Consider the following 51,990-nt stretch of genomic DNA (forward strand, 5'->3'; position numbering starts at 1 on the left):
CTCGAGCGCACCCACGACCTGTTCACCCAGTGGGAGGAGATCAGAGCCGATGTGCAGCAGGCGTCGGGGACCTCCCGCGGCTACCTGCGGCTGGCAGGCTTCTCGACCGCCGCCTCGGCGCTGCTCCCGCCGGCCGCCGTCGCGGTCAGCCGGGCGTTCCCGCAGTCGACGATCAGGATCATCGAGGCCGACCCGGAGGTCTGCTTCGACATGCTGCTCGCCGACCACGTCGACGTCGCCGTGGTGGTCAGCATGTCTGAGCTCCCGCCGACCGCCGACCCGCGTTTCGAGCAGGAGCGACTGATGGAGGACGCGCTCGACCTGCTGGTCCCCACCGACAGCCCGCTCGCCACGCGCTCACGGGTCAGGCTCGCCGACGCTGCCGAGGAGCACTGGATCATGGAGCATCCCGGCCGCCCCTACCACCAGCTCGTGACCGCCGCCTGTGCCGCGGCCGGCTTCACCCCCGAGCAGGCCCACGAGGTCGTCGAGTGGGACACCGGCGCCGCCCTGGTCACCGCCGGCTTCGGCGTCGCGTTGGTGCCCCGCCTGGCCCGGATCCCGCACTCCGACGGCCTGGTCCGGATCCCGCTGCGCGGGGAGGCCAGCCCCGTCCGGCACGTCCGGACCAGCGTACGCAGCGGGACCTCGCGCCAACCCGAGATCGCCTGCGCCCTCGCAGAGCTCAGAAGCGTCGCCACCTCCCTTGCCGAGATGGACGTCGGCTAGGTCAGATCCGCGCCCTGCGCCGAGTCGGCTCGTTCTGACCGGAATCACTGTCGAGTCGGCTCGTCATGACGAGCCGACTCGACGTGAGAGCCCGTCAATTTGCGCCGACTCGGCGTAGTGCGTCTCGCCCACCAGAAATCGTTCGTACGCCGCCCCGGCCCTGCCGCAGAATGAATGACGTGCCCACCCTGAGCCAGTTCGCCGCCTTCGCGCTCGCCTCCGTCATCTTCATCCTGATCCCCGGCCCGAGTGTGCTCTTCGCGCTCGGCCGCGCCCTGACCGCGGGCCGCCGCGAGGCTGTGCTCGCCGTCGGCGGCAACGCGCTGGGCCAGTTCGGCCAGGTGCTGGCGGTGGCCGTCGGGCTCGGCGCGCTGGTGGCGGCCTCTGCGACCGCGTTCACCGTCGTGAAGCTGGTCGGCGCTGCGTACGTCATCTATCTCGGAGTCCAGGCGATCCGCCACCGGGCCGATGCCCGCGCCGCGCTCCACGGCGAGGATGTCGTGCAGACCACCGCGTGGGGCGCGGTCCGCACCGGGATGATCGTCGGCGCGACCAACCCGAAGACGATCGTCTTCCACCTGGCCTTCCTGCCCCAGTTCATCGACGCCTCGGCGCCGGCGGTCCCACAGATCCTGCTGCTCGGCGCGATCTTCTCGGCGATGGCGTTCACCTGTGACTCCGGCTGGGTCCTGGCCGCCAGCCGGGCCAAGGCCTGGTTCGCCCGCAAGCCCAAGCGTCTCGACAGCCTCGGCGCCGGTGGCGGCGTCATCATGATCGGCCTCGGCGCCACCATGGCCACCGCCTCCCACAGCGCCTGATCGGGGCGGTTACCGACCGCAGAAATCCGAAGACAGGAATGCGCCGGTCGTCGAGACTGGGACACATGCGGACTCCATGGAGAATCTCGGGCTTCATCGCGGCTGCGATCGCCTCTCTCGTCATCACCTCAGGGACCTCGGCCCACGCCGAGGAGGAGCGCCAGGATCCGCTCCTGGCCTTCAACCACGCCTGGGCGATGGTCGACCGGGAGACCGCCGACGCGATCGAGCACTCGGAGTATCTGGGGCAGTTCGCCGACCGCCGGATCAACACCGGCAACGACGGGACCTCGACCTGGACCGGCCGCTACCTGCTCGGCAAGGAGACCTACCTGGAGTTCTTCGGTCCGGGTGACGCGCCCGACGCGGTTGCCGGCGACACCGGGCTCGCCGTCTCGGCGGACAAGGACGGCGACCTCGCCACCGCCACCGCCAACCTTCGCGACCTGGGCGTCGACCCGGTCGAGTTCACCCAGGTGACCGACCTCGGCGACGGCAAGCCGATCCCGTGGTTCGACGTCACCTATACGACGGCCACCTACGACACGTTCTTCTCCTGGGCGATGGAGTATCGCGACGAGTTCCTCGACGATCCGCGGCTCAGCTTCCCCCCGGCCGCCTATGACGGTGACGTCAGCCGCGACCGCTACAACCGTGACCGCTACCTCGAACACCAGATGCGCGACGTCATCGGGATCCAGATCGCCACGACCGAGGCCGACATCGAGAAGATGGTGCCGCTGTGGCGGGCCGCCGGGATCACGATCCGCGTCCTGAAAGGCGGCGGCGTCCTGGCCTTCGACGGCATGACCACCATCCGTCTGCTCCCGGTGCCGGCCGAGGAGGCAGGCGTACGCCACATCGTCCTCGCCCTCAACGAGCCGGCCGAGGAGCCGCACACCGAGACGATCGGCAACTCGACGCTGCACGTCGGCCCCGGGGCGTACGCACTGTGGACCTTCGATCCGATCGAGGCCCCGACCGCCCCGGCCACGCGATCCCACGACTCCGGAGAGCCGCTGTACCCCGGCTTCGGCGGCTGAGGTAGTAGCCTCGGCGACAATGGCAGGGAACAGCCGACAGGCCGGCGCGAGCGTGACCAGCCGGGCGCTGGCGATCCTGAGCGCGTTCGACGAGCAGCACCGCGCGATGTCACTCAGCGACATCGCCGCGCGCGCGGACCTTCCGCTCGCGACGACTCATCGGCTCCTGGGTGAGCTGTTCCGGTGGGGTGCTCTGGATCGGCTGCCGTCCGGCGACTACGTCATCGGCCGGAAGATCTGGGACATCGGACACCTGGCACCAGCCGAGACCGGGCTGCGCCAGGTCGCCGAGCCGTTCCTCCACGACCTCTACGGGGCGACCCTCGCCACCGTGCACCTCGCCGTCCGCGACGGGGCCGAGGTGATCTACCTCGACCGGCTGCGCGGCAACCAGTCCGTCCCGGTGGTGAGCAAGGTCGGCGGACGGCTTCCGCTGTACACCACCGGGGTCGGCAAGGTGCTCCTCGCGTACGCCCCGAGCGAGGTCCAGGACACGGTGCTGGCCGGACTCACGCGGATCACGCCCTACACGATCACCCAGCCCGGCTCGCTCCGTAGGCAGCTGCGCCAGGTGCTCGACAAGGGCTACGCGACGACCCGTGAGGAGATGACTCTCGGCGCCTGCTCGATCGCCGTGCCGATCCACCAGCGCGACCGGGTGGTCGCCTCCCTCGGCCTGGTGGTCCCCACTCTCAAGGGAAGCGAGCAGCGGCTGTACGGCGCACTCCGGGTCGCGGCTCAGTCGATCGGGCGCCGCCTGTGACCCCAATTTGGCCATGTTTTCCACTGGACGGAAGCCGTGGCGACGGTCACAGCGCCCCCACATCTTAGGTTCGTGCCATGAATGTGTCCCCAACCACATCGTCGACCGCCGCCGACGGCGGCACCCGCAGCCTCTGGCCGGTCATGCTCTGCTGGCTTGCCGTCGCCCTGGACGGCTATGACCTCGTCGTGCTCGGCGCGGTGATCCCGACCTTGGCCGACACCGGCGCGCTCGGATTCACCAAGGCGTCCCTGACCACCGCCGCGACCATCGGCCTGATCGGCGTCGGCATCGGCGCCGTCGCCATCGGCCCGCTCGCCGACCGGTTCGGCCGCCGGATGACGCTGATCAGCAGCATCGCGCTGTTCTCGCTGCTCACCCTGGCCGTTGCCTTCGCCCCGAACGCCGCGGTGTTCATCGCGCTGCGCTTCCTGGCCGGGCTGGGCCTGGGCGCCTGCCTGCCGACGGCCCTGGCGTTCATGAGCGAACACGCCCGCGAGGGCCGCTCCGGCACCGCCATGACCCGAATGATGACCGGCTACCACGTGGGTGCCGTGCTCACCGCCATGCTGGCCCTGTGGGTGATCCCGCACCTGGGCTGGGAGGCGATGTTCGTGATCGGGGGCATCGCCGGGCTGCTGACGGTGCCGGTGATGTGGGCGAAGCTGCCCGAGTCCCAGGCCTACCTGGAGACCGTCGAGGTCGAGAAGGTACGCCCCTCCGAGGTCGTCCGCGGTCGCCTGCTGTGGGTCAGCCTGGGGCTGTGGGCGGCATCGTTCTGCGGTCTCCTGCTGGTCTACGGCCTGAACACCTGGCTGCCCACGATCATGGGCGAGGCGGGCTACTCCCTCGACGCCGGGCTCGGTCTGCTCCTCACCCTGAACGTCGGTGCCGTGATCGGACTGGTCCTCGCCGGCCAGATCTCCGACGCCAAGGGCAACAAGCCGACGGTCGTGGCCTGGTTCGGCGTCGCCGCGGTGATGCTGGCCCTGCTGTCGATCAAGATGGAGAACAGCCTCCTGGTCTATGGCGCGGTGCTGGCTGCCGGGATCTTCGTCTTCAGCGCGCAGGTGCTGGTCTACGCGTTCGTCAGCCACCTCTATCCCGCCCGGATCCGCGGTACGGCACTCGGCATGTCTGCCGGCATCGGCCGGGTCGGCGCCATCGTCGGGCCGTTCCTCGGCGGTGCACTCCTGACGGCCGGCATCGCCTACCCGTGGGGTTTCTACGCCTTCGCCGGCGCTGCCGTGATCGCCATGCTGGCGCTGCTGACCGTGCCTGCGCACCCGGAGAGCTAGTCTCCGGCACCGGGGAACAGATCACGCAGCACCCGCACCGAGCCTCCTGAAATGTCGTTTGCCCGCGCCGAGGTCCTCTGCCAACCTCAGCCCATGACGACGACCCCCACGCAGACCACCCGCGCACCCGCACGGGTTGCCACCGCCCTGATCGTCTGGTTCCTAGGGTCTGCCCTCGGTGCGGGGGTGCTGCTGGCGGTTCAGCCGATGATCGGCCTGGACCCGGAGCTGTTCGTGCTGGTCATGCTGGCGCCGGCGGTCGGTGCGGCGGCCGCCTGGCCGCTCATTCGCGGCCGCGAACCGTGGGCGACCCCGAGCGTCTCCTCGCAGCGGCTGGCCACCTCGCTCCTGGTGGCGCTCGCGGTGGTCGTGGCGTACTTCGTCGTGGTCTCTGTCGCCCGCGGGAGCGCTCCGACCGTGCCGTCGCAGGTCGGCGGGGCCCCGGTCGCGGTCTTCATCCTGCTGCAGGCCCTCGGCGCCCTCACCGAGGAGATCGGGTTCCGCGGCGTGCTGCTCCACGGCCTGCAGCGTTGGCTGTCCCGCCCTGTCTCCGCGATCGTCACCGGCGTGCTGTTCGGTCTGTGGCACGTCCAGTACTACGGACTTCCCCTGCTCCAGCTCGCCGCGTTCATCCTCGGCGCGGTCGTCCTGACACTGACGATGGCGTACGTCATGACCGGCTCGTTCTGGCAGCGGATGGCGACCTGCACGCTCATCCATCTCGGCGCGAACCTGGCGCTGGCGTTCGTCGGCGATGACAAGGTCCAGATGACCACCTTCGCCGCCGCGATCCTGGCGGGCGGGCTGGTCGCAGCCCTCTTCGCGTACGCCCGCCGCCACTAGGCCGCGTCTAGGAGGCTAGTTCGACGACTCGCTGAGCGCCGGGTGGAGGTGCTCGGTCTCGATCGCGACCCTGGCCTGCTCCGCGGCACCACGCAGGGCGGCGGCAACGGGTTCTTCACGCAGCCGGGCGGCCAGAAAGCCCGCCATGAAGGCGTCGCCGGCGCCGTTGGTGTCGACGACGGTCGCGGGCACCGCGACCACCTCGTGCCGGGTTCCGTCCGCCTCCAGCGCGATCGCGCCCTTCGCACCCAGGGTGCAGATCGCGAGGCGGGGCCCGCGGTCGAGGCACGTGGCCAGCAGCTTCCAGGGATCGTCGGTGGCGTCGTCGTTCATGAACACGACCTCGGCGGCGCGCAGGAACGGCTCATGGAACGCGGCGGCGCCGTCGTAGTCGTGCAGATCCATCCACAGCGGCGTCGGTGGAGTCGGCATCGCCTCGAGCACCAGCCGACCGAGCTCGCTGAGGTCGATCACCGCCAGATCCGCGGCGACGATGGCGCTCACCGTCGCCTCGATCGCGTCGGCGGGCGGGATCGACGGGCTCGAGACGTACAGCGAGATCCGGCCTCCCCCGTCGGCCATGAGGTTGACGTGTCGTTCCGTCTGCTCGCTGGCGATCGCCTTGACGATGATGCCGGCTCCGCTCAGGCGCTCCCTCAGCCGGGTGCCGTCCTCGTCGTCGCCGATGGGAGCCCACAGGCGTACGTCGACGCCGAGCCCCGCCAGGTGCAGCGCTTTGCCGGCGGAGGTTCCGCCGACCGTGTGCCACGACCGGCGGGCGAGCTGCATGTGCGGCACCGGTTCGGGCAGCCGATCGAGGACGATCAGGTGATTCCAGGAGGCGGGACCGCACACCACCACCCGCGGCAACGAAGACATGCGCCTATTCAGCACCACCGGACCGTTGTCGTGCACGCGGATATCGCGAGCTGGCCGACATTTGTTACCGATGGTAACGTTACGGGTAGTAACTTGCTTCGTCAGGAGGAACGACCATGGCTGGCGCGATGCGCGTACCCGCCCAGCAACGGCGAGAGATGCTGATGGCGGCAGGCGTCGAGATCGCCCGCGTCGAAGGCGGGCGCGCCGTCACGCTCGCCCGGGTGGCGGAGGCCTGCGGGGTCTCCAAGCCGATCGCCTACCGTCTCTTCGACTCCCTGGCCGACCTGCTGACCCAGATGGAGCGGCAGATCGTGAGCGGGTACGAGAAGGTCGTGCTCGACGCGCTCGAGGCCGCGCGGAGGAACGGGGCGTCCCCGGTCGAGCTCTTGTCGGTCCTGGCCCGGACCTATGTCGACCACAGCGTGGGTGCGGGCGCGGTCTACGACACGGTCTCCGCGGCGCGCGCAGCGACCGAGGAGGTCGAGGATCACTTCTTCGAGGTGCCCGAGGCGTTCTCCTCGGTCTGCCGCGAGATGTTCGGCGCACCGGCAGGCGAGGAGATCGCGTTGCTGGCGATGTTCCAGGGCGCCGCCGACAGCCTCGTCACCGCCATCCAGGCAGGCGCGATCGAGCAGGCGGCCGCGGTCGACCACCTGGTGACGCTCTTCTCCCCGCTCGTATCGACAGAGTCCGTGCCGACAGAGTCCGTGCCGACAGAGTTGGGGGCACGCTCATGACCCCGCTGGCCGCGATCGGCGGCATCGTCGGGTTCGGCGTGGCCGGCCTGGATCCGTTCGGTGCGCTCGTCGTCGTACCGGCTCTTGCCGCCGGCGCCCGGCGCCGGATCATCCTGCTGTTCTTCGGGACGGCCTGGCTCGCGACCGTGCTCACCGGGATGGTGCTCGGCGAGTCCGTCCAGCACGTCGCGGCCTGGCTGCGCAACCTGCTCTTGGTCCCCGACCCGGTGCGCCTGACGGTGCAGTTGGTTCTCGCCGCCGGCCTCGGGCTCTGGGCTGCCTATCGCTGGGCGCACCGCGACGACACGAAGCCGGAGAAGACGAAGAGGCCGAAGCTGGCCGGACCCGTCGGGATGAGCCTGATGGGCACCTTCTGGGGCGTGAGCGCACTGACCGACCCCAGCTTCTACGGCGTCGCGACGATCAGCGCGAGCATGCAGAGCATGCTTGCCGTCGCTGCCGTCTTCACCGGGTGGTTCCTGATCAGCCAGGCGCCACTGTGCCTGGTGATGCTCACCCTCGCTGCGGGCAGGGACTCCCGCCCGGTCCAGCGCGCAGTCAGCTTCGCTCGTAGGACCGCCCGCCCGGCGGCGTACGTCATGACTGCTCTTCTCGCCGCGGGGTCCATCTTTCTCGTGGTCAACGGCGTCGCCTACCTCGCGACCGGGACCTACTGGCCCGGCTGATCGACACCGTCAGCGCTGGTTCCGATCGAGCCCCGCGATCAGCACCAGGGCGGCGAAGCCGTCCTCGGTGCCTGGCCACCGAGCGCGAACCGCGTCGATCCCGGCCCGACGGACGACACCGCGCAGGACGGCGGCGACGATGATCGCGTCGTCGGCGTAGCCGAGCACCGGGATGAAGTCAGGCACCAGGTCGATCGGCAGCGCCAGATACACCATCAGCAACCCGAGCCTGATCCGTACGCCGCGAGGCATCGACCTGTCGGCCGCCAGCCGGCGGAGCAGCCGCACCACATCAGGCAGGATCCGCAGCGCCTCGCTCAGCAGGTCGCCACGCGGGCGGACGACGAGCAGGGCCACGACGAGACAGAGCCAGGTGAGCAACAGAGCCGCGGCGACTCCGATCGCCAGGTCCCACCAGAACGAACCGGTCATCTGCACCCTCCGAGCAACGTCGCGCCCGGTTACGGCGCCGCACCTGGTGATTCCATCACGGCGGTCGAAGAATGCCGTCGTCGTCTCCGTCCTTGAGCAGTACGCTCGACAGACGCCGAGCTGACCTCGACGTCGTGGTCCACGGAGGAACCCATGCCACTCACCAGAGTCCACAACCTCTCGATCTCGCTCGACGGCTTCGCGACCGGCGAGCCCCAGTCGGCCGACGCCCCGTTCGGCCACGCCGGCGAGCGCCTGCACGAGTGGATGTTCGCTACCCGTTTCTGGGAACCCTCAGGCTCAGGTGGCGTAGACGATGCATTCGCGCAGCGGCACAGCCAAGGCATCGGCGCCGAGATCATGGGCGCGAACAAGTTCGGACCGCCAGGCTGGCAGGACGACCCCGACTGGCAAGGCTGGTGGGGCGCCAACCCACCGTTCCGCTCGCCGACCTTCGTCCTCACCCATCGGCCGCGCCCACCTCTGGAGATGGAGGGCGGCACCACCTTCCACTTCCTGGACGCTCCCCCCGCCGAGGCGCTGGCCGCTGCCCTCGAGGCGGCCGACGGCCAGGACGTACGCATCGGGGGCGGCGCGACGGTGGTGCGGGACTTCGTCGCCGCCGGGCTCGTCGACCTGATGCACCTGGTCCAGGTCCCGATCGTCCTCGGTCGCGGCGTACGCCTCTGGGACGGCTTGGAGGGCACCGAGAACGACTACGACATCGAGGCCGTCTCGACCCCGAGCGGCGTCACCCACCTGACCTTCACGCGTAAGCCTGCCGACTCCTAGCCCCGGCGAGGGGCCGTCGAGGGCGGCCCCACTGCAGGAGCATGCGGGTCTTGCCATCCATGATGTGGCCACGCTCGACGTCGTAGAGAAGGAACACAGCGCCGTTCCCACGGAAGTACGTCTCGCGCGGCGGCGTCTCGCCTCGGCCCTCCTACAATCCGGGCGCCGACCTGTTCCTTCTGGGCGGCCGGTCGTCAAACACTCCGCCATGACCTGCAGAGTCGTCGCCGTCGGGGCCGCGCAGAACGTCTCCGCCACCTCTGCCTCATCGGCGTCATCACCGACGCCGCGCCGAGTGATCGCACCGTCCGGCTGTCCGCATTCGACGTGGAGTTCCTGCACGCCGACGAATCAGCGCGATGAGCGTCCGGCTCGCCCGTGGAGCCGGGTCCGACGATCGCCTATCTGCGTCGGGTGAAGCGGATGTCGCCGTTGGGTAAGCGCTCGTGGAGGTAGGCGGTGTCGTGGGCGCGGTGGTGGTGATGGCTGCAGAGCAGGGCGGCGTTGTCGAGGTCGGTCGGACCGCCTTGTGCCCAGGCGAGCCAGTGGTGGGCTTCGGCCCAGGTCCCGGGTATGTCACACCCCTCGGCCTCACAGGTTGCTGACCGCAGTAGCAGGGCACGGCGCTGGGCGGCTTGGAAGAAACGTTCCTTGCGTCCGAAGTCCAAGACCTCAGAGGGACCACCGAGAACGGCGGGGATGATGTTGGCGGTGCACGCGAGCCGTCGGGCTTCGGCTGCGGTGATCGGGCTGCCGCCCACGATCTGACCGATCCCGGCCTTGCTGCGGAGTTGGTCGAGGCTGATGGTCACGATCACGGTGGTCGCGTCCCCGCCGTGGATCGGGAGCCGGCCCGGGTCCAGGGTCTCCAATAGCTGGCAGAACGCCCGCCCCAGCCGACGGTCGTAGGGCAGGTAGTCGCCGGTCGTGGTGCGGGTCCCGTCATCACGTCGGGGTGAGGCGAAGGCTTCGAGGTTGGTGGCGAGCCGGTCCGCGGTCGCGTCCGGGACCACCGCGGTGACGCGGGTGGTGCCGTCTCCGAGGCGTCGCATGGTGAGTCGGGTCTTCTTGCGGGCGTGGGCTTCCTCGGCCGCGAGCCGTTTGGCCTCTTCGGCCTCGGCGATCTCGGGGGCGATGACGTCCAGGATCCGGTGTCCCAGGCGCCGTAACTGGGTGGGGTCGAGCTCGGTGGCGTAGCCGACCAGGGCTTCCTCGGCCATCGTCTTGATCTCAGGGTCCAGGTCGGCGGGTAGGTCGTCGAGCGCTGCGACGATCACGGTGGCTTGGGCTGGGTTGCATTCACCGGTGCGCATCGCGGCAGCAACCTGGTGGTAGGTCCGGTCCAACGCTGTTGCGAGCCGCTGGTCGGCGCGCAGGTCCTCGGGGCGTTGGTGGGTGTGGTGATGCAGCCACGCCGCGACATCACGAGCCGCAGTCTCGGCAGCGACATCGTCAGCAGCCGCGAGCACCCGCAGTTCGAGCTCGGCCAGCTGGGCCTTGGCCCGGGCGATCTCCAGGAGAGCCGCGGCCTTCTGGTCGGTGGCCATGAACGTGGGGTTCGCGTCCGCGACCTGCTCCAGGCAGGTGGTGATCGCGACCACCGCGCCCAGCACAGGGTGCTGGGGCTGCTGCAGCGCGGTCATCGATGATCACCTCCCGGACGTACGAACTCTTCACACCCGCAGATGCGGATGTGTTTTGGTTCGCTGGTCCCGGAGGCCCGCCAGATACGGGCTATTACTTACCCTCGCAGCTCGGCGCTCACGCCCCTGGTTCCCCTGGATTACCTCACACCCGTTGTATCCCCGGGTGAGTGGCACGCCTCAGTCTGAGGTGGTCGGCCTTCACGTTTACGCCTATGCCGAGCCTACCATGCACAGCAAACTGAAACCAGCGAAAACGACCGAAAACCCAATTAGAGGCAGATATCCCAACGAGAACCCAGACCGCTGCTGGAAGCCCGCAAGACACCCACATGGCACCCAGCCCAGGCACCCTGTCTTGTAAATCTCCCAACCCAAACACCGTATTGGCCCCACCCGTGCTGGAACCCAGACACGAGACCAATCGGACACACCTCCAGCAACCACACGCAACGCGGCAGCGCCCCCGCCAGCACCGAAAACCCAGAGAAAAAGCCCCAAGTCCCGCCCGATTGCTACCCTGCGAAACATGCGTGAGCCGCTGGACGACGGGCCGTTCTACCACGGCACCAAGGCCGATCTGAAGGTAGGAGATCTCCTCACCTCCGGATTCCGGTCGAACTACCGACCAGACGTGGTGATGAACCACATCTACTTCACCGCACTTCCCGACGGCGCAGGTCTAGCCGCCGAGATCGCACCCAGTGACGCGGAGCCTCGGGTCTACCTCGTCGAGCCGACCGGGGAGTACGAGAACGACCCCAATGTCACGGACAAGAAGTTCCCCGGCAACCCGACCCGCTCCTACCGCAGCACGGCACCGCTCAGGATCGTCTCCGAGGTCCACGACTGGACCCGGCTCACCCCCGAAGCCTTGCAGATGTGGCGAGACCGCCTAGCCGCCATCCGGACGGACGACCGGGCGGAGATCATCAACTAGGCCGCCGATCAGTGCAGGGCGGCATCGACCGAGGTCCTGCGCCACGCGTGGAAAGCGACCGTCAGCCCCGCCCGCGTCGGAGCACAGGTGAACGGCCCGGCCTGCGCGACAAGGTCTGGTGCAAAGGGGATGAGGCGGACGAGCTGGAGAGTGCCACCATCCACCGCGGCCCGAACGGTGAGCGCGTCGCCGGATCGGCTGATCCGGATGAGGACCCTGCGGTCGCGCCAGTCGGGCGCAGGTGCCAGCGACCAGTCGGACAGGCCGTCGGTGACGACGGCGCCGAGCTGCGGACGACCGTCGGCGTACTCGACACCTGCTTTGACCCAGTGCGTCTGACTGACACGCACGAAGATCCCGGCCTGGTCGAACTGCTGCGAGAAGGCGGCCGTGAACTCGACCTCGACCGCGGTGTTCTGGTCGAAGGGGGCCAGCAGGGCGTGCTCGCTGTCGTGGACGAACCCGTAGGACGTCGTACGCCAGGCATCGCTCCCCTCGGCGGCAGTGACGAGGAGGTCGGAGCCGCGCTCGACAGTATCGACGGGCGGATGGGTCCAGCGCCCACTCCCCCAGCTGATCGAGGTCACCATCGGTTCAGTGCCGCTCCTCGAGGCCCACGGCCTCGCGCAGGATGCGTACCGAGTCGGCGAGGTCCTCGTCGTCCCGCGCACGGGACTCCATGAGGTCGGAGAGCGCCGAGGCGATCACATTGAGCTTCTCGTGCGAAGCCTCCTCCGAGCGCCGCCCGGCGTTCTGGAGCAGCACCAGCAGCATCAACGAGAGGACCGAGGATCCTGTATGGATGGCCAGCTCCCACTTGGTGGTCGAGGACCACAAGGGGAAGCTGAACGCCCACAGCAGCAGGACGCCCACGATCACATAGAAGAAGGGAGCATGGCTGACCACGGAGGTGACCACCTCCACGAAGCGTTCGAACCCGTTGCGTCCGTCGCCTCGCTGACGCGACTTCCTGGCCTTGTTCTCTACGGTCATGGCGTCACCGTAGCCCCAAGAACCTGGTCAGGAGGCGCATCAGCGAGGCGAAATCGACGAGGTCATGTCGCGAGATCAGCCCTCGCGGATGGTCATCCTGGCGAGCCGGTCGCCGTCGACGTCGAAGATGAACGTCGAGCGGCCGTTGGCGTGGGTGGAGCGCCAGTCACCGATGACGGTGACCGTGCTGCCCGAGACCTCGACCTCCTCGGCAGCGAGGGTGCCGCTGGCGCCGATGAACTCGTTGTCGCTCCATCCCTTGATCTGCTCGCGGCCGGTGAAGACGCGGCCCCAGTCGTCGACGGCGCCGCCCTCGGCGAACGCGTCGAGGAACGCGGCCTCGTCGTGCCGGTTGACAGCCTCGATGAAGCCGGCGACCGGTTCGGGGATCCTCTGTTCCGTCATGTGCGCACTCCTTGTCATCGAGTCGTGTAGCCGCCGTTGGCGAAGATCGTCTGGCCGGTGATCCACCAGCCCTCCGATGCCAAGAATCGTACGATCGGAGCGATGTCCTCGATCTTGGTCAGCTGGTTTCCCATGCCCTGCGACTTGTGGAACTCGACCCGTTCCGGAGTCTCCTGACCATAGAAGAACGGGGTGTCCATCGGGCCGGGCGCGACGGCCGTGACGGAGATCCCGCGGACGGCGAACTCCTTCGCGGCGGCACGGGTGAAGTGCTCGACCGGGCTCTTGCCGCCGGCATAGGTGGAGTAGCCGTCGGTGAACGCCCCGAGCAGCGCAGTCACGATGGTGATGATCTTGCCGCCGTCGGCGAGGTTCTTGCCGGCCTCCTGGATGAAGAAGTACGCCGCCTTCGCGTTGATGTCGAACATCGAGTCGTACTCCTCCTCGGTGGTCTCGACGATGGGCTTGCGCAACACCTTGCCGACGGTGTTCACGGCAACGTCGATGGTGCCGATCGCGGCCTCGGCGTCCGCGAACAGGCGGGCCACGTTGGCAGGCACGGTCAGGTCACCCTGGAGCGCGACCGCTTTGCCTCCGGCAGCCTCGACCGCGGCGAGCGTGCTGACGGCATCGGCACGAGTCGACTCGGAGTTGAAGTGGGTCGCGACATTCGCTCCGGCCTCCGCAGCCTGCCGAGCGATCAGGCCGCCCAGGTTCTTCGCTCCTCCGGCGATGAGGACGTTCTTACCTGCAAGCGCGCGGGATGGGACGCTCATGTCGCCTTCGGGCTGGCGAACCCGGGGTTCTACACCCTCATGTACGGCAAGGTACGCCCCGGCTACTCCCCCGCTGCCCAGTCACGCCCGAGCGAGATCCTGCTCGCCCTCACCACCCGGGCAGCAGACCAAGGACGGCTCGTCGTGCCCCCGGAGCAGGCAGCCGCCCACGTGCTCGTGACGAACATCGGCGTCACCCTCCGGCAGATCGTCCTGGCCACCGCCGACCCCGACCTCTCGGCCGCGGTGCGCGAAGGAACGATCACCGCCATCACCGGCACGGGCGCACAGCGGAGAACCCCGCTCGCCGCGGCGCTCGAGATCGCTGCCGCCCACCCGCAGATTCTGGGCAGGGCCGAGACGCAGCTCCTGATCGAGTGGCTGTCGAAGCTCGGCGAGCAGACTCCGGAGACCGCGTAGATCGCCGCCTCAGGCCGCGATGACCGAGGTGATCAGGACGTACGCGGCTGTGCCGGCGAAGATGCTCAGCGTCATGCTGCCGCGCCACAGGTGCAGACCGATCGTGATCGCGAGAGCGAGGGCCGCAGGACCGGCCGACGCGAGCGCGACAGGGTCGGTCTCGCGGAGGGTGTAGGCGGCGAGGATGACCATCACGCCGACGGGCATCCGGTCGCCGATGTAAGCCAGCAGCGCGCTGTGTCGCAGCGGAGCGAGCATGGCGAACGGAGCCGCACGAAGGGTCCAGGTGACGGCCGCGGAGACGAGGACGGCGGACAGGACGTACCAGGGATCAGTCATGGCTGCCCCTGCGTGCGGCGAGAACGTACGAGCAGACCAGGGCGGCACAGAACAGGCCCATCGCGATCAGCAGCATGTTGTCCCGCGAGATCAGCGCCGCGACCAATGCGCAGCCCAGAGCAAGAGCCGAGACCGGCACGGACCGGCGGACCTTGTACGCCTCGATCCCCAGCACCACGAAGAGTGCGGTGACGGCGAAGTCGAGGCCGACCACCTGCGGCGGGATCAGCGAGCCCAGTGCGGCACCGACGGCCACGCAGAGCACCCACGCCACGTGGAAGAACGCCTGGATGCTGACGATCCGCGTCCGCGACCACCCGGCCGCCTCCGGCGTCGCGGTGAGGGCGTACGCCTCGTCGGTCAGGGCGAAGGTGCTGTAGGCCTTCCATCCGCGGCCGTGGACCCGGCTCATGGGGAAGGAGATGGCGTAGAAGACGTGCCGGAAGTTCACCAGCAGCGTGCTCACCGCGATCTGCGCCAGCGGAGCGGCCGCGGCCAGGAGGCCGACGAGCAGGAACTCCATGGAGCCGGCGAACACGACAGCACCGAGCACCGGCGCCCACCACCAGGCGAGCCCGGACTGGACCACCAGCACGCCGAGCGCGAGCCCCAGCGGGACTACCGCGACACAGGCGGGCAGCACGATGCGCCATCCCGCCGCGACCTCGTTGCGCGCCTCGTCGCGCACCTGGGGAACTGCCTCTGACTCCATCACCTGCATGTCGCAAGCCTAGGAAACATCTGACGCTCTTGGGTTGCCCATTGGCAATGCTAAAGTGCCCCGATGCGCAATGATCATGCGATCGACGACCTGGATCGAGCAATTATTGCCGAGCTCGAGGACGACGCTCGGCTGAGCAACACCGAGCTCGCCCGCAGGGTCGGGCTGACCCCGGCCCCGTGCCTGCGTCGCGTGCAGCGTCTGGAGCGCGAGGGCGTGATCAAGGGCTACCACGCCAGCATCGACCCGAAGAGCGGCGGACGCGGGTTCGAGGTCATCGTGGCGATCGACATCGCCGTCAACGACGGCAAGACGATCGAGGACTTCGAGACGGCCGCGGTCGCGATCCCCGAGGTCACCGAGATGCGCCGCATGCTCGGCCAGCCCGACTACTACCTGCGCGTCCAGGTCGCCGACCCCGAGGCGTACGAGGCTCTGCTCGTCGGGACGATCTCGCGGCTGCCGGCGGTGAGCCGCCTGCTCTCCCACCAGACGATGCGGCTGGTCAAGGGGTAGAGCCGCCGGCGAGGTGAGGTCAGAGCGATCGCACGCAGCGGAAACCGATGTGGGTCGTCGCGGTGTCGTCGGCCTGCGGCGAGCGGGCGGCAGGCCGGTAGCGCAGGCAGTACGCCGGGGCGCACAGGTGCGAGCCGCCCTTGAGCACCCGGCGCGGGATCGCCGAACCGATCTCGGCGCTCGCAGCCGCCTGGGTCTCCTCCCGCGAGGACGGCCCGCACTGGCATCCGTCGCCACATCCGCCCTGCTCGGCGAGCAGGTCGACCCGCTCGCGATCCCGTTCGGGTCCGTGACGCTCGGTGTAGAAGTCGGTCGTCCACTCCCAGACGTTGCCGATGCAGTCCAGCAGGCCGTAGTCGTTCGCCGGGAACGTCCCCACCGGCGAGGTCCCCACCCAGCCCGCGGCGCCGGTGTTGCGCCAAGGGAAGGACCCTTGCCAGGTGTTCGCCATCAGCCGACCTTCCGGGCGTAGCTCCTCACCCCAGGCGTACGTCGCGCCGGCCCGGCCGCCACGAGCGGCGTACTCGAACTCGGCCTCGGTGGGCAGCCGCTTGCCAGCCCACTCGGCGTAGGCCCGCGCGTCCTCGAGAGCGACCTGGGTGACCGGGTGGTCCTCCCTGCCGGCGATCGAGGAGCCGGCACCGAACGGTGCCTTCCAGCTCGCGCCAGCACCCCACGCCCACCATTGCCGCCAGTCGCGGAGATCGACCGGCCCCCGGGTGGGCACGAAGACGAGCCCACCCGGGACCAGGTCAGCCGGGTCGGCCCCTGGGAAGTCGGCCGGATCCAGCGGCCGCTCGGCCACGGTGACGTAGCCGGTGTCGGCCACGAACGCGGCGTACTGGGCGCTGGTCACCGGATGCAGGTCGATCTCGAACGACTCGACCGTGCGCTCGTGGACCGGCCCTTCATCCGGGTAGAACGCCTCCGAACCCATCGCGAACGTGCCTCCGTCGAGACGGATCATCCGGGTCGGTTCCAACGTTTCGGCCACGGCGCCGACTCTACGCATCCCCGCTCAGTCGCGAGCCATGGCGGCGAGTGCTTCGGTCTCGAGGTCGAGGTAGCTCTCGTCGCTGACGTCGACGGCGACACCGAGGATCTTTCCTCCGGTGAACGTGAACGGCGCCTGGTAGCTGCGGCTGACCGCATCTGCGCTGTCGAAGCCCACGCATAGGCCATCGCCACACAGGGTGAACTTGCCGACCTGGGCACGCATCTCCCCGGTGGCGACGATCTGGTCATCGACGTAGAGGTTGGTGGTGCCGACCGACTCCTTGTGCGGCCCCGCGCCTTCACGGATGAACTCCATGCCCAGCGTGTGCGGGCCCGGCGTCAGCGTGTCGGAGACGAAGGTCTGCTCCGGCTGGATGCCGAGGAAGTTGTAGACGTAGTGCAGCTTGCCGTCCTTGATGAACAGCGCGTGGCCGCCGAATCGCGATCCGTGCGCAAAGATCACGCCCTGGGCGCCCTCGCTGAGGTCGACGTCGGCGATGATCTTGTACGACCGGCCGCGCACGTTGACCGCCACACCCTCCGGGACCGCGCCGGTGTCGGGGTAGTAGACGTACCGGTTGCGCGGGGGCTCGGCCTGGGGCCGTTCGACGGTAAGCATCTCCATGACGGTCCGGTCATCGAGCGGCAGACCGTTCTTGTCCTCGGCCTCCTCGAACCACGCGGCGACGAGCTCCTGGACCTTCTCCGGATACTCGCTGGCGAGGTTCTTGGACTCCGATCGGTCTACGTCGACGTGGTAGAGCTCCCACTCGTCCTGGTCGAAGTGGCCCTTGTTGTTCAGCGGCGCGTGCGTGGCCGCCGCCTTCCACCCGTCCTGCCAGATCCCACGGGTGCCACCGATGGTGTAGTACTGCCGCTTCTTGCGGGTCGGCGCGTCGGCCTCGTCGAAGCTGTAGGCCATCGAGACGCCTGGCAGCGGAACCTGCTCGGCGCCACGGTAGACCTCGGGCATCTCCAGGCCGGCCAGCTCCAGAATCGTCGGGACGATGTCGGTGACGTGGTGGTACTGGTGCCGCAGCTCGCCCTTGGCCTTGATGCCCTTGGGCCAAGAGATGATCATCGGGTCGCAGGTGCCGCCGGCGTACTGCGCATAGCGCTTGAACATCTGGAACGGGGTAGAGAACGCCGCCGCCCACCCGGTGGGATAGTGGTTGTAGGTCTCCGGTGACCCGAGCTTCTCCAGCATGGTGAGGTTCTCGGCGAGGTCGTCCGGGTAGTTGTTGAAGTACTTGTTCTCGTTCACCGAACCACTCGCAGTGCCTTCCCCGGACGCGCCGTTGTCGGCGCAGTAGAACACGATCGTGTTCTCCAGCTGGCCGGTCTCCTCGAGGTAGTCGATGACTCGTCCGACCTGCGCGTCGGTGTACTCCGAGAACCCGGCGAAGACCTCTGCCATCCGGGAGAAGAGCCGCTTCTCGTCGTCGGAGCACTCATCCCACGGCTTCACGTAGTCGATCGGGTTCTGCTGCTCCTCGAGGATCGGGTTGAAGGGCGTGAGCTCGGTGCCTTCCGGCATCACGCCGCGCTCGATCATCCGGTCGAGCACCCACTGCCGGTAGGCGTCGTACCCGTCGTCGAACATGCCCTTGTACTTGTCCGCGTACTCCTTCGGGCTGTGGTGCGGGGCGTGGTTGGCGCCCGGGCAGAACCACATGTACCAGGGCTTCGAGGGGTTCGAGGCCTGCTGGTTGCGCAGCATCTTGATCGCCTGGTCGGCGAGGTCCTTGGAGAGGTGGTATCCCTCCTCCGGCGTGTAGGGCTGCTCGATGAAGTGGTTGTCCTCGCACAGGTCCGGATACCAGTTGTTCGTCTCACCACCGAGGAACCCGTAGAACCGGTCGAATCCCATCGACAGAGGCCACCGCGAGCGGCTGCCGCCCTCGGAGATGTCCTCCTCAGGTACGTCGTGGTCCTTGCCCAGCCAGAAGGTGCTGTAGCCGTTGTCCTGCAGGATGTGTCCCACCGTCGCGCACTCGTCCGGGATCCGGCCTGCGTTGCCCGGGAATCCGTTCGTCGTCTCCATGATCGATGCGATGCGGTTGGTGGTGTGGTCGCGCCCGGTGAGCATGCAGGAACGAGTCGGCGAGCACAGCGCCGTGGTGTGCCACTGGGTGTAGGTCAAACCGTTGTCCGCCAGCCGCTGCGCCGTCGGCATGTTGACCCGCCCGCCGTACGGTGACCAGCAGGCCATCCCAGTGTCGTCATAGAGCACCACCAGTACGTTCGGCGCACCGTCCTTCGCCTTCGGAAGCCGGTATGGCGTCCAGTCCGGGACCGAGTCCCTCACGTCCAGGTTGATGACGCCGTTGAATTCCTTGTCAGCCACGACTCGTCCTCTTCTCCACGGATCCGGGAAATAGACCGACCACCAGGCGACAAACGACCGGGACTCGACTACGTCCGACATGGCCGGCCACTGCCACCCTTTGTGCGCGTCGCCGCGGATGCCTCACCCGGTTTGGGTGAGTCGAGGTCACAGCGAGGGGCTGAGCGCCTGTCGCGTACGGTCGTCAGCAGGGACGAAGGTCTCCAGATGGAGGCCGTCGAGCGTGACGTCGGAGGCGCTCTCGATCTGACTGGCGACGCTGAAGAAGCGGAGCACCTGGCCGCCGGTCTCGATCTCCAGCGGGACGACGGGCTCGGCCAGCGGTCGCGCTGACGGCTCGTCGCCGGAGGGATAGCCGGTGACCTCGTCTCGGAGAGCGACCAAGACCGGGTCGCCCCCGGTGTGGGTGATGCGCCGACCGAGCTGGTGGAGCAGGTGCGCTCGCCACACCGGAAGGTTGCGGATGGCGTCGGCGAGCCCACGCGGATGCAGACAGAGCCGGATCACGTTCAGCGGCGGCTCGAGCAGCGTGGGGTCGCAGCCGGCGAGCAGCGCGTCCACGGGTTCGTTGGCATCGATGATGTCCCAGTGGTCGTCGAGGAGCAGGGCCGGGTACGGCGCGTGCGCGTCCAGCAGGCTGCGGAGACCGGCCATCACCGGCGCGAGCGCGTCGTCGTCGGTCGAGCGGTGCGGGTAGCGAGGAGCGAACCCGCCGGCGAGCAGGAGCCGGTTCTGCTCGGCCATGGGCACCCGCATCACCTCGGCCAGCCGGACGATCATCTCCGGTGTCGGCCGGGAGCGGCCGTTCTCGACGTAGCTCAGGTGCCTGGTGCTCACCTCCGCCTGGGTGGCGAGCGCGAGCTGGCTCAGGGACCGTAGCTCGCGCCAGCGGCGGAGCTCACCGCCGACCGACGACGGCGGGCGGGTCAGAGTTGAGGTCACGGCCCGAGGCTAGCCACCCCAGGAGCCCGACGGCCATGACCTCAGAGGTCATCGACCGATGCCCGGTCCGACCGCGAACCTTCTTCCACGAGCCCATCGAGAGAAGGAAGACACCATGAACGACATCGTGACGCGCTACCTCGACACCTGGAACGCGACCGACGAGGCGCTCGCCGAGCTGCTGGCCACCCACTGGTCCGACGACTGCGTCTATGTCGACCCGCTCGCCGACGTCCACGGCCGCGACGCCGTCCGTGCGACCATCCAGGCCGTACGCACACAGTTCCCCGGCTTCGTGTTCACCTCCGTCGGCGAGGTCGACGCCCATCACCAGCAGGCCCGCTTCCAGTGGGGTCTTGGCCCAGCCGGCGAGGAGCCGGTCATCGTCGGCTTCGACGTGGTCGTCCTCGACGCGGATCAGCGCATCCGTGACGTACGCGGCTTTCTCGACAGAGTCCCCGCCTGATGCCCGGCCGGACCCGGCAGACGGCCGCGGAGGTAGCCGTCTGCCGGGTCCGCTCAACCTCGGGTGCTCACCCCTCGGTGCCGCGGCGACGGCGACGGGAGAGCGTGATCATGCCCGCGCCCGAGGCAAGCAGCAGCAGGGCCAGGAGCGCCCACACGCCAACGCGTGGCGCCCCGGTGTCCGGGAGTGTCGGACCTGCCCCCGGGGTCGGTCCCGGCGTCGGGTCTGGCGTCGGGTCTGGCGTCGGCTCGGGGGTCGGGTCGGGGTTCCCACCGCCCTTGATCGGCGTGTCCGTGGTGCAGTTGGCGTCGACCCCGCGGAGGCACGAGCCCCCGGAGCCGCCGTCGGGTGTGACCACATTGACGAGCTCGCCGTCTCCGGAGACCGGGTCGGCAGTCGTGACCGAGTAGGTCACCGTGACCGTGCCGCCCACCTCGAGCGGTCCGGACCACGTCAGGGTGGGCGCGTCGTACGACGTCTCGCCGGCCGTGGCGGACGCGTCGTCGTTGTAGGTCGCGTCGTCGAGCACGGCAGACAGGTCGTCGCTGAAGCTGGCGGGGTCGTCCGCGGTGTAGGCGGCCTGCCCGGTGTTGACGACCTCGACCGTGTAGCTGACCGTGTCGCCCGGCGACACCGCCTTCTTCGGCTTCACCGTCTTGCTGACCTCGAACGCCTGGACCGGGTCGGTCGTGGTGCAGTCGTCCGCCGTGGCCGATGCGCGGCCGGCCCGGCCGGTCCGGCCCTCGGAGTCACAGTTGGACTCCGGCGGCCCGACGACGGCGTTGGTGAGAGTGCCGTCGCCGGTGAGCGGGTCGTTGACGGTCACCGAGTAGGTGATCGTCGCGACGTCGCCCGGTTCCAGCGCACCCTGCCAACGCATGGTCGGCTCGCTGTAGGTCACCTCGCCGACGTCGGCAGCGGCGTCGTCGTTGTACGTCGCGTCGTCGAGGACCGCGGAGAGGTCGTCGTCGAACCTCGCCGGGTCGTCGGCGGTGTAGGCCACCTGGCCGGTGTTGGTGACCTTCACGGTGTAGGTGGTGGTCCCACCGGGGTTGACAGCACCATCCGGCTCGGCCGACTTCACGATCTCCAGGGCCTTGACCGGTACGTCGGTGTGGCACTCCGGCGCGGTCGAGTCCTCACAGTTGGAGACCGGCGGACCGACCACGGCGTTGGTGAGCACACCGTCACCTGTGGGCGGGTCGTTGACGGTGACCGAGTAGGTGATCGTCGCGGTCTCGTCGACGCCGAGCTCCGACTCCCAGCTCAGCGTCCCGTCGGCGTACGTCACCTCGCCGGTGTCCGCGCTCGCGTCGTCGTTGTAGGTCGCGTCGTCGAGCACGTCGGTGGCGAGGTCGTCGGTGAAGCTCGCCGGGAAGCGCGGACCGAAGGGCACTCCGCCCGTGTTGGTGACCTTGACGGTGTAGGTGACGGTGTCACCCGGCACCACCTCGTCGCCGGGGTCTGCGGTCTTGACGATCGTCAGCTCCCGGATCGGGACGTCGATCGTGCAGTCCTCCTCGGTGCCCTCGTCACAGTTGGACTCCGGCGGCCCGACGACGGAGTTGCCGAGCGTGCCGTCGCCCGTCTGCGGGTCGTTGACGGTGACCGAATAGGTGACCGTGGCCGTCTCGCCCGGCTCGAGGGCACCCTCCCAGTGCAGGGTGGGTGCGGCGAAGGTGGGCGTGCCGATGTCGGCGCTGGCGTCGTCGTTGTACGTCGCGTCGTCCAGCACGTCGCTCATGTCGTCGTCGAACGTCGCCGGCGCGTCCTCGGTGTAGGCCGCCTGACCGGTGTTCTCGACCGTCACCGTGTAGGTGACCGTGTCACCAGGACGGGTGAAGCGCGGCTCGGCCGTCTTGGTGATCTTCAGCGCCTTGACCGGGTCGTCGGTCGAGCATTCCGGCTCCGTACCCTCGTCGCAGTTCGACTCCTCCGGACCGACGACAGCATTGGTGAGCTCACCGTCGCCCGTCTGTGGGTCGTTGACGGTCACCGAGTAGGTGATCGTCGCGGTGTCCCCGGGTGCCAGCGGTCCGGACCAGGCCAGGTTCGGCGCCTCGAAGGTGGCGGTTCCCGCCGTCGCGTTCGCGTCGTCGTTGTAGGTCGCATCGTCGAGAACCGCAGTCAGATCGTCGGTGAACGTCGCCGGGTTCTGCGCGGTGTAGCGCACCTGTCCGGTGTTCTCGACCGTCACGGTGTAGGTCACCGTGCCGCCGGGCGTGACCTCCGCTGGTTCGGAGGCCTTCGTGATGAGCAGCGCACGGACCGGGACGTCGGTATGACACCCGTCCTCGGTGCCGTCGTCGCAGTTCGACTCCTCCGGCCCGACCACCGCGTTGGTCAGCGTGCCGTCCCCGGTGATCGGATCGGCGACCTTCACGGAGTAGGTGATCATCGCCGTCTCGCCCGGAGCGAGCGCCCCGGACCAGGACAGCTCCGGCTCGGCGTACGTCACTGTTCCGGTGCTCGCAGCGGCGTCGTCGTTGTACGTCGCATCGTCGAGGACCGCGGTGAGGTCGTCGGTGAAGGTCGCCGGGTCGGCCCGCGTGTAAGGCACGTTCCCCGTGTTCTCCACCGTCACGGTGTAGGTCACCGTCCCACCTGCGTTCACGGCAGCAGGATCGGAGGTCTTGGTGATCTCGAGCGCCCGCACCGGGGTCACGATGTGACAGCCCTCCTCGGTGCCGTCATCGCAGTTCGACTCGTCCGGCCCGACGACAGCATTCGTCAGCTTGCCGTCGCCTCCGGGCGGGTCGTCGACCGTCACCGAATAGGTGATCGTCGCGGTCTCCCCGACCGGCAGCGGCCCGGACCAGGACAGCGTCGGCTCGGCGTACGTCGCGGATCCGACCGAGGCGCTCGCGTCGTCGTTGTAGGTCGCGTCATCGATGACCGCAGTGAGGTCGTCGGTGAAGGTCGCCGGGTTCTCGGCGGTGTAGTCGACCTTGCCGGTGTTCTCCACGGTGACCGTGTAGGTCACGGTCTCGCCCGGTGTCACCGGCCCGGACGGGTCCGCCGACTTGGTGATGTCCAGGCCGGGCGTGGGCACGACCGTCGAACACTCTGGTTCGGTGCCCTCGATGCAGTCCGACTCGGGCGGGCCGACGACGCCGTTGGTCAGCACGCCGTCTCCACTCAGGGGGTCGTTGATCGTGACCGAGTAGGTGATGGTGGCCTTGTCGCCGGGCGCCAGGGCGCCCGACCAGGACAGCTCGGGCTCGGCGTAGGACACCTCGCCGATGTCGGCGGCAGCATCGTCGTTGTAGGTGGCGTCGTCGAGGACCTGGGTGAGGTCGTCGGTGAACCTGGCCGGATCGTCGGCCGTGTAGGGCGCCTGGCCGGTGTTCTCCACGGTGACCGTGTAGGTCACGGTGTCGCCCGGCACGATGTCGGTGGCATCGACGGTCTTGGCGATCTCGAGGTCCTTCACCAGCACATCGGTCGAGCATTCCGGCTCGGTGCCGTCGACACAGTTGGACTCCGGCGGGCCGGTGACGGCGTTGGTGAGCACGCCGTCGCCGCTGAGCGGGTCGTTGACGGTCACGGAGTAGGTGATCGTCGCGGTCTCGCCGGCCGCGAGCGGCCCGAACCAGTTGATCATCGGCTCGTTGTAGACCGCCACGCCGGTGTCGGCGGAGAGGTCGTCGTTGTAGGTGGCGTCGTCGAGGACCTCGTTGAGGGTGTCCGCGAACGTCGCCGGGTTGGTGCGCGTGTAGTCGGCCTGACCGGTGTTCTTCACGGTGACCGTGTAGGTGACCGTGTCCCCCGGCACGACCTCGCCACCGGGCTCGGCAGTCTTGGTGATCTCGAGCGCGCGCACCGGTACGTCGGTGGTACAGCCTTCCTCGGTGCCCTCGTCGCAGTCGGACTCGGCCGGACCGACGACGGCATTGGTCAGCACGCCGTCACCCTCGACCGGATCGTCGACCGTGACCGAGTAGGTGACCGTGGCGGTCTCCCCGGCAGGGAGCGCACCCTCCCAGGACAGCGTCGGCTCTTCGTACGTCACCTCGCCGACGTCCGCCGCGGCGTCGTCGTTGTAGGCGGCGTCGTCGAGGACCTTGGTGAGGTCATCGGTGAACGTCGCCGGCGCCTCGGCGGTGTAGTCGGCCTGGCCGGTGTTCTCCACGGTGACCGTGTAGGTCACCGTGTCGCCCGCAGCCACCGAACCGGACGGCTCAGCGGTCTTGGTGATGTCGAGCGACCGCACCGGAACGTCGGTCGTGCAGCCCTCTTCGGTGCCCTCGACACAGGTGGACTCCTCGGGTCCGACAACGGCGTTGGTCAGGGTGCCGTCGCCCGACGGCGGGTCGTTGACGGTGACCGAGTAGGTGATCGTGGCCTTCTCACCCGGCGCGAGCGGACCTTCCCACCTCAGCTCGGGCTCGGCGTACGAAGCCTCACCGACATCGGCGCTCGCATCGTCGTTGTAGGTGGCATCGTCGATGACCTCGGAGAGGTCGTCGGTGAAGGTCGCCGGGTTGTCGGGGGTGTAGGTCGAGGTGCCGGTGTTCTCGACGGACACGGTGTAGGTCACCTTGTCGCCGGGCGCCACCGAGGCCGCGGCGTCGGAGGTCTTGGTGATCTCCAGGCCCGGTTCGGGGTCAGCGACGTTGGTGAACGTGCAGACCACCGCGGCGCCGGCGCTGCCGACCGTCGACGGCACCGTGAACTCGCCCGACGAACCTTCACCGCTGGCGACGACGTAGGCAGGGTCCTCAGGTTCGAGCGACTCGTTGACGCACTCCCAGGTCGAGACGTAGTTGCCGAGATCGGTGTCACCGACTCCGGTCTCCGTGACCGTGTAGGTCTCCTCCGCGAGCGCCATGATCGGCCCGGCGACCTCCCGAGACTCGTCCTGGATGCCGTCGTCAGTGCCTGTCGTCGTGCCTTCGACGGCGCCTTCGGGGATGCCGCCGCCAGTGATCGAGACCGTGAACTGGTCGCTGGGGAAGATCCGTCCCTCGACGTCCTTCTGCGCCTTCACGGTCGAGGGCGTGGCACAGGAGCCGAGGTCGACGCTGACACCGCCCGGCGACAGCGACTCGGTGTTGGTCACCTGGCCGGACGACGGGTGCACCTGGAACAGGGTGTTTGCGCTCGCGAGGTAGATGTAGCCGAGCACGTCGACGGCGAGGCCGTTGATCGGGTCGGAGGCGTTGATCGTGCCGATCCGCTTGCCGTCGAACTGAGCCGGCGAGGCCTGCTCGGTGGTCGGCAGCGGCCCGCTCGTGACGTAGAGACCGTTGGAGGTGTTCCCACCGGCGGTGAGGTAGAGATTTCCCTGCGCGTCGAACGCCCAGTCGCCGTTGGCGCCCGGGGTGCTGCCGAGATCGATGGTGGCGACGTGCCCGAGCGCGCTCTGCGAGGCCGGGTCGTAGGCGTAGACGAGCGCCTCGTCGCCGCTGAGGCGACCGTAGTAGTAGACGCCGGTGCTCGGGTCGACCGCGCCGTGGGTGAAGTTGCCGCCCTCGGCCCGGACGGAGGTCGTCTCGCCGGTCGCGGAGTTGAATCCGTGCGCTGCGCCGTCGTTGTGGGCGTACGCCCACACGCCGTCGGCGGAGATGCCGAGCGCGTTGGTGTTCCCCGAACCCGCGCTCGGCTCGAACTGAGCCCTCGCGGTGAGATCGCCGTTGCTCGTGTCGACCTCGTAGATGTTGTGCGGATTGCCGCCCTGGACCGCCCAGACCGTGTCGCAGGCGAGAGGTGGGCCGCCCGGCCGCTCCACGACCGGCACCTGGGTCGTGCACCCGGTCTCGGTGGACTCGACGCAGTTCGACTCCGGGGGCCCGGTCACCGCGTTGTCGATCGTGTCGCCGACCTCGGCGTCGTCAGCGACGGTCACCGAGTAGGTGATCGTGGCGGTCGCGCCGATATCGAGCGGGCCGGACCAGGACAGCTGCGGCATGCCGGAGTCGTCAACGGTCCCGACGTCGGCGTTGCCGTCGTCGTTGTAGGTGGCCGCCGCCAGCACGTCGGTCATGTCGTCGGTGAAACGTGCGGGGGCATCGGCCGAGTAGGCGACCTCACCGGTGTTCTCCACCGTGACCGTGTAGGTCAGCGCGTCACCAGCCGACACCGGACCTGCCGGTTCGACCGACTTGTTGATCTCGAGACCGTGCTGGAGCGCGGCGTTGGTGAACTCGCAGTGCACCTGACGGCTCCCTGCGACCGCGGCCGCAGGCACGGTCACCGTCTCACCCTCCCGAGAGGTCACCACCGGCGCTTGTGTCGCCGCGTCCTCGCACGCCACGTCGGCCAGCCTGATGCCGGGAGGAAGCTGCTCGGTGAGCGTGACGTCGGTGTTCTGCGCGACCGCTACGAGCGGCTGACGGCCCGACTCGGCCGCCTCGGCGTCGTACGTCGCCGCAGCGTCGTCCTCGACCGCGATCGACGCCGTGGCCGGGTCCGTGTTGGTGGAGGTGAAGTCGTAGGTCCCGCCGGCGCCGGGACCGGCGTTCTTGCTCAGGCAGACTCCGCCGCTGCTCATGCTCAGGTTCGAGATGCGGAAGTCGTCGCCCGGTGTGACCCTGTCCGTGATCGCCGTCATCGCGAACCGCATCAGGCCGGACCGCGGAATGCTGTCCGGGAGCGTGACCTGGTAGGTGGTCGCGGCTCGCTCGGCGGCCCCGGTGGTGGGGGTGATCGTGGCGCCGTTGGCGACGACGACGTTCGAAGACCCGGCCGAGTACGGGGTCTGCCAGGCGGCGTAGTTCACGCCCGCGTAGGACAGGGTCAGCTGCATCGCGTCACCGGGGTTCGGCACACCGTGGTTCCAGTGCACGTTCACGGACAGCGTGCTTCCCGGCGTCACGCCGGTCACCGTCTGCTGCAGCTGGCTGCCGGCGCCGCTGGGGGTGTCGTCCGCGTTCGAGTAGCTGGCACCGCCGCCGGCCCCTACCCAGTTGGCGGCCACATTTCCGGCCGGAGCATTGCCGTTGCCCAACGTCCACGCGCCGGCCTCGAGCGGGTCGTAGTCGCACGCGGGCCCGGCCGCCAGCGTCGACGGCTCGTCTTGCTGCGATGCGGCGGCCTCGGGCCGCTCGGCACCGCGAGCGTCCTCAGCCGCGGCCTGGCTGATCGACGACGGGATCGCGACGGTCGAAAGTCCGAGCATGACCGAGAGGGCGACCCCCAGACCGAGGCGTTGACGAGCTCGCAGATCCGGCCACAACCGATGACGCGCACGCGAACTCGAACCGACAGACGAGACCGACACCCGAACCCCAGACCTTTATTGAGTGGTCGCCAACTTTCTTTGCCGCATCAGAATCACACAGAAACTGCGCAAACTCGACCATTTGGATCGGACGACTTGTTACCTCCTACCCCAGGTCGACGCCTCACAGATCGGGCGACCGGACGCCGATGTCTGTCGCGGGCCAGAGTGATCCCGCAGCGTGCCCCGGGTGCGCGTACGATCGAGTCAGGAGCTGACCCTGGTTCCCCAATGATGGGAAGTCCGGATGCCTGGCGCCTTGCCACCCCGCTCCACAGCCCCCAGCTCGCTGCTCACCCTCGGGATGCTCGCCGACTCCTCGATGGAGAACGAGCAGCGGCTGCCGATCCACCCGCATCACCTCGATCTGATCGACCAGGATCTGCGCGCGCAGCTGATCGTCGAGCGTGGCTACGGCGCTGACTTCCAGCTCGAGCCCGGCTACGTCGAGTCGCGGGTCGGCAGGGTCGCGGATCGCTCCGCAGTGATCGAGGCGGCCGACGTGCTGCTGCTTCCGAAGCCTCAGGCCGCCGACGTGGAAGCCCTCCCGGAGGGCCGTGTCCTGTGGGGCTGGCCGCACTGCGTACAGGATCCTGGGCTGACGCAGACTGCGATCGACCACCGGCTCACGCTCATCGCCTTCGAGGCGATGAACCACTGGAGCCACCGGGGCGACTTCAACCTGCACGTGTTCCACAAGAACAACGAGCTCGCCGGCTACTGCTCCGTGCTCCATGCCCTGAGCCTCGTCGGGTCCACAGGCATGTACGGGCCTCGTCGCAGCGCCGTCGTGATCGGCTTCGGGGCGACAGCACGGGGTGCGGTGACCGCGCTCACGGCGCAGGGCATCCACGACATCCAGGTCCTCACCCAGCGCGGCGCGGCGGCGGTGGGCTCCCCCATCCACGGCGCGCACATCGCCCAGCTCAACACCGGCGACGGCGAGACCCACCTCAGCAAGGTCCTCACGAAGGACGGCAACGTCCTGCTCCCGGAGTTCCTGGCCTCGCACGACATCGTCGTGAACTGCACGCTCCAGGACGTCGCTGCACCACTGACCTATCTGCGGACCGAAGACCTGGCGGGGTTTGGCACCGGCAGTCTGATCATCGACGTCTCGTGCGACGAGGCGATGGGGTTCGAGTGGGCGAGGCCCACCACGTTCGACGACCCGATGTTCACGGTCGGCAACGGCGTGAACTACTACGCGGTCGACCACACCCCGTCGTACCTCTGGAACTCCGCGACATGGGAGATCAGCGAGGCGCTGCTGCCGTTCCTGCGCACGGTCATGAAAGGGCCGGCCGCTTGGGCGGCCGACCTGACCCTCTCCCAGGCGATCGAGATCCAGGACGGCGTGATCATCAACCCGAGCATCCTGAGCTTCCAGGGCCGCGACCCGGCCTACCCACACGTTCGCGCTGCGTAGGCGTCAGCGATTCCCTTCGCCCTGGTCGACCGGGTCAAGCGAGCGGGTGCTGGTCTCCGGCATTCGGGCGATGACCGCGAGCGCGACGACCGACACAGCGACGACATACCACGCCGGAGCGACCTGGTTGCCAGTGCGCTCGATCAGGTAGATCGACAGCAGGGGCGCGGTGCCACCGAAGATCGTGAACGCGAGGTTGTAGCTGATCGATGCCCCGGTGTATCGGGTGCGCGCAGGGAAGAGCTCGACGAACGCCGCACCGGCCGGCCCGAAGAACATGCCGAGACAGAACGCCAACAACCCCTGGCTCACGATCGCGGTGACGAGACTGCTGCCTTCGCTGGCGAGCAGGTACGCCGGCACCGCACACACCGCGTTCATGGCAGCCGCGATCAGCAGCCCGCGTCGTCGTCCGATCCGGTCGGACAGCGCACCCGCCAGCGGTACGACTACGAACGTGATCGCGAGCGCGACGCTGTTCGAGATCAGCGCGGCTGACTCGCTCAGACCGACCGTGACGGTCATGTAGGTGAAGAAGTAGCCGGTCAGCGAGTAGTAGCCGAGGCTGGCCACGGCGGCGATGCAGAAGCACGTCACCATCGCGGGTCGCTGCTCGCGGAACACGGTGCGGATCGGCGACGACGCCACCCTCTTGGTCTCCTTGAGCGCGGTGAACGCGGGCGTCTCCTCGACGCGCGTCCGGATGTACAGCCCGACCAGCGCGAGGGGTGCTCCGAGCAGGAACGGCACCCGCCAGCCCCACGACTCGTAGCTGGCGTCACTCAGTGCCTGCGTGAGCCCGAGCACGAGCAGCGCTGCCAACACGGGCGGCAGGTTGGACCAGGTGTAGACGCTGGCGACGTACCGACCACGCCGCGACTGCGGCGAGTGCTCGGCGACGAACGAGTTGGAGCCGATGGTCTCGCCCGCCGCCGACATGCCCTGCACGAGGCGACACACGAGAAGCAGCACCGGAGCCAGGATCCCGATCTGCTGATATGTCGGCAGCAGTCCGATCGCAGCAGTCGCGCCGCCCATCATCAGAATGACGCCGGCAAGCACCCGCTTGCGACCGATCCGGTCTCCGAGGCTGCCAAGTACGAACGCCCCGATCGGCCGCATCACGAAGCCGACTGCGTAGACGGCAAAGGTGGACAGCAGCGCTACCGCGGGGTCCCCCGTAGGGAAGAACAACGTGGCGATGACCGGTGCCGCGTATGCGTAGACAGCAAAGTCGAACCACTCGATGAAGTGGCCGATCGCCGAGGCACTCATCACCTTCCTCACAGTGCGGGGATTGTGGGCCGATGTCGCGGAGACGGTCGCCGCGGAACTGTTCGTCATGGGTCCTCCAGGGCTAAGTGCCATGTAATATGTACCATTGCACAATCACTGTCAATGGTGCTGCCATGCGCGTGAGACCCGGGGCGAAAGCCGCGGACTAGGCCGGCGGCGCCTCGGGACAGACCCCAGCGAGAACGAACGCGGTCCGGCGCTCGTAGTCCGTCCGCGACGGCCGGTCGCCGTGTTTGAGGGCGAGGGCGTTGTCGAGCGTCAGCGCGTGAAGGTCTCCCGCGGTGAATCCGCGAGCCAGGACGCCAGCGGCATGTCCTTCCGCCACCAGGTCGTCGTGGATGGCACCAGCGACGTGGCACAGGGCCATGAGCGCCTCGGAGTCGGGAAACTCCTGCAGCAGGACGTCGTTGACCGCCGGTAGCCGGTATTGGAGATCCCGGATCGCACGGACGTAGTGGCGGATCCTCTCCCGGACTCCGGGTACGGAGCGAGTGTCATCGATGATCGCTCTCAGCTCGGCCGCGACGACGTCGTCGATGACGGCGTCGATCAGGCCGGTCCGGCCCCCGAACCTGTTGAAGATGGTCGCCTTGCTCACGTTGGCCACGGCGGCGACCTCCTCGAGCGGGACAGCGAGCCCCTGGTCGCGAAACACCTCCACAGCAGCGACACGGATCCTGTCGACGTTGCGACGGGCGTCCATGCGAAGCGTTGCCGCAGACCGAACACCGGACATCCCGACTCCTACGTCGACCGAACTTGACCTCGCGAGTCAGATTACCGCAGGATGCAGATCGGACAAGTTGACTCACCGAGTCAACTTCCTGCGGCACCTGGACGAAAGGACGTCATCGTGATCATCGTCACCGGAGCGACCGGGACTCTCAACGGAGCCACGGTGGAGCATCTCCTCGAGCGGGTGCCACCCAGTCACATCGGGGTCAGCGTGCGCGCTCCCGAACGAGCACGACCCCTCGCCGACCGAGGATTCCGTGTCCGGCGAGGGAGCTATGACGACCCGGCGGCCATACGACACTCGTTCGCAGACGCAGAGCAGGTGCTTCTGGTCTCGTCCAACGACATCACTGCCGACGTCGTCGCGCAGCACCGGACCGCGATCGATGCTGCCGTCGCCGCTGGGGCGCGGCGGATTCTCTATACCAGTGCGCACGGCACCGGCTTCGACACTCCCTACCCGCCACTCGCGATCCACGCGGCCACCGAAGAGCACCTCGCCGCCTCCGGCGTCGCATGGACCGCTTTGCGCAACGGCTTCTACGGGGACCTCGGGCAACTGCTCGGCCCGTGGCAGTCGACGGGAACGATCGCCAAGCCCGCCGACGGTCCGTTCTCCTGGGTCGATCGGCGTGATGCCGCGGAGGCTGCCGCGGCCATCCTCACCAGCGACTCCGGATTCGACGGTCCCGTCGATCTGGTCCTTCCCTCGCCGGTCACCCTTGCAGACTTCGCCTCGGCCGCATCCGACCTCACCGGCCGCCCCGTCGATCGCGTCGTCGTCGATGACGAGCAGTGGGTTGCCGACGAGATCGCGAACGGCGTACCGGAGGCGGTTGCACGCTTCACGCTCTCGATGTTCCAGGCCACACGAGACGGTCATTTCGCGGGTTCCGACCCCACACTCACCCGACTTCTCGGGCGCCAGCCACGGAGCGTTGCTGCTCAGCTCGCGGATCAGATCTCCGGGTAGATCGACCCGCCTCGACTGGTGCGCGTCCACCGACAAGCTCAGCTCAAAGCACCGATCCGGTGTCGCCGAGACCTCGGTGGTGAGCTCGATTCGTGGCACCTGAAGATGCTGGACCTCGGTCAGTCGATGCCTTCGACGATGCGGAAGTCGCGCTCGACGCCGTCGGAGAGGGCGGCCAGCGCCTCCTGGTAGGCCTCGCTCTCGTGCGCCGCGACGGCCTGCTCGAAGCTGTCGAACTCGATCAGGACGGTGCGCTCCGCGATTCCGGCCTCGTGAGCGACGACCCGACTGCCGCGGGTGAGGACCCGACCGCCGGCCGCCTTGACCGCCAGAGGGGCCAGCTTGTTGTACGCAGCCAGCTTCTCAGGGTCGGAGATGTTGCGGTAAACGCTGACCCAGTAGCCCTTGGGCATGGAACCTCCAGTGTTCGAATGAGTACATCTGACGTACGGGGTGGCCTCGGACGAGCGCCGGGCTTGTCATGCCCGCCCAATATCACCTTTGCGCATCACGCCAAGCCTCCTGCTCACGAGGTGCGGTATTCGCCGAACCGAGCGGAGCCAGGTTCGAGGGGCAGCCGCAGAGCCTTCACCAGTCCACTGATCATCCGATAGTGGCCGGCGAGGATCACCAGCTCGATGATCGCCTCCGGCGCGAAGGAGTCCGACAGGACGCTCCAGAGGTCGTCGGTGACGTCGGACGTCGACTCGAGCTGGTCGCACAAGGTGATGATCGCGCTCTCGGTGGCGTTCCAGCACGGGTCTTCCGCGCTGCCGGACACCAGGGATGTCATCTCTTCCTTCGTGAAAGCGGCTCGCTCGCCGTACACGGAGACGTGGACACCCCATTCGTACTCAGCCCCGCGTCCGGCAGTGACCCGATCGATGACGATCTCGCGCTGCCGGATGGTGAGGTGCCCACGATCGAGCAGTCCACCGGAGAAGAACTTGTTGAACAGCCGTTCGTCTCGAGCGAGAGTCGTGAACAGGGCCAGCGGCGTGCGACCGCGCATCACTCCGTCGATCTGCTGCTGGATCTCGTCGCGGAGCGGAGGGGTGGCAGGCGCAACTCGTGCGCTCTGAAATTCAGAGCATGGCATGTGTCGGACCCTACGGCGCCGTGCTGCAGAATGCAACGCATGCGTCCAGCCGACGATCCCCAACCGCCGACCTCGAGCCAACCCGTGATGACGCTGCTCGACCAGCTGAGTCGGCGAGCAACGCTCCGCGTGCTGTGGGAACTTCGGTCGGGTCCGCTGACCTTCCGCGAGATCGTCGTCGCGGCAGAGTCGAACTCGAGCGTGGTCAACACCCGGCTCCATGAGCTCCGCAGTCACGGGATCGTGGATCACGCGCAGGGCGGATATCGACTCACCGACGCCGGCAAGGAGCTGCTCGAACTGCTCCTGCCGCTCGATCGGTGGGCAAGGCGCCGGATGGGCTAGAGGTTTACCGCCCCGAGCGCTTCGCGAAGCTGTCTCGAGGCGGACCGCGGAGTAGCACCCGCCCGCCACATGGCGAGCAACAGATCCGCCTGTGGCCGGCCCGGCTCGGTCCAGCTCGGCCCGAGTCCAGCCCCGTGGAGGGCGTCGATCAGGACATCATCGGCTGCCGTACGCGCCTCCGCCCACGCCCGCGAATAAGCCGAATCGACTCGATCCAAGGTCGCGTCACTCTCTTCGATAGCAGGCAGTGCACCGACGACGGCCCGCGCCTCTCTTCGGCGACGCAGGAACGCTATGAGGAAGTAGACGAGGGCACCGGCCCAACTGAAGACCAGCACCATCACGATGTCGAGAACGTCCAGCCCGACGACCCGTCCCCGAGCAGTGGCACCACGGACGATCAGGATCAGCGCGACGATGGTCGGTGCGTATGTCAGCACCGTGACCGTCGCGATCCACATCGCCTCACCCTGGCCAACCATCAAAGCTCCACTCCGTCAGCCGAGACTTCGGCAGAGACTAGCCGTGGTTCGCCCGGAGACCGGCGACCGGGCGCAACTAGAGTTCCCCCACCCGAGAGGAAGGCAGAGAAATGGCATCCATCGCCGACCACGACTCCTACATCGCCGCTGCACCGGAGGCGTTCCGCCCGGTTCTCGATCACCTCCGAGACCTCCTGCGCGGGGCTCTCCCGGAGGCAGAGGAGATGGTGGCGTACGACATGCCGGGGTTCAGGGTTCGGGGCACGGTCGTTGCGAGCTACGCGGCGTTCAGTAAGCAGGTCGGGGTGTACTTTCTCGTCCCTGCGATCTCAGCTCATGCCGAAGAGATCGCGGAAGCCGGCTTCAAGGCGAGCAAGACCGGCATCACCTTCACTCCGCGCAAGCCGGTCCCGGATGACCTCGTCACGAGGCTCGCACAAGCATCAAGCAAGCAGGTTGACGGCTGAGCTCAGCTGCGCGCGGCTCCGGCGCGGCCGCGAAAGCCTCCTTCCGCGTCCACCGTTGTCCCTGGCTCACCGGATCCTCGCACCACGGCGAACCCAGCCATGTCGAGATCACTCTGGGGCCCAGAGGACCGGCTCGTCGCGAGACGGATCATCGACACACCCAGACCGTACGCCGAGCGCATCCCTGATCGCCCCCGGCACTATGACAGAGGGTCTGACCTTGTGAAGGTTTCACAAGGTCAGACCCTCTGTCATAGTTATCGCGAACGCTCGCCGCGTCTCTTCGGTGACGTCACCGCCGTATTCTCACTCGACCACGTTCCGGCGTTCCGCTGCCTCAACAGCTTTGTCTTGTATCGGTTCAGCACAAGTCCGTTCACCAACCGGCCGATCAACCCCGCAGGCGACTCGAAGTCCACGAGATCCGTAATCAGCGTGCCGCCGGCCATCCGAACGATTCGGTCGGGGATCACGAGGCCTCACGGATCGGCCGGATGGCGTCGAGTTTGCGCAGCGCGACCCGCTGGATCCGAGGATCGATCGACCGAACACGCTAACGCTGCCAGAGCAGCTCGCGAGGCGTTATTAACGCTAGACGTTAAACCTGAACTCCACCACGTCACCATCAGCCATGACATAGTCCTTGCCCTCCATGCGCACCTTGCCGAGGTCGCGAGCCTTGGCGACGGAGCCGGCGGAGATGAGGTCGTCGTAGGAGACGATCTCGGCCTTGATGAAGCCCTTCTGGAAATCGGTGTGGATGACACCGGCGGCCTCGGGGGCGGTGGCGCCCTTGGGGATCTCCCAGGCCCGTACTTCCTTGGGGCCGGCGGTGAGGTAGGTCTGCAGGCCGAGGGTGTCGAAGCCGACGCGGGCCAGGATGTCCAGGCCGGGCTCCTCGACGCCGGCGTCGGCCAGGAACTCGCGGGCCTCGTCCTCGTCGAGCTCGACGAGCTCGGACTCGAACTTGGCGTCCAGGAAGATCGCCTCGGCGGGGGCGACCAGCTCGCGCATGGACTCCTTCAGGGCCTCGTCGGCGAGCTCGTCGGAGTCGCAGTTGAAGACGAAGATGTAGGGCTTGGCGGTGAGCAGCATCAGGTCGCGGATCAGGGCCCGGTCGATCTTGGTGGCGATGATCGGGGTGCCGGCCTCGAGGGCCTCCTTGGCCTCGACCGCGGCGGCGAGGTTCGCCTTCAGGTCGGGAGCCTTGCGCGACTCCTTCTCCAGCCGCGGGATCGCCTTGTCGACGGTCTCCAGATCGGCGAGGATCAGCTCGGTCTGGATGGTGGAGATGTCGTTGGCGGGCTCGACCTTGCCGTCGACGTGGGTGACGTCGTCGTCGCGGAAGACGCGGGTGACCTGGCAGATCGCGTCGGACTCACGGATGTGGGAGAGGAACTTGTTGCCCAGCCCCTCGCCCTGGCTCGCGCCCCGGACGATGCCGGCGATGTCCACGAACTGCACCGTGGCCGGCAGCAGCTTCTGGGACCCGTAGATCTTCGCCAGCTCCGGCAGCCGCTCGTCGGGGACCCCGACGACGCCGACGTTGGGCTCGATGGTGGCGAACGGGTAGTTCGCCGCGAGGACGTCGTTCTTGGTCAGAGCGTTGAAGAGGGTCGACTTGCCCGCGTTGGGAAGTCCCACGATGCCGATGGTGAGTGCCACGATCGACAATCCTAGGGTCGTACGCCGAGCACAGCCGAAACGCGGACGGGGCCGGGGTCGGCCCGGCAAACTCTGCCGTGTGAGCGAGCTTCCCGGCATGAGCCTCCCGACCGGCTTCCGCTTCGGCGCCAGCACCGCCGCGTACCAGATCGAGGGGGCGGCCGCAGAAGACGGCCGCGGCCCCTCCGTGTGGGACACCTTCTGTGCCGAACCCGGCCGGATCGTCGACCGCTCCAGCGGCGATGTGGCCTGCGACCACTACCACCGGCTCGACGAGGACCTCGAGCTGATGGCGCGGCTCGGGCTCGATGCGTACCGCTTCTCGATCTCCTGGTCCCGGGTCCTGCCGACCGGCCAGGGCGAGGTCAACCGACGCGGCCTCGACTTCTACGACCGCCTCGTCGACGGGCTCCTCGAGCACGACATCGCGCCGATGGCGACGCTGTTCCACTGGGACACGCCGCAGGTGCTGCAGGACGCCCACGGCGGCTGGCTGAGCCGGAAGACGGCGCAGCGGTTCGGGGAGTACGCAGCGGTGGTGGCCGATCGCCTGGCAGACCGGGTCGCCCACTGGTGCCCGGTGAACGAGCCGAACGTGGTGACCGTCTTCGGCCACGCGCTGGGTGTCCACGCCCCTGGTCAGCAACTGGTCTTCGACGCGCTTCCCGCCGGTCACCATCTTCTGCTCGGGCACGGTCTCGCGGTCCAAGCGCTGCGCGCTGCGGGCGCCGGCAGCATCGGCACCGCGACGAACCACATGCCGGTCTGGCCGGCGACCGCTTCGGAGGAGGACCAGGTCACCGCCGGGCTGCTGGACACACTGTGGAACCACTCGTTCGCGGACCCGGTGCTGCTCGGCCGCTATCCGAAGGACCTCGCCCCGTTGTTCCCGGTCCAGGATGGTGACCTGGAGGTGATCAGCGCGCCGCTCGACTTCTACGGCCTCAACTACTACAACCCGACTGCGGCGGCCGCCGCACCCGAGGGTTCGGCCAACCCCATCGAGCAGCCGCCGATCCCCGGCTATCCGACCACCGACTTCGGCTGGCCGGTCGTCCCCGACGGGCTCCATGACCTCCTGACCGCGCTGCACCAGCGTTATCCGGACCATCCGCCGTTCGTGATCACCGAGAACGGTGCTTCCTACAACACCTCCCCCGGCGACGACGACGCCGACCGCATCGCCTACCTCGACCTCCACCTGCGCCAGGTCGAACGTGCCGTGACCGACGGGATCGATGTCGCCGGCTACTACTGCTGGTCGCTGATGGACAACTTCGAGTGGGCCGAGGGCTACACCCAGCGGTTCGGGCTCGTGCATGTCGACTACGACACCCTCGCCCGCACGCCTCGCGAGTCCTTCGACTGGTACTCGTCCGTAATCGCCGCGCACAAATCCCGCCGGTAAAGACCAGGCACCCCCTAGGCTCGCCTCCTGTGAACGCTCCCGACGCTCCACAGCGACTGCGCGAACCTGCTCACCAGGTCTCCGAGCGAGCACCGGCCTACTGGCGCATGACCTCGGCCATCGGCGCGGTGTTCTGGTTGGCATTCGCGATCGGCGCGGTGGTCGCGGCGCTCCTGGTGCCCTCCGGTTGGTGGACCTGGCTGATCTGGCTGGCCGTGGTCCTGCTGCTCCTGGCACCGATCCCGGGTCTGACCTTCGTGCCGTCGGTCCGGTTCCGGATCCACCGGTGGGAGGTCACCGAGATCGCGGTCCACGTACGCCACGGCTGGCTCACCGTCGTCGACGAGATCGTGCCGCTCTCCCGGGTGCAGACGGTCGACTCGACCCAGGGGCCGCTGATGCGGCACTTCGGGCTGCGTACGGTCAAGGTCTCCACCGCCTCGTCCGCCGGAATCGTCGAGATCGCGTGTCTCGACGACGCGCTCGCCCTCGAGGTCGTCGCGAAGCTGGTCGCGATCACCGCGGCTACTCCCGAGGACGCCACGTGAGCACACCGGACACACCCCTGACGCCGGAGGCACCTGTGCCACCGGAGGACGACTGGCAGCGCCTCGCCGGGTGGACGGCCGTGGTCAGCCCGATCTCGACGCTGCGCCAGGCCATCGTCCCGGTCGTCGTCGGTGCTTTCGGCGCCGGGCAGGCCAACCCTCTCATCGGTCTGCTGGTCGCCGTCGGCATCGCCATGGTCGCCGCGGTCATCGGCCTGATCCCGTGGTTGACCACGAGATACCGGGTGACCCCGACCCACCTGGAGGTCCGCAAGGGCCTGCTCAACCGGACCACCCTGACCGCCCGCCTGGACCGGGTACGCAGCGTCGACCTCAACTCGACTCTCGTCCACCGCGCGCTCGGAGTCACCAAGGTCAGCGTCGGCACCGGGGTCGACGAGGGTCAGATCAACCTCGACTCGCTGACCAAGGATGCCGCCGCCCGCCTGCGGCGTGAGCTGCTGCACGCCACGCCGTCGCCGTCGGCCACCGACCCCGTCGAGGCCTCCGGTGACAACGCCTCGACCGTCGCGGCTCCCGCCCGCGACGTCGCTCCAGGCCCGATCACCGACGACGGCGAGGTGATCGCCAGGCTCGACTGGTCGTGGATCAAGTACGCCCCGCTCAACCTCAAGAACCTCGCGATCGCGATCGGCGGTCTGGCTGCGTTCTTCGGCGCCTTCTCCGAGCTCATCCCCTGGGAACGAACGATCGGGATCCGGGTCGACGACGGCGAGATCAACGGCCGCCCGATCGAGTCGTTCCTCGACATGCTGCTGTTCGCGATCCCGATCGCGCTGGTCGTGGCGGTGCTGGTGTGGGCGGCCGGCTCGTGCGTCGGCTACGTGGTGCGCTGGTGGGATCTCCAGGTCGTGCGCGAGCAGGGCCGGGAGGGGACCACGCTGCGGCGCAGCTTCGGTCTGACCAGCACCCGCGCCACGACGGTGGAAGAGGCGAAGGTACGCGGCGCCACGTCCACGGTGGGGCCGCTGATCGGCCTGGCCGGCGGCGCCGACCTCAACCTGCTCACGACCGGCCTGGACGACAACTTCCCCGCGGTCCTGCCGACGGCTCCGGAGTCCGTCGTGTCGACCGTCGGCAAGGACATCCTCGGCGAGGACGCGTTCTCGGCGCCGCTCACCGGCCACGGGCCGCTGCCCCGGCGGCGCTACTGGTTCCGGGCACTCATCGGCACGGCCATCGGGACATCGGTCACGCTGGTGCTGACGGTGCTGATCGGGGTCTACGGCGACCTGTGGCTCTGGTGGCTGCCGCTCGCGGTGCTGGTGGTCGGGCTCTTCTTCGAGCTGCTCGGTGCCGAGCTCGCCTACCGTCACCTCGGCCACGCGCTCACCGAGCGTTATCTGGTGGTCCGTGCCGGATCCTTCACGACGGTGCGCACCGCTCTGCAGACCGAGGGCGTCATCGGCTGGCGGGTCAAGCAGAGCTTCTTCGACCGTCGCCTCGGGCTGGCCCAGGTCACTGCCATGACGGCGGCCGGCCGGGAGCATGTGGAGGTCCCGGACGTGCCGCTCGAGACAGCCGTCGCGCTCGCGACGGCGGCCACACCGCGTACGGTCTCGGAGTTCGTCGAGTAGCCCGACTCACCAGCGGGCTCACCCGCTGAGCTCAGCGGGTGAGCACTCCGACCCGCCCACCCGCACCGGCCGCCCAGCAGGTGCCACCGACGCAGTCGACGGTGTGGAAGCGAGTCTGGGTGGCGCCGAAAGGCTTCCAGGTGCGGCCGTTGTCGTGGGTGATGTCGCTGCCGTTGGGCCCGACCGCGATCGCGGTGCTGCCGCCGGTCCAGGCCACCGCCTCGCGATATCCACCCAGGTCAGAGGCGGAGTTCGTCCAGGTGCGACCACCGTCGGTCGAGTAGGCGGCACGGTCGACACCGTCGTCCTCGAGACCGAAGTCGCCGCCGACCGCGATCCCCTGGCGGGGGTTGCGGAAGCCGAGCCCGAAGACTCCGGCGGCCTCGCCGGTCGCGATCGTGGAGTCGGCCGACGACCACGTGCGGCCGCCGTCGTGGGTGGCGTGGATCTTCGCGGCCGAGCCGCCGCCGCCGATCCAGGCGTCTCGCCCACCCGCGGTGACCAGGCAGGTCCCGCTCGCGGAGTAGCCGACCTCGCCCGGCGCCTCCAGGCCGCGGGTGTCCGCGATCGTCCAGGTGTCACCGCCGTCCGCGGTGGTGATGATCCGCCACTCGCCGTCGACCGGGTCGCTCATCGCGATCCCGCGCTCGCCACCGGGCCAGAAGTCGAGGCAGTTGTAGAACGCCGCCGGCTCCGCGGCGCGGAACGTCTCGGTCCAGGTCGCGCCGCCGTCGACGGTCTTGTAGATCCGGCTCGCCTCGCCCTCACCGATGGAGAGCACCACCGCCTCGTTCGCAGAGCGCGCCTCGACGTCACGGAAGAGCAGCTCGTCGGCTCCCGGCGGCGAGACCTCGTCCCAGGTGCGGCCGCCGTCCGTCGTACGGAACACTCCCCCGCCGTCGCCGCCCAGCCACGCGGTGTCCGCGTCGACGGCATCCAGCGCCCGGAAACCCTGGGGCGTCTCGACGTTCACAGCCGTCCAGTCGTACCCACCTCCTGGATGCGCCTGCGCCGAGGACGCGAACGTGAGGGTGGTGAGAGCGAGAGTGGCCGCCGCTGCGGCTCCGACAACGATGCGCACGACGTTCACCCTGTCCTTGCCGACGCGTTCTGTCCACCGGTTCCGGCGATTTCCAGCGTCCTGACCGTCTTCCGCCCGAGCGCGGCGAGCATCATCAGCGCCATCGCGCCACCGAAGGCGACAAACGGCACCGCGACAGCCGTCGCCGATGCCAGGGCGCCGAACGTCGCGTTCGCGCCGGGCATGAAGACGTCGTCGCCGAGCGCCTGGATCGAGGCCATCCGGCCGTGGTAGTCCGGCTCCACCACGCTCGCGAAGACCGCGCTGAGCATCGTCGAGGCGGCTCCGGCGGTGATCCCGATGACCACACAGCCGATGCCGGTCAGCACCCGGTCGCCGAACCCCAGCGACATGATGACGAGCCCCTGCACCACGAGCATGCCGTACCCCCAGGCAGCTATCCGTCGCGGTCTGACCGGCACGAGACCGAGTGCGCCCAGGACGGCCCCCGCGCCGACCAGCGCGCTCGCCAGCCCGACCATTGACGGACCCCAGCCCTCCGCCTCGGCCCGCACCGCGATCCCGAGCGTCATCGCCGGACCGACGGCGAGGTTGAGCCCGGACAGCGACAGCACGACCGTACGCGTTGCCGGATGACCCCGCAGATAACCGAATCCCGCCCTGATCCCGGCGAGCGCCGACTCGGCGGTCGCACGCGGCAGCGGGAATCGTGGTCGTAGCACGAGGAGGAACGCGGCATGCACCAGGAATGTGGCCGCGTCCATCAGCGCGACCGCCCAGATGCCCGACATCGCGACGAGTACGCCGCCGAGCGCGGCTCCTGCCATGGTCCCGATGCGCCGAGCCGTCTGCGCGACGCCGTAGTAGGCGGGGAGGTCCTCCGGACGTGCGAGCTGACGCGGGATGGTCGCGGAGGACGGGGTGTAGAACGCGTCGGCGACACCGAAACAGACCGACGCGGCGACCAGCAGACCGACCGAGATGCCGTGGGTGAGGTCGACCACCGCAACGGCCGCGACGACGACCGCGCGGACCAGGTTGGTGATCCGCATCAGACGCAGAGCGTCGACCCGGTCGGCGACAACTCCTCCGAACAGGAGGACCGCTGCTCGCGGGATCGTCCCCGCGGCGACGATCAGTCCCGCGACGGCGGGCGAGGCGAGCTGCACCGCCGTCCAGGCGACCGCGACCGTCCACGCAGCATCCCCGCCGGTTGACAGCGCGTCGACCGCGATCTGGGCATGGACCTTGCGATCGCGGCGGAACCTGGGCACCCCCTGGCTCATGGCTTGCTCGGGAATCCACGGGCGAACACGAAGACCGGCGCCCGGCGCCCGGCGGCGTCACCGCTCGTCTTGACCCGCTCGCGCCAGGCCCGCACCGTGGCGCTCAGCTCATCAGCGAGCTCGGCCAACTCCTCGGGGGTCGCGAAGGCCAGGGAGTCGCTGGAGAACGCCGCCTTGCGCCACTCCGCGGGTGCCTTGTCCTGCCCGTTCAGCCACGTCGCGAGCTTGCTCAGCTGGTGCTGCGTGTTCGCCCGATCGGCCTCGCGCGCCTGCATCCGCTCACCGGGATCGTCGAAGTCCTCGATGGAGAACGAGAACTGGTCCTGGGCCAACCGCCACCAACTCGTACGACCGTCCGCAGCCAGCTCCGGCGCACGTTCCACGATGGCCGCTCGCTCCAGCATCCGCAGGTGGTGACTGACGCTTCCTACCTGCTGGTCCAGGCTCTTCGCCATCACGCTGACCTGGCTCGCGCCATGCAGGTAGAGGAACGAGAGGATGCGCCGACGGGTCGGATGATGGACCGCTCGGACGGTCTCGATCGAGGTCATGGGCTTCATGCTGAGGCAGGAGACAGAAACGTACAAGGGTTCTTGTATATCTCTGCCGACCCGTCGATCCCTGCGATCTTTCAGTTGTGGGCGACGAAACTGGAGTTTCGCCGCCCACAACTGAAAATTCGCCCGTCAAAAGTGCAGACTTGGCATTTTCCTTCCGCGACCCGCGGGTAGCCCCTACAGTGAATCGCCGTGCCGCAGTGCAGCGGTGCCGAGGGAGAGGGTTGTCATGAGCAGAACGACACTGACCAGGTGCGGACGATTGGCGGCAGCGGGTCTCGCGGCCGCGGTGGCGGTTGCGATGCCCTACGCAGCAACCCATGCCGCAGGGCCGGAAGAGGCCACGGCGGCTACCGGCAAGACGCCGACGCAGCACGGCAAGATCGTCTCCCTGATGCAACACATGTCGGTTCAGCAGAAGGTCGGCCAGCTCTTCGTGATCGAGGTCTACGGGCGCGACGCCAACAACGTCAGCGACGCGGCGAAGACCGGTAACCAGAAGCTCTACGGGGTGGACACTCCGGCGCAGGCGATCGCGAAGTACCAGCCCGGCGGGGTCATCTACTTCACCACCCGCGGCCCCGACAACATCGGTGACCCGGCCCAGGTGGCGACACTCTCCAACGGCCTCCAGCAGGCCGCGCTGCAGCAGCGGCCCAAGATCCCCCTCAACATCGCCGTCGACCAGGAGGGTGGCGCGCTCGTCGCGCGCTTCGGCCCCGCCAGCGGCGCGACCCAGATGCCTGGCCAGATGGCGCTGGGCGCCAACGGCTCGACCGCCGACGCCGCCCGATCGGCCGAGGTGATCGGCACCGAGCTGGCCGCCGTCGGCGTCACCCAGGACTACGCACCGGTCGCCGACGTCAACCTCAACCCGAACAACCCGGTGATCGGGATCCGCTCCCCCGGCGCAGACCCCGCCGCGGTGTCCGACCTCGTCGCCGCCGAGGTCGAAGGCTTCGACGACGGCGACCTCTCCTCGATCGCCAAGCACTTCCCCGGCCACGGCGACACCGGAACCGACAGCCACTACGGACTGCCCGAGGTGACCCACACCCGCGAGCAGCTCGAGGAGATCGACCTGCCGCCCTTCAAGGCCGCGATCGACGCCGGGATCGACGCGATCATGACGGCGCACGTGACGGTGCCCGCGATCGACCCGACCGGCGAGCCGGCGACCATGTCCGAGCCGATCCTCACCGGCCTGCTCCGCGAAGAGATGGGCTTCGACGGCCTGATCGTCACCGACGCGCTCGACATGCAGGGCGCGGCCGCGACCTACCCGGCTGACGTCGCCCCGGTCGAGGCCTTCCTCGCCGGTGCCGACCAGCTGCTCATCCCGCCGAAGATGGACATCGCCTACGCCGCGGTCCTCGACGCCGTCGAGAACGGCACGATCTCCCGCAAGCGGCTCGACGAGTCGGTCTACCGGATCCTGAAGCACAAGCTCGACAACGAGATCTTCGCGGATCCGTACGTCGACGCCGCAGCCGCTCCGGCGGTCTTCAACAACCCGCTGCACAAGGCCGACGCCCAGTCCATCTCCGACCGCACCACCACCTTGGTGAAGAACGACGACGACCTGCTGCCGCTGGCGCCCGGGCCGAAGAACGTTCTGGTCGCGGGCTGGGGTGTCGACACCACCGCGGGCATCGCGGCCGGTCTGCAGAAGCGTGGCGCGACCACCCAGGTCCTGCAGTCGGGCACGACGCCGACCGATGCCAACATCGCCGCCGCGGTCCAGGCCGCAGAGGGCAAGGACCTGGTCGTGGTGCCGACCAACAACGCGTGGCAGATCAACCCGGCCACCGGCCAGGCGACGCCGGCCTCCGTGGCCCAGACCAAGCTGGTCAAGGCTCTGCTCGACACCGACACCCCGGTGGTCGTGACCGCGATGCGCAACCCCTACGACGTCACCTCCTTCCCGGAGGCCGCCACGGTGCTCAACACCTACGGCTACACCTCCCACCAGCTCGAGTCGCTGGTGCGGGTGCTCTACGGCGAGGTCGACCCGAGCGGCAAGCTGCCGGTCGAGATCCCCGACCTCTACCCGCTGGGCCACGGCCTGAGCTACTGACCTGAGAACGACGAGTGGCCCTCCCGCGGATCGCAGGAGGGCCACTCGTCGTACGAGACGGGTCAGGCGCCGTAGATCGCCCGAACCCCCTCGGCGTCGGACGGCTGGAACTCGAGGTCGTCCGAGCTGCCGTTGCACTGCGGGTAGTGCATGATCGAGGCGGAGTCGTACGCCGTCACCTCGCGCCAGCTCGAGCTCTCGAGACAGTCACCCATGGGCATCGCCTCCGGGCGGGTGTGCTCGTGGCGGAACCCGAGGACGTGGCCGAGCTCGTGGGCGATGACGTCACCGGACTCCCAGTTCCCCGACGAGAAGATCGAGTCGTCGACGAGCACGTTGCGCGCGCTCTTCGGGCTCGAAGGGAAGAACGCTCGGGCGATGTACTTCGAGGTCCTGACCGGCTCGACCGAGAAGACCACGTTGTTGTTGCGGGTGTTGCACGACGCGTCCTGGGCGGGCACGTAGGTGAACTCCACCGCCGAGCTCGCCGCCTCCCACGGCACGGCTCCCTGGTCCATCGCGGTGACGATCGCCGCCTTGTCAGTGCCGAACTTGTCCGAGACGCAGTAGGTCAGGTTCCGTGCCTGCGCGGCCGACCACTTGTCATCGGCACCGTTGACGGTGTTGACGATGAGGCCGTCCTCCGGGACGTGCTTCGGCGCCGAGACCATCGACTCGTAGAACTTCCGCAGGTCGCCCTTGGTGGACACGACCTCGTCTCCGTTGACGACGTACTGACCGTCGACGTCCACATAGGTCGACGCCTCGAACTCCTTGTAGGTCGGCGCCTCTTCGGCGAATGCGGGAACCATCGACGCAGTCAGCGCCGCGGCACCCGCAGCAGCGGCAACCACCATGGGCATACGAACTCGCATAGCTCTCCTCCTGGATGAACGGCAGCCGGTGAACGACCGGTAACCGTGGAGGGAGCGTGACACATACCCCCAGGGGTCTTCTACGGCAACTTCGTGAAGTGCAAATAGATGCAAGTACAGCCTGGAACCCGTAAGACCAGGAAAGCAGTCGCTGCCGCTATCGAGCGGGCCAGATCACCTTGTCCGCGTCGTCGACGACGGCTTCGGCGTAGGACGTGTCGAACCAGGACGCGGCATCCTCGGGAGTGACCTTCTGCCCTGCGTACGTCGTCACGACCTCGGCCAGCGCGGCGACGTTGTCGGGGTCGACCGAGCCGAACTTGCCCGGGAGCGGGTGGTCGGCGGCAACCTCGACCTCGGTGCGCCAGATCGCCGTCTCGTGCTTCTCGTCGGACTCGGCACCGGCGAGGTCGTGCTGGTAGCCGATGCACTCCTCGACGTGGTCGGAGGCGGCACAGTAGGTGTAGGCCTTGAAGACGGCGCGGAGGAAGTCCTGGACCGCGCCGGGGTGCTTCTTCGCCCAGGCGGGGTTGACCGAGTAGGCGCCCAGCGAGCCGGGGACGTCGAAGTCGGTCGGCTCCCAGACGGTGACCTCCTCGCCGGCCTCCTTCAGCTGGTTGGGCTCGTTGGAGACGAACCCGACCAGGGCGTCGACCTGACCGCGGGGCAGGATGCCGGGGTCGTAGCCGACCTTGACCTGCTTCACCTTCGACATGTCGACCCCGGCCTCGGCCAGCATCGCCTGCACGCCGACCGGCACCCAGCCCTTGTGGCCGAGCGTCTTGCCCTCGAGCTGCTTCAGGTCGGTGATCGAGGTGCCGGTCATCAGCACGTCGAGACCCGCGTTGGAGTACGACGAGACGCCGAGCACCTTGAGGCCGCTCGCGTTGGAGGTCATGATGTCCTGCTCGGAGAGTGGACCGACCTGGACCTTCCCGGCGGCGATCAGCTTGGCGTTCTGGGAGACGTCGCCCGAGCCCGGCTGGAGCTCGACGTCGAGGCAGAGGTCGTTGAAGTAGCCCAGCCGATCGGCGGCGATCGCCTCCATGATCGAGGCCGACGCCTGCCAGTAGTAGCCCGACATGTAGGTGATCTTCCCGGCCGCCTCGTTCTGCTCGCAGCGTTCGGCCGAGACCGCGCTCCCGCGCTCGCCTGCGGTCTCCTCCGAGGACCCGCAGCCGGCCAGCGCGGCCAGCAGGACGACCGCCGAGGCGAGGGCAAGGCCGATCGTACGTACGCGAGACATCAAGGGCTCCTTCGAAGGATCAGGGCTGGTGCCAGTGGAGCACTCGCCGCTCGGCGAGCGTCACGAACCAGAACAACAGCGACCCCAACGCCGCGAGGACGAAGATCGCTGCCCACACGGTAGCCAGTCTGTTCTGTGAGCTGGCCACCTGTATCACGCTGCCGAGACCATCGGCCGAGCCTGCGGCGGCGAGCTCGGCGACCACGGCGCCGATCATCGAGAGCGGGAAGACGATCCGCAGGGAGGCGAAAACGTAGGGCAGGGACGCCGGCACCCGCAGGTAGCGCAGCACCTCCAGCCGGCTCGCGGCCACCGTGCGGTAGACCTCCAGCACCGGCCCCGGCACCGCCCGCAGGCCGGTCGCCACGTTGATCAGGATCGGGAAGAAGCAGACCAGCGCGGTCAGGACGACCTTCGGCGCCATCCCGAACCCGAGCGCGACCACCAGCAGCGGCGCGATCGCCACCAGCGGAGTCACCGAGAGCACCACCGCGAACGGCATCACCGCGCGCCGCACCACCGCGACCTCGCTCACCACCACGGCGAGCGCGAAGGCGGCCACGAACCCGATCCCGAGCCCCACCAGCGCCTCGCCGAGCGTGACCAGGGTGTTCTGCAGGAAGTACGCCGGATCCTCGCTCAGCACGCCCGCGATCTCCCCTAGCGGCACGAACAGGTAAGGCATCTGCCGTGCGCCGATGCCCCACCCGATCGCGAGCACCACGAGCAGGAGGACGAACGGGAGCCAGTACGCCGGCCGGAGCAGCCGGGTCCGGCGACGCAGCCGGCGAGCGGCGAGCTGCTCGGGGGTGGGGACGAGGAGATGTGTCCGTCTCGGAGGAGCTGGCTGCGTACCGGCCGGGGCACCTGGCTGGAGACTCATGAGGCCACCTCGCCATGGCTGAAGGCGTCCCTCAAGCTGTCCCGGAGTTTCAGCTCGTAGGCGTGGAACTCCGGCGAGGTGATGATCTCCTGGTGGCGCGGGCGGGGCAGGTCGATGTCGATGACGTCGGTGATCCGGCCGGGCCGCGGCGCCATCACCACGACCTTGTCCGAGAGCCTGACGGCCTCGGAGATCGAGTGGGTGACGAAGACGACGGTCGCGCGGGTCTGCTCCCACAGCTCCAGCAGCTGCTCCTGGAGAGCCTCCCGGGTGAACTCGTCGAGAGCGCCGAACGGCTCGTCGAGAAGGAGTACGTCGGGGCGCAGCCCGAAGGCGCGTACGATCGCGGTCCTCTGCTTCATGCCGCCCGACAGCTCGGCCGGCAGCTTGTGGAGCGACTCCCCCAGGCCCACCTCGCGCAGCAGCGCCTCCAGGTCCGGGCGGCCGCGATCGCTACGGCGGTTGACCTTGTGCGGCAGCGTCACGTTGCCGAGGACGCTCAGCCAGGGCAGCAGCGCAGGAGACTGCGGCACGAACCCGAAGGCCTTCGCCTCCGCGGCCTCCTTCGGAGTCAGGCCGCAGACGGTGATCCTCCCCGCGTCGGCCGACTCCTGCCCGCTGATCAGCCGCAACAGCGTCGACTTCCCACAACCCGAGGGTCCGATGATGCTCACGAACGTGCCCGGTTCGATGGTCAGGTCGATGTCGTCGAGTGCGATCAGATCGACGAGGTCGGCCTGCTCATAGAGACGACGGACCCCGTGCATCTCGATCGTCGCGCTACCCACGCCTCAAACGGTAGTCCACTCGACCTCCCAGATACTCTGACGGGCGTGCGTATCGCCACCTGGAACATCAACTCCATCCGCTCCCGCATCGACCGCGTCGAGGCCTTCGTCGAACGACACTCGATCGACGTCCTCGCTCTGCAGGAGACCAAGGCCAAGCCCGACCAGATCCCGACGATGGGACTGGAGGCACGCGGCTACGAGGTGGCCTCGGTGGGCTATGACCAGTGGAACGGCGTCGCGCTGGTCTCCCGCGTCGGGCTGGACGACATCCAGGTCGGGTTCGAGGGGATGCCCTCGTTCAAGGAGGTCGCGGAGGCGCGCGCGCTCACCGCGACGTGCGGTGGGGTGCGGGTCACCTCGGTCTACGTCCCCAACGGGCGCAAGCCCGACGACCCGCACTACGCCTACAAGCTGGAGTGGCTCGCCGCGCTGCAGAAGGCGGCGACCGCCTGGCACGACGGGCCCTCGGCCATGGTCGGCGACTGGAACGTCTGCCCCTACGACGAGGACTGCTTCGACCCCAAGCAGTTCGTCGGCAAGACCCACCTCACCCCCGCCGAGCGCGACGCCTTCTTCGCCATCGAGAAGGACTTCAAGGACGTCGTACGCCCCTTCGTACCCGGTCCGGAGGCCTACACCTACTTCGACTACTACCGGCAGCGCTTCGAGCGCAACCGCGGCCTGCGCATCGACTTCGTCCTCGGCTCGCCGACGTTCGCCTCGCGGGTCACCGGCGCCTTCGTCGATCTCGACGAGCGCAACCCCGCGATCGGCACCGGTTCGCCCTCCGACCATGCTCCGGTGATCGTCGACCTGGCCGACTGAGGCCGATTGCGCTGCTACTTCGGCGGTTTCGGCGGGAGCGACTCGGCGGTCGCGACGCCGCGGCGGACCCAGTCCACCAGGGCGTCGCCCCGGAGCAGGTCGACGGCGACGTTGACGTAGCCGGACATCGTCCGAGCGCCCATGACCATCGGCTCCGCCCCAGCCTCGATCGCGGCCTCGTAGGCCGACTTGCCGGTGCGTACGAGCAGGTCGTCGGCGCCGACGGCGCAGGCCATGTTGCCGTTCACCATGAACGCCAGGGCACCGAACATCTTCTTCTCGCTCACCTCGGCAGGCATCAGGGCGCGTACACGTTCGGCGAGCTCGATGTCGTAAGCCATGTACGCATGCAATCACGAGCTCACAGAATGTACGTCTTGACCCGCTTCGCGAGTTTGAGACCGATGCGGCCGCTGCGGACCAGGCGCTGGCCACGTCGACGGCGAAACGTTCGTCTCACGGATCACGGCTGCTGCCGTCGCCTTGACGAGCGCGGCCCCCTCATCGGATCCGGTGTCCCTTCATCTCACGCTGCGGTGATCGCTGAACTGGCAGACTGAGTTTGATCGCAGGCACCGCGTCGCGTCAGGGATCGTGGCTCAATAGGTCCGGCTCACTCCTTGCAGAATTTGGCGTTCTTCTCACCGACCACACAGAGAGTCAGACCCAGCGGGTATCGAAACGAATTGTTGATCCCAGCAACCTCGCTCTCGATCGTCAGATATGGCGAGTGCACGGACTTGCTGCCAGACGGTTCGATTTCCACGTACAGCGCCGAGCCGGCGATACCCTTCCCGCACTTTTGCTCGACAGCCCGCCGGTCAGATTCCAAGCCGAGATTCTCGAACGAATCCTTTGCACCGCCGACTTCTGCCATCTCCTTCAGCACTGTGAAACGTCGCACGACAAGACCCGAATTCGGCGCTGCCTCGACTGCAGTCACGACTCCGTCCCCCGAACCCTTTACGCAGAGTCCCGTGATATGGACGGTGTTGACCTCGCCTGGCGCTACATCAGCGACTCCCAGAGTTGCCGAGAAGTCCACCCCGCCCGCTGCGACCACTCGTCCCACGTCATCAGCAGGTTTCGCTCCGCAACCCGATGACATAGCAGCAGTTGCAAGCAGGACACCGCAAGCAGCCAGGGTGGACCTCACCTCACGGCACCTGCGCAACCACGCGAGCCGACTGCTCACGCCCCGCAGTGGAGCTCCAACAAAGCTTCGCCCTGCCTGTGAAGTCCGGCCAACTCAACTTGGTGTCGGAGTTGTAACCAGACTGCGCCGAAACGTTGACCTGGGCCAGATCGACGCCGGTTCCGTACGTTGTGTTGCGACCCTGGTGCTTCTCGTAGGAGTAGCTCGCATCGTAGGTGTTGCATCGAGAGTTCGGGTAGGTGATCCGGGTGACCAGCACGTATCCGGCAACCAACTCCTGGATGCTGTAGGGACGCCAGCGGTATCCATAGCCAACTCCGCACGAGTTCGTGTAATAGCGGTACTTGACTCGGTTGTAATAGCGGCGCGTCGTCGCGACGTCACCCTGAGACGCGCTCGAGCTCGTCGTCTTTGATGTCGACCCGCTGCCCTTCCAGCCACCTCCGAAGTTGACTGCAACTCCGAGGGAGTGCGACGTTCCACTGCCCTGCGTCACCTTCGCCTTTGCGTTGACCACACCTTGGGCGATCACGAACGACTCGGCGCGCTGCGACTGGTATGTGCTGGTTCCGATCGCGTAGCACTCCTCCATCGGCGTGACTCCGGAAGCCGTCCCCCGCTCCCGGAGGATCGTGTCGATGCGCCCCCGGTCGGTGACCGCGGTGGTGCTGAAACCCGCAGCGTCTGCGGGCGCAAGCGCCAGCCCTTCCTCATCCGAGAGCAACTCCGGATCCCCGGTGAGGTCCTCGGCAGTCACGGCCGAACTCTGGAACGCTCCGGTTCCGAGGTCGAAGCCGAGATCGATCGGGCCAACAGCTGCCGAGGCAACTACCTCAGCAGACGTCCACCCGTCAGCCGTCGTCAGGAGCGAGAGCGACCGCTCCGCTTCGTGGTCCTTGTCTGCGACAATGACGTCGACATCGACCTGCCCGACATCCGAGACGAGTTCCTTCGGGAGGATCCCGGGGTCGACCTGGATGTCGAACTTGCCGCTGACGTCACTCTTGGTGGTGGCGATGACGTGAGTCTCGACCTTCTGCTCGTCGCCGAGCATCTCCAGGGTCGCCTGGTTCGGCCACGCAACCACGACGATGTCGGCTCCGACGACCGGCTCGTTGTTCGCGAGCACCGAGCCGGTCATTGCGGTGCCGGAGAGGGCAGCGGTCGCACTGGAGAGCGGCACCACTGCGACCGCCGCGGAAGTCACGGCCGCCGTGCAAACGAGCACCGCGAAGGACACCGCGCCCGCAGCAAGGCGCTTCCAGGTAAGGACCGCTGAGAGGGTCGACGGCCGAACGGCCGCTGTCTGCGACAGAGCTGGTCTGTAGTGTTTCACGTGCACACGTCCCTTCAGACGTTTCGTGTGTCGGCCGGGTCCATCCCGTCCGTGGCCCTGTCCGGAGTTGGCGCACCGGGCGGGGCACTCACGACAGCCAACTGAACGATTCGAATGCCCCC

At 68.2% G+C, this 51,990-nt stretch carries 51 protein-coding genes (1 of these 51 running past the window's edge); 22 read left to right on the forward strand and 29 right to left on the reverse strand.

Going from position 1 to position 51,990, the window contains the following annotated elements:
* The 6 genes from IEY84_RS24155 to IEY84_RS24180 all read left to right on the forward strand — a co-directional run.
* On the forward strand, positions 1-729 hold the 3' portion of the coding sequence (locus IEY84_RS24155) for a LysR family transcriptional regulator (RefSeq protein ID WP_183551372.1). Its footprint begins 192 nt before the window's first position; only the last 729 of its 921 coding nucleotides appear in the window; the start codon falls outside the window, past its left edge; the stop codon is at positions 727-729.
* Positions 730-899: 170 nt separating this feature from the next.
* The gene (locus tag IEY84_RS24160; protein WP_221209257.1) at positions 900-1,547 is read left to right on the forward strand and encodes a LysE family translocator; all 648 of its coding nucleotides are present in this window, start codon (positions 900-902) and stop codon (positions 1,545-1,547) included.
* A gap of 65 nt (positions 1,548-1,612) precedes the next feature.
* Complete coding sequence (locus IEY84_RS24165; protein WP_221209256.1) at positions 1,613-2,590, forward strand: DUF5829 family protein; 978 nt, start codon at positions 1,613-1,615, stop codon at positions 2,588-2,590.
* Positions 2,591-2,609: 19 nt separating this feature from the next.
* Positions 2,610-3,353: an IclR family transcriptional regulator gene (locus IEY84_RS24170; protein WP_183551366.1), complete on the forward strand. Its 744-nt coding sequence runs from the start codon at positions 2,610-2,612 to the stop codon at positions 3,351-3,353.
* A 77-nt stretch (positions 3,354-3,430) separates the two neighbouring features.
* A complete protein-coding gene (locus IEY84_RS24175; RefSeq protein ID WP_183551364.1) occupies positions 3,431-4,651 on the forward strand; it encodes an MFS transporter in 1,221 nt (406 codons plus the stop codon).
* A gap of 93 nt (positions 4,652-4,744) precedes the next feature.
* Complete coding sequence (locus IEY84_RS24180) at positions 4,745-5,494, forward strand: CPBP family intramembrane glutamic endopeptidase (RefSeq protein ID WP_221209255.1); 750 nt, start codon at positions 4,745-4,747, stop codon at positions 5,492-5,494.
* 15 nt (positions 5,495-5,509) lie between these two features.
* On the opposite strand, the gene IEY84_RS24185 is transcribed toward IEY84_RS24180, so the two are convergent.
* Positions 5,510-6,373 (reverse strand): carbohydrate kinase family protein, encoded by an 864-nt coding sequence (locus IEY84_RS24185; RefSeq protein ID WP_183551362.1) that lies wholly within the window; start codon positions 6,371-6,373, stop codon positions 5,510-5,512.
* A gap of 116 nt (positions 6,374-6,489) precedes the next feature.
* Between IEY84_RS24185 and IEY84_RS24190 the strand changes: the two genes are divergently transcribed.
* Positions 6,490-7,113, forward strand: a complete 624-nt coding sequence (locus IEY84_RS24190) for a TetR/AcrR family transcriptional regulator (RefSeq protein ID WP_183551360.1) — start codon at positions 6,490-6,492, stop codon at positions 7,111-7,113.
* The gene (locus tag IEY84_RS24195; RefSeq protein WP_183551358.1) at positions 7,110-7,799 is read left to right on the forward strand and encodes a hypothetical protein; all 690 of its coding nucleotides are present in this window, start codon (positions 7,110-7,112) and stop codon (positions 7,797-7,799) included. Before IEY84_RS24190 ends, IEY84_RS24195 begins: the two co-directional genes overlap by 4 nt.
* A gap of 9 nt (positions 7,800-7,808) precedes the next feature.
* Here the strand turns inward: IEY84_RS24195 and IEY84_RS24200 are convergent, their stop codons facing one another.
* Positions 7,809-8,231 carry a YkvA family protein gene (locus tag IEY84_RS24200; protein WP_183551356.1) on the reverse strand — a complete coding sequence of 141 codons (423 nt, stop codon included), beginning with the start codon at positions 8,229-8,231 and terminating at the stop codon, positions 7,809-7,811.
* Positions 8,232-8,384: 153 nt separating this feature from the next.
* Here IEY84_RS24200 and IEY84_RS24205 point away from each other — a divergent pair, with 153 nt between their 5' ends.
* Positions 8,385-9,023 carry a dihydrofolate reductase family protein gene (locus IEY84_RS24205; RefSeq protein ID WP_183551354.1) on the forward strand — a complete coding sequence of 213 codons (639 nt, stop codon included), beginning with the start codon at positions 8,385-8,387 and terminating at the stop codon, positions 9,021-9,023.
* Between the two features lie 401 nt (positions 9,024-9,424).
* On the opposite strand, the gene IEY84_RS24210 is transcribed toward IEY84_RS24205, so the two are convergent.
* Complete coding sequence (locus tag IEY84_RS24210; protein ID WP_183551351.1) at positions 9,425-10,666, reverse strand: HNH endonuclease signature motif containing protein; 1,242 nt, start codon at positions 10,664-10,666, stop codon at positions 9,425-9,427.
* A 529-nt stretch (positions 10,667-11,195) separates the two neighbouring features.
* Here IEY84_RS24210 and arr point away from each other — a divergent pair.
* The gene (gene arr / locus IEY84_RS24215; protein WP_183551348.1) at positions 11,196-11,606 is read left to right on the forward strand and encodes an NAD(+)--rifampin ADP-ribosyltransferase; all 411 of its coding nucleotides are present in this window, start codon (positions 11,196-11,198) and stop codon (positions 11,604-11,606) included.
* An 8-nt stretch (positions 11,607-11,614) separates the two neighbouring features.
* Here the strand turns inward: arr and IEY84_RS24220 are convergent, their stop codons facing one another.
* The 4 genes from IEY84_RS24220 to IEY84_RS24235 all read right to left on the reverse strand — a co-directional run bounded on the left by IEY84_RS24220 (position 11,615) and on the right by IEY84_RS24235 (position 13,780).
* Positions 11,615-12,196, reverse strand: a complete 582-nt coding sequence (locus tag IEY84_RS24220; RefSeq protein ID WP_183551346.1) for a DUF1349 domain-containing protein — start codon at positions 12,194-12,196, stop codon at positions 11,615-11,617.
* Positions 12,197-12,200: 4 nt separating this feature from the next.
* Positions 12,201-12,599 (reverse strand): low affinity iron permease family protein, encoded by a 399-nt coding sequence (locus IEY84_RS24225; protein WP_183551343.1) that lies wholly within the window; start codon positions 12,597-12,599, stop codon positions 12,201-12,203.
* 75 nt (positions 12,600-12,674) lie between these two features.
* Positions 12,675-13,004, reverse strand: coding sequence for a nuclear transport factor 2 family protein (locus IEY84_RS24230; protein WP_183551341.1), 330 nt, complete (start codon positions 13,002-13,004; stop codon positions 12,675-12,677).
* Between the two features lie 14 nt (positions 13,005-13,018).
* Positions 13,019-13,780 carry an SDR family oxidoreductase gene (locus tag IEY84_RS24235; RefSeq protein ID WP_183551338.1) on the reverse strand — a complete coding sequence of 254 codons (762 nt, stop codon included), beginning with the start codon at positions 13,778-13,780 and terminating at the stop codon, positions 13,019-13,021.
* Positions 13,781-13,819: 39 nt separating this feature from the next.
* Here IEY84_RS24235 and IEY84_RS24240 point away from each other — a divergent pair, with 39 nt between their 5' ends.
* Entirely contained in the window at positions 13,820-14,200 is a 381-nt protein-coding gene (locus tag IEY84_RS24240) for a hypothetical protein (protein ID WP_221209254.1), read from the forward strand.
* 9 nt (positions 14,201-14,209) lie between these two features.
* Here the strand turns inward: IEY84_RS24240 and IEY84_RS24245 are convergent, their stop codons facing one another.
* Complete coding sequence (locus IEY84_RS24245) at positions 14,210-14,539, reverse strand: branched-chain amino acid transporter permease (protein ID WP_183551335.1); 330 nt, start codon at positions 14,537-14,539, stop codon at positions 14,210-14,212.
* On the reverse strand, positions 14,532-15,260 hold the full coding sequence (locus tag IEY84_RS24250; protein WP_221209253.1) for an AzlC family ABC transporter permease: 729 nt from the start codon (positions 15,258-15,260) through the stop codon (positions 14,532-14,534). The genes IEY84_RS24245 and IEY84_RS24250 overlap by 8 nt, the downstream gene beginning before the upstream one ends.
* A 63-nt stretch (positions 15,261-15,323) precedes the next feature.
* On the opposite strand from IEY84_RS24250, the gene IEY84_RS24255 reads away from it, so the two are divergent.
* Positions 15,324-15,776, forward strand: coding sequence for an Lrp/AsnC family transcriptional regulator (locus tag IEY84_RS24255; RefSeq protein WP_183551331.1), 453 nt, complete (start codon positions 15,324-15,326; stop codon positions 15,774-15,776).
* 19 nt (positions 15,777-15,795) lie between these two features.
* Here IEY84_RS24255 and IEY84_RS24260 read toward each other — a convergent pair whose 3' ends face one another.
* From IEY84_RS24260 to IEY84_RS24270, 3 genes are all read right to left on the reverse strand, one after another.
* A complete protein-coding gene (locus IEY84_RS24260) occupies positions 15,796-16,770 on the reverse strand; it encodes a formylglycine-generating enzyme family protein (protein WP_229788965.1) in 975 nt (324 codons plus the stop codon).
* Positions 16,771-16,794: 24 nt separating this feature from the next.
* Entirely contained in the window at positions 16,795-19,119 is a 2,325-nt protein-coding gene (locus IEY84_RS24265) for an arylsulfatase (protein WP_229788967.1), read from the reverse strand.
* A 147-nt stretch (positions 19,120-19,266) separates the two neighbouring features.
* Positions 19,267-20,061 (reverse strand): helix-turn-helix domain-containing protein, encoded by a 795-nt coding sequence (locus tag IEY84_RS24270; protein WP_229788968.1) that lies wholly within the window; start codon positions 20,059-20,061, stop codon positions 19,267-19,269.
* Positions 20,062-20,176: 115 nt separating this feature from the next.
* On the opposite strand from IEY84_RS24270, the gene IEY84_RS24275 reads away from it, so the two are divergent.
* Complete coding sequence (locus tag IEY84_RS24275) at positions 20,177-20,527, forward strand: nuclear transport factor 2 family protein (RefSeq protein WP_183551324.1); 351 nt, start codon at positions 20,177-20,179, stop codon at positions 20,525-20,527.
* Between the two features lie 67 nt (positions 20,528-20,594).
* Here IEY84_RS24275 and IEY84_RS24280 read toward each other — a convergent pair whose 3' ends face one another.
* Positions 20,595-27,647, reverse strand: coding sequence for a DUF7927 domain-containing protein (locus tag IEY84_RS24280; RefSeq protein WP_183551321.1), 7,053 nt, complete (start codon positions 27,645-27,647; stop codon positions 20,595-20,597).
* A 349-nt stretch (positions 27,648-27,996) separates the two neighbouring features.
* Here IEY84_RS24280 and IEY84_RS24285 point away from each other — a divergent pair, with 349 nt between their 5' ends.
* Positions 27,997-29,178 carry a N(5)-(carboxyethyl)ornithine synthase gene (locus tag IEY84_RS24285; protein WP_183551318.1) on the forward strand — a complete coding sequence of 394 codons (1,182 nt, stop codon included), beginning with the start codon at positions 27,997-27,999 and terminating at the stop codon, positions 29,176-29,178.
* 3 nt (positions 29,179-29,181) lie between these two features.
* Here the strand turns inward: IEY84_RS24285 and IEY84_RS24290 are convergent, their stop codons facing one another.
* Together IEY84_RS24290 and IEY84_RS24295 are read right to left on the reverse strand one after the other, a co-directional pair.
* Positions 29,182-30,522, reverse strand: a complete 1,341-nt coding sequence (locus IEY84_RS24290; protein WP_183551315.1) for an MFS transporter — start codon at positions 30,520-30,522, stop codon at positions 29,182-29,184.
* 97 nt (positions 30,523-30,619) lie between these two features.
* Positions 30,620-31,210 (reverse strand): TetR/AcrR family transcriptional regulator, encoded by a 591-nt coding sequence (locus tag IEY84_RS24295; RefSeq protein WP_183551313.1) that lies wholly within the window; start codon positions 31,208-31,210, stop codon positions 30,620-30,622.
* 117 nt (positions 31,211-31,327) lie between these two features.
* Between IEY84_RS24295 and IEY84_RS24300 the strand changes: the two genes are divergently transcribed.
* The gene (locus IEY84_RS24300) at positions 31,328-32,182 is read left to right on the forward strand and encodes an NAD(P)H-binding protein (RefSeq protein ID WP_183551310.1); all 855 of its coding nucleotides are present in this window, start codon (positions 31,328-31,330) and stop codon (positions 32,180-32,182) included.
* Between the two features lie 119 nt (positions 32,183-32,301).
* Here the strand turns inward: IEY84_RS24300 and IEY84_RS24305 are convergent, their stop codons facing one another.
* Together IEY84_RS24305 and IEY84_RS24310 are read right to left on the reverse strand one after the other, a co-directional pair.
* Positions 32,302-32,595, reverse strand: a complete 294-nt coding sequence (locus IEY84_RS24305) for a DUF1330 domain-containing protein (RefSeq protein ID WP_183551307.1) — start codon at positions 32,593-32,595, stop codon at positions 32,302-32,304.
* Between the two features lie 113 nt (positions 32,596-32,708).
* A complete protein-coding gene (locus IEY84_RS24310) occupies positions 32,709-33,281 on the reverse strand; it encodes a carboxymuconolactone decarboxylase family protein (RefSeq protein ID WP_183551304.1) in 573 nt (190 codons plus the stop codon).
* A 39-nt stretch (positions 33,282-33,320) separates the two neighbouring features.
* Between IEY84_RS24310 and IEY84_RS24315 the strand changes: the two genes are divergently transcribed.
* On the forward strand, positions 33,321-33,626 hold the full coding sequence (locus IEY84_RS24315) for a winged helix-turn-helix transcriptional regulator (RefSeq protein ID WP_221209252.1): 306 nt from the start codon (positions 33,321-33,323) through the stop codon (positions 33,624-33,626).
* Here IEY84_RS24315 and IEY84_RS24320 read toward each other — a convergent pair.
* Positions 33,623-34,108, reverse strand: a complete 486-nt coding sequence (locus IEY84_RS24320; RefSeq protein WP_183551298.1) for a hypothetical protein — start codon at positions 34,106-34,108, stop codon at positions 33,623-33,625. The genes IEY84_RS24315 and IEY84_RS24320 overlap by 4 nt on opposite strands.
* A 110-nt stretch (positions 34,109-34,218) precedes the next feature.
* Here IEY84_RS24320 and IEY84_RS24325 point away from each other — a divergent pair, with 110 nt between their 5' ends.
* Positions 34,219-34,575 (forward strand): iron chaperone, encoded by a 357-nt coding sequence (locus tag IEY84_RS24325; RefSeq protein ID WP_183551295.1) that lies wholly within the window; start codon positions 34,219-34,221, stop codon positions 34,573-34,575.
* 591 nt (positions 34,576-35,166) lie between these two features.
* On the opposite strand, the gene ychF is transcribed toward IEY84_RS24325, so the two are convergent.
* Entirely contained in the window at positions 35,167-36,240 is a 1,074-nt protein-coding gene (gene ychF / locus IEY84_RS24330) for a redox-regulated ATPase YchF (RefSeq protein WP_183551292.1), read from the reverse strand.
* Between the two features lie 79 nt (positions 36,241-36,319).
* Here ychF and IEY84_RS24335 point away from each other — a divergent pair, with 79 nt between their 5' ends.
* From IEY84_RS24335 to IEY84_RS24345, 3 genes are read left to right on the forward strand one after another with little or no spacing between them, the layout of a single operon-like run.
* The gene (locus IEY84_RS24335) at positions 36,320-37,648 is read left to right on the forward strand and encodes a GH1 family beta-glucosidase (RefSeq protein ID WP_229788970.1); all 1,329 of its coding nucleotides are present in this window, start codon (positions 36,320-36,322) and stop codon (positions 37,646-37,648) included.
* 29 nt (positions 37,649-37,677) lie between these two features.
* Entirely contained in the window at positions 37,678-38,196 is a 519-nt protein-coding gene (locus IEY84_RS24340; RefSeq protein ID WP_183551289.1) for a PH domain-containing protein, read from the forward strand.
* On the forward strand, positions 38,193-39,794 hold the full coding sequence (locus IEY84_RS24345; protein ID WP_183551286.1) for a PH domain-containing protein: 1,602 nt from the start codon (positions 38,193-38,195) through the stop codon (positions 39,792-39,794). Before IEY84_RS24340 ends, IEY84_RS24345 begins: the two co-directional genes overlap by 4 nt.
* 31 nt (positions 39,795-39,825) lie before the next feature.
* Here IEY84_RS24345 and IEY84_RS24350 read toward each other — a convergent pair whose 3' ends face one another.
* From IEY84_RS24350 to IEY84_RS24360, 3 genes are read right to left on the reverse strand one after another with little or no spacing between them, the layout of a single operon-like run.
* Entirely contained in the window at positions 39,826-40,875 is a 1,050-nt protein-coding gene (locus IEY84_RS24350) for a WD40/YVTN/BNR-like repeat-containing protein (protein WP_183551283.1), read from the reverse strand.
* Between the two features lie 5 nt (positions 40,876-40,880).
* Complete coding sequence (locus IEY84_RS24355; RefSeq protein ID WP_183551281.1) at positions 40,881-42,122, reverse strand: MFS transporter; 1,242 nt, start codon at positions 42,120-42,122, stop codon at positions 40,881-40,883.
* On the reverse strand, positions 42,119-42,673 hold the full coding sequence (locus tag IEY84_RS24360) for a winged helix-turn-helix domain-containing protein (RefSeq protein WP_183551279.1): 555 nt from the start codon (positions 42,671-42,673) through the stop codon (positions 42,119-42,121). The genes IEY84_RS24355 and IEY84_RS24360 overlap by 4 nt, the downstream gene beginning before the upstream one ends.
* 235 nt (positions 42,674-42,908) lie before the next feature.
* Here IEY84_RS24360 and IEY84_RS24365 point away from each other — a divergent pair, with 235 nt between their 5' ends.
* Positions 42,909-44,756: a glycoside hydrolase family 3 protein gene (locus IEY84_RS24365; RefSeq protein ID WP_183551277.1), complete on the forward strand. Its 1,848-nt coding sequence runs from the start codon at positions 42,909-42,911 to the stop codon at positions 44,754-44,756.
* Between the two features lie 62 nt (positions 44,757-44,818).
* On the opposite strand, the gene IEY84_RS24370 is transcribed toward IEY84_RS24365, so the two are convergent.
* The 4 genes from IEY84_RS24370 to IEY84_RS24385 form a co-directional block, all read right to left on the reverse strand.
* On the reverse strand, positions 44,819-45,631 hold the full coding sequence (locus IEY84_RS24370) for a M57 family metalloprotease (protein ID WP_183551275.1): 813 nt from the start codon (positions 45,629-45,631) through the stop codon (positions 44,819-44,821).
* 157 nt (positions 45,632-45,788) lie between these two features.
* A complete protein-coding gene (locus tag IEY84_RS24375) occupies positions 45,789-46,877 on the reverse strand; it encodes an ABC transporter substrate-binding protein (RefSeq protein ID WP_183551273.1) in 1,089 nt (362 codons plus the stop codon).
* A 19-nt stretch (positions 46,878-46,896) separates the two neighbouring features.
* Positions 46,897-47,760 carry an ABC transporter permease gene (locus IEY84_RS24380; RefSeq protein ID WP_183551270.1) on the reverse strand — a complete coding sequence of 288 codons (864 nt, stop codon included), beginning with the start codon at positions 47,758-47,760 and terminating at the stop codon, positions 46,897-46,899.
* On the reverse strand, positions 47,757-48,548 hold the full coding sequence (locus IEY84_RS24385) for an ABC transporter ATP-binding protein (RefSeq protein ID WP_229788971.1): 792 nt from the start codon (positions 48,546-48,548) through the stop codon (positions 47,757-47,759). Before IEY84_RS24385 ends, IEY84_RS24380 begins: the two co-directional genes overlap by 4 nt.
* 45 nt (positions 48,549-48,593) lie before the next feature.
* On the opposite strand from IEY84_RS24385, the gene IEY84_RS24390 reads away from it, so the two are divergent.
* Entirely contained in the window at positions 48,594-49,376 is a 783-nt protein-coding gene (locus tag IEY84_RS24390; RefSeq protein WP_183551267.1) for an exodeoxyribonuclease III, read from the forward strand.
* Between the two features lie 14 nt (positions 49,377-49,390).
* Here the strand turns inward: IEY84_RS24390 and IEY84_RS24395 are convergent, their stop codons facing one another.
* The 3 genes from IEY84_RS24395 to IEY84_RS24405 all read right to left on the reverse strand — a co-directional run bounded on the left by IEY84_RS24395 (position 49,391) and on the right by IEY84_RS24405 (position 51,868).
* Positions 49,391-49,717 (reverse strand): TfoX/Sxy family protein, encoded by a 327-nt coding sequence (locus IEY84_RS24395; protein ID WP_183551264.1) that lies wholly within the window; start codon positions 49,715-49,717, stop codon positions 49,391-49,393.
* A gap of 272 nt (positions 49,718-49,989) precedes the next feature.
* Positions 49,990-50,319, reverse strand: a complete 330-nt coding sequence (locus tag IEY84_RS26860) for a hypothetical protein (protein ID WP_229788973.1) — start codon at positions 50,317-50,319, stop codon at positions 49,990-49,992.
* Between the two features lie 214 nt (positions 50,320-50,533).
* Positions 50,534-51,868: a hypothetical protein gene (locus IEY84_RS24405; RefSeq protein ID WP_183551258.1), complete on the reverse strand. Its 1,335-nt coding sequence runs from the start codon at positions 51,866-51,868 to the stop codon at positions 50,534-50,536.
* Positions 51,869-51,990 lie beyond the last annotated feature (122 nt).

It is taken from the genome of Nocardioides albus (genome assembly GCF_014648255.1).
Taxonomy (GTDB): Bacteria; Actinomycetota; Actinomycetes; order Propionibacteriales; family Nocardioidaceae; genus Nocardioides; species Nocardioides albus.

Excerpts from the sequence above, each read along its gene's own strand:
- IEY84_RS24275 (WP_183551324.1), top strand. The coding sequence starts at position 20,177 with ATGAACGACATCGTGACGCGCTACCTCGACACCTGGAACGCGACCGAC.
- IEY84_RS24355 (WP_183551281.1), bottom strand. The coding sequence starts at position 42,122 with ATGAGCCAGGGGGTGCCCAGGTTCCGCCGCGATCGCAAGGTCCATGCC.
- IEY84_RS24255 (WP_183551331.1), top strand. The coding sequence starts at position 15,324 with ATGCGCAATGATCATGCGATCGACGACCTGGATCGAGCAATTATTGCC.
- IEY84_RS24380 (WP_183551270.1), bottom strand. The coding sequence starts at position 47,760 with ATGAGTCTCCAGCCAGGTGCCCCGGCCGGTACGCAGCCAGCTCCTCCG.
- IEY84_RS24165 (WP_221209256.1), top strand. The coding sequence starts at position 1,613 with ATGCGGACTCCATGGAGAATCTCGGGCTTCATCGCGGCTGCGATCGCC.
- IEY84_RS24235 (WP_183551338.1), bottom strand. The coding sequence starts at position 13,780 with ATGAGCGTCCCATCCCGCGCGCTTGCAGGTAAGAACGTCCTCATCGCC.
- IEY84_RS24160 (WP_221209257.1), top strand. The coding sequence starts at position 900 with ATGAATGACGTGCCCACCCTGAGCCAGTTCGCCGCCTTCGCGCTCGCC.
- IEY84_RS24250 (WP_221209253.1), bottom strand. The coding sequence starts at position 15,260 with ATGCAGGTGATGGAGTCAGAGGCAGTTCCCCAGGTGCGCGACGAGGCG.
- IEY84_RS24360 (WP_183551279.1), bottom strand. The coding sequence starts at position 42,673 with ATGACCTCGATCGAGACCGTCCGAGCGGTCCATCATCCGACCCGTCGG.
- IEY84_RS24240 (WP_221209254.1), top strand. The coding sequence starts at position 13,820 with ATGTACGGCAAGGTACGCCCCGGCTACTCCCCCGCTGCCCAGTCACGC.
- IEY84_RS24320 (WP_183551298.1), bottom strand. The coding sequence starts at position 34,108 with ATGGTTGGCCAGGGTGAGGCGATGTGGATCGCGACGGTCACGGTGCTG.
- IEY84_RS24170 (WP_183551366.1), top strand. The coding sequence starts at position 2,610 with ATGGCAGGGAACAGCCGACAGGCCGGCGCGAGCGTGACCAGCCGGGCG.
- IEY84_RS24200 (WP_183551356.1), bottom strand. The coding sequence starts at position 8,231 with ATGACCGGTTCGTTCTGGTGGGACCTGGCGATCGGAGTCGCCGCGGCT.
- IEY84_RS24365 (WP_183551277.1), top strand. The coding sequence starts at position 42,909 with ATGAGCAGAACGACACTGACCAGGTGCGGACGATTGGCGGCAGCGGGT.
- IEY84_RS24190 (WP_183551360.1), top strand. The coding sequence starts at position 6,490 with ATGGCTGGCGCGATGCGCGTACCCGCCCAGCAACGGCGAGAGATGCTG.
- IEY84_RS24195 (WP_183551358.1), top strand. The coding sequence starts at position 7,110 with ATGACCCCGCTGGCCGCGATCGGCGGCATCGTCGGGTTCGGCGTGGCC.
- IEY84_RS24280 (WP_183551321.1), bottom strand. The coding sequence starts at position 27,647 with ATGCTCGGACTTTCGACCGTCGCGATCCCGTCGTCGATCAGCCAGGCC.
- IEY84_RS24325 (WP_183551295.1), top strand. The coding sequence starts at position 34,219 with ATGGCATCCATCGCCGACCACGACTCCTACATCGCCGCTGCACCGGAG.
- IEY84_RS24315 (WP_221209252.1), top strand. The coding sequence starts at position 33,321 with ATGCGTCCAGCCGACGATCCCCAACCGCCGACCTCGAGCCAACCCGTG.
- IEY84_RS24220 (WP_183551346.1), bottom strand. The coding sequence starts at position 12,196 with ATGGTGACCTCGATCAGCTGGGGGAGTGGGCGCTGGACCCATCCGCCC.
- IEY84_RS24395 (WP_183551264.1), bottom strand. The coding sequence starts at position 49,717 with ATGGCTTACGACATCGAGCTCGCCGAACGTGTACGCGCCCTGATGCCT.
- IEY84_RS24205 (WP_183551354.1), top strand. The coding sequence starts at position 8,385 with ATGCCACTCACCAGAGTCCACAACCTCTCGATCTCGCTCGACGGCTTC.
- IEY84_RS24375 (WP_183551273.1), bottom strand. The coding sequence starts at position 46,877 with ATGTCTCGCGTACGTACGATCGGCCTTGCCCTCGCCTCGGCGGTCGTC.
- IEY84_RS24245 (WP_183551335.1), bottom strand. The coding sequence starts at position 14,539 with ATGACTGATCCCTGGTACGTCCTGTCCGCCGTCCTCGTCTCCGCGGCC.
- arr (WP_183551348.1), top strand. The coding sequence starts at position 11,196 with ATGCGTGAGCCGCTGGACGACGGGCCGTTCTACCACGGCACCAAGGCC.
- IEY84_RS24310 (WP_183551304.1), bottom strand. The coding sequence starts at position 33,281 with ATGCCATGCTCTGAATTTCAGAGCGCACGAGTTGCGCCTGCCACCCCT.
- IEY84_RS24305 (WP_183551307.1), bottom strand. The coding sequence starts at position 32,595 with ATGCCCAAGGGCTACTGGGTCAGCGTTTACCGCAACATCTCCGACCCT.
- IEY84_RS24225 (WP_183551343.1), bottom strand. The coding sequence starts at position 12,599 with ATGACCGTAGAGAACAAGGCCAGGAAGTCGCGTCAGCGAGGCGACGGA.
- IEY84_RS24295 (WP_183551313.1), bottom strand. The coding sequence starts at position 31,210 with ATGTCCGGTGTTCGGTCTGCGGCAACGCTTCGCATGGACGCCCGTCGC.
- IEY84_RS24285 (WP_183551318.1), top strand. The coding sequence starts at position 27,997 with ATGCCTGGCGCCTTGCCACCCCGCTCCACAGCCCCCAGCTCGCTGCTC.
- IEY84_RS24290 (WP_183551315.1), bottom strand. The coding sequence starts at position 30,522 with ATGACGAACAGTTCCGCGGCGACCGTCTCCGCGACATCGGCCCACAAT.
- IEY84_RS24175 (WP_183551364.1), top strand. The coding sequence starts at position 3,431 with ATGAATGTGTCCCCAACCACATCGTCGACCGCCGCCGACGGCGGCACC.
- IEY84_RS24370 (WP_183551275.1), bottom strand. The coding sequence starts at position 45,631 with ATGCGAGTTCGTATGCCCATGGTGGTTGCCGCTGCTGCGGGTGCCGCG.
- IEY84_RS24210 (WP_183551351.1), bottom strand. The coding sequence starts at position 10,666 with ATGACCGCGCTGCAGCAGCCCCAGCACCCTGTGCTGGGCGCGGTGGTC.
- IEY84_RS24180 (WP_221209255.1), top strand. The coding sequence starts at position 4,745 with ATGACGACGACCCCCACGCAGACCACCCGCGCACCCGCACGGGTTGCC.
- IEY84_RS24185 (WP_183551362.1), bottom strand. The coding sequence starts at position 6,373 with ATGTCTTCGTTGCCGCGGGTGGTGGTGTGCGGTCCCGCCTCCTGGAAT.
- IEY84_RS24230 (WP_183551341.1), bottom strand. The coding sequence starts at position 13,004 with ATGACGGAACAGAGGATCCCCGAACCGGTCGCCGGCTTCATCGAGGCT.